This is a genomic window from Mycobacterium paraffinicum (assembly GCF_001907675.1).
Classification (GTDB): Bacteria; Actinomycetota; Actinomycetes; order Mycobacteriales; family Mycobacteriaceae; genus Mycobacterium; species Mycobacterium paraffinicum_A.
Genome location: NZ_MPNT01000020.1, coordinates 57672 through 104528 on the forward strand (window position 1 = coordinate 57672; position 46857 = coordinate 104528).

Annotated in this window: 42 protein-coding genes (1 of these 42 cut by a window edge); 17 read left to right on the top strand and 25 right to left on the bottom strand. The window is 68.7% G+C overall.

From position 1 onward, the window contains the following. From BRW65_RS20235 to BRW65_RS20245, 3 genes are all read right to left on the bottom strand, one after another. A protein-coding gene (locus BRW65_RS20235; protein ID WP_432206442.1) for an alpha-(1->3)-arabinofuranosyltransferase domain-containing protein crosses the window boundary here: on the bottom strand, nt 1–3078 show its 5' portion. It extends 1128 nt beyond the left edge of the window; the window shows 3078 of its 4206 coding nt (coding positions 1–3078); its start codon is at nt 3076–3078; its stop codon lies off the left edge, out of view. 28 nt (nt 3079–3106) lie between these two features. Beyond that, on the bottom strand, nt 3107–3280 hold the full coding sequence (locus BRW65_RS20240; protein ID WP_065443914.1) for a DUF2613 domain-containing protein: 174 nt from the start codon (nt 3278–3280) through the stop codon (nt 3107–3109). Nucleotides 3281–3364: 84 nt separating this feature from the next. Beyond that, complete coding sequence (locus tag BRW65_RS20245; protein WP_073877587.1) at nt 3365–3565, bottom strand: DUF2613 domain-containing protein; 201 nt, start codon at nt 3563–3565, stop codon at nt 3365–3367. A 129-nt stretch (nt 3566–3694) separates the two neighbouring features. Between BRW65_RS20245 and BRW65_RS20250 the strand changes: the two genes are divergently transcribed. The 3 genes from BRW65_RS20250 to BRW65_RS20260 all read left to right on the top strand — a co-directional run bounded on the left by BRW65_RS20250 (nt 3695) and on the right by BRW65_RS20260 (nt 6828). Further along, nucleotides 3695–4846, top strand: coding sequence for a glycoside hydrolase family 3 N-terminal domain-containing protein (locus BRW65_RS20250; protein WP_073877588.1), 1152 nt, complete (start codon nt 3695–3697; stop codon nt 4844–4846). Nucleotides 4847–4910: 64 nt separating this feature from the next. After that, on the top strand, nt 4911–5561 hold the full coding sequence (locus BRW65_RS20255) for a TetR/AcrR family transcriptional regulator (RefSeq protein ID WP_073877590.1): 651 nt from the start codon (nt 4911–4913) through the stop codon (nt 5559–5561). Nucleotides 5562–5577: 16 nt separating this feature from the next. Beyond that, the gene (locus tag BRW65_RS20260) at nt 5578–6828 is read left to right on the top strand and encodes a chloride channel protein (protein WP_073877591.1); all 1251 of its coding nucleotides are present in this window, start codon (nt 5578–5580) and stop codon (nt 6826–6828) included. Between the two features lie 43 nt (nt 6829–6871). Here BRW65_RS20260 and BRW65_RS20265 read toward each other — a convergent pair whose 3' ends face one another. Both BRW65_RS20265 and BRW65_RS20270 read right to left on the bottom strand, forming a co-directional pair. Then, complete coding sequence (locus BRW65_RS20265; protein WP_073877593.1) at nt 6872–7714, bottom strand: MaoC/PaaZ C-terminal domain-containing protein; 843 nt, start codon at nt 7712–7714, stop codon at nt 6872–6874. An 18-nt stretch (nt 7715–7732) separates the two neighbouring features. Further along, entirely contained in the window at nt 7733–9097 is a 1365-nt protein-coding gene (locus BRW65_RS20270) for a 3-oxoacyl-ACP reductase (RefSeq protein WP_073877595.1), read from the bottom strand. Nucleotides 9098–9258: 161 nt separating this feature from the next. Between BRW65_RS20270 and BRW65_RS20275 the strand changes: the two genes are divergently transcribed. Beyond that, a complete protein-coding gene (locus BRW65_RS20275; protein ID WP_073877597.1) occupies nt 9259–10596 on the top strand; it encodes an acetyl-CoA C-acetyltransferase in 1338 nt (445 codons plus the stop codon). A gap of 304 nt (nt 10597–10900) precedes the next feature. Here the strand turns inward: BRW65_RS20275 and BRW65_RS20280 are convergent, their stop codons facing one another. Then, a complete protein-coding gene (locus BRW65_RS20280; protein ID WP_073877598.1) occupies nt 10901–12736 on the bottom strand; it encodes an acyl-CoA dehydrogenase in 1836 nt (611 codons plus the stop codon). 202 nt (nt 12737–12938) lie between these two features. Between BRW65_RS20280 and BRW65_RS20285 the strand changes: the two genes are divergently transcribed. Both BRW65_RS20285 and BRW65_RS20290 read left to right on the top strand, forming a co-directional pair. Beyond that, nucleotides 12939–13964 (top strand): isopenicillin N synthase family dioxygenase, encoded by a 1026-nt coding sequence (locus tag BRW65_RS20285; protein ID WP_073877600.1) that lies wholly within the window; start codon nt 12939–12941, stop codon nt 13962–13964. 6 nt (nt 13965–13970) lie between these two features. Next, nucleotides 13971–14459 carry a flavin reductase family protein gene (locus BRW65_RS20290; RefSeq protein WP_073877602.1) on the top strand — a complete coding sequence of 163 codons (489 nt, stop codon included), beginning with the start codon at nt 13971–13973 and terminating at the stop codon, nt 14457–14459. A gap of 2 nt (nt 14460–14461) precedes the next feature. Here the strand turns inward: BRW65_RS20290 and BRW65_RS31830 are convergent, their stop codons facing one another. From BRW65_RS31830 to BRW65_RS20315, 6 genes are all read right to left on the bottom strand, one after another. Further along, on the bottom strand, nt 14462–14617 hold the full coding sequence (locus tag BRW65_RS31830) for a hypothetical protein (protein WP_167374072.1): 156 nt from the start codon (nt 14615–14617) through the stop codon (nt 14462–14464). 98 nt (nt 14618–14715) lie between these two features. Beyond that, nucleotides 14716–15462 carry a succinate dehydrogenase/fumarate reductase iron-sulfur subunit gene (locus BRW65_RS20295; protein WP_073877604.1) on the bottom strand — a complete coding sequence of 249 codons (747 nt, stop codon included), beginning with the start codon at nt 15460–15462 and terminating at the stop codon, nt 14716–14718. Further along, a complete protein-coding gene (locus BRW65_RS20300; protein WP_073877606.1) occupies nt 15462–17378 on the bottom strand; it encodes a fumarate reductase/succinate dehydrogenase flavoprotein subunit in 1917 nt (638 codons plus the stop codon). Before BRW65_RS20300 ends, BRW65_RS20295 begins: the two co-directional genes overlap by 1 nt. 47 nt (nt 17379–17425) lie before the next feature. After that, nucleotides 17426–18253, bottom strand: coding sequence for a hypothetical protein (locus BRW65_RS20305; protein ID WP_073877607.1), 828 nt, complete (start codon nt 18251–18253; stop codon nt 17426–17428). Nucleotides 18254–18341: 88 nt separating this feature from the next. Beyond that, nucleotides 18342–18638 carry a hypothetical protein gene (locus BRW65_RS20310; protein WP_073877609.1) on the bottom strand — a complete coding sequence of 99 codons (297 nt, stop codon included), beginning with the start codon at nt 18636–18638 and terminating at the stop codon, nt 18342–18344. A 488-nt stretch (nt 18639–19126) separates the two neighbouring features. Then, nucleotides 19127–19567, bottom strand: a complete 441-nt coding sequence (locus tag BRW65_RS20315) for an Hsp20/alpha crystallin family protein (protein ID WP_073877611.1) — start codon at nt 19565–19567, stop codon at nt 19127–19129. Between the two features lie 227 nt (nt 19568–19794). On the opposite strand from BRW65_RS20315, the gene nirB reads away from it, so the two are divergent. Then, on the top strand, nt 19795–22374 hold the full coding sequence (gene nirB, locus BRW65_RS20320) for a nitrite reductase large subunit NirB (protein WP_073877613.1): 2580 nt from the start codon (nt 19795–19797) through the stop codon (nt 22372–22374). Beyond that, the gene (gene nirD, locus BRW65_RS20325) at nt 22371–22727 is read left to right on the top strand and encodes a nitrite reductase small subunit NirD (RefSeq protein ID WP_073877615.1); all 357 of its coding nucleotides are present in this window, start codon (nt 22371–22373) and stop codon (nt 22725–22727) included. The genes nirB and nirD overlap by 4 nt, the downstream gene beginning before the upstream one ends. Here nirD and BRW65_RS20330 read toward each other — a convergent pair. From BRW65_RS20330 to BRW65_RS20365, 8 genes are all read right to left on the bottom strand, one after another. Further along, a complete protein-coding gene (locus BRW65_RS20330; RefSeq protein WP_073877617.1) occupies nt 22724–23176 on the bottom strand; it encodes a hypothetical protein in 453 nt (150 codons plus the stop codon). The two genes, nirD and BRW65_RS20330, sit on opposite strands and share 4 nt — an antisense overlap. Nucleotides 23177–23260: 84 nt before the next feature. Beyond that, nucleotides 23261–24040 carry a sirohydrochlorin chelatase gene (locus BRW65_RS20335; protein ID WP_073877618.1) on the bottom strand — a complete coding sequence of 260 codons (780 nt, stop codon included), beginning with the start codon at nt 24038–24040 and terminating at the stop codon, nt 23261–23263. Then, nucleotides 24031–25182, bottom strand: a complete 1152-nt coding sequence (locus tag BRW65_RS20340) for a uroporphyrinogen-III synthase (protein ID WP_073877620.1) — start codon at nt 25180–25182, stop codon at nt 24031–24033. Before BRW65_RS20340 ends, BRW65_RS20335 begins: the two co-directional genes overlap by 10 nt. Before the next feature lie 77 nt (nt 25183–25259). Then, entirely contained in the window at nt 25260–26654 is a 1395-nt protein-coding gene (locus BRW65_RS20345; RefSeq protein WP_073877622.1) for an MFS transporter, read from the bottom strand. Nucleotides 26655–27055: 401 nt separating this feature from the next. Next, a complete protein-coding gene (locus BRW65_RS20350) occupies nt 27056–27973 on the bottom strand; it encodes a 5-oxoprolinase/urea amidolyase family protein (RefSeq protein ID WP_073877623.1) in 918 nt (305 codons plus the stop codon). Nucleotides 27974–27988: 15 nt separating this feature from the next. Beyond that, on the bottom strand, nt 27989–28663 hold the full coding sequence (locus BRW65_RS20355) for a 5-oxoprolinase subunit B family protein (RefSeq protein ID WP_073877625.1): 675 nt from the start codon (nt 28661–28663) through the stop codon (nt 27989–27991). A gap of 112 nt (nt 28664–28775) precedes the next feature. Further along, the gene (locus BRW65_RS20360; protein WP_073877627.1) at nt 28776–29762 is read right to left on the bottom strand and encodes an ABC transporter substrate-binding protein; all 987 of its coding nucleotides are present in this window, start codon (nt 29760–29762) and stop codon (nt 28776–28778) included. Nucleotides 29763–29818: 56 nt separating this feature from the next. Next, complete coding sequence (locus BRW65_RS20365) at nt 29819–30403, bottom strand: TetR family transcriptional regulator (RefSeq protein ID WP_073877629.1); 585 nt, start codon at nt 30401–30403, stop codon at nt 29819–29821. Nucleotides 30404–30533: 130 nt separating this feature from the next. Between BRW65_RS20365 and BRW65_RS20370 the strand changes: the two genes are divergently transcribed. Next, the gene (locus tag BRW65_RS20370) at nt 30534–31934 is read left to right on the top strand and encodes an MFS transporter (RefSeq protein WP_073877630.1); all 1401 of its coding nucleotides are present in this window, start codon (nt 30534–30536) and stop codon (nt 31932–31934) included. 5 nt (nt 31935–31939) lie between these two features. Here the strand turns inward: BRW65_RS20370 and BRW65_RS20375 are convergent, their stop codons facing one another. Next, nucleotides 31940–33208 (bottom strand): DNA polymerase domain-containing protein, encoded by a 1269-nt coding sequence (locus BRW65_RS20375; protein ID WP_073877632.1) that lies wholly within the window; start codon nt 33206–33208, stop codon nt 31940–31942. A 58-nt stretch (nt 33209–33266) separates the two neighbouring features. Here BRW65_RS20375 and fadD2 point away from each other — a divergent pair, with 58 nt between their 5' ends. Beyond that, nucleotides 33267–34946: a long-chain-fatty-acid--CoA ligase FadD2 gene (gene fadD2, locus BRW65_RS20380; RefSeq protein ID WP_073877634.1), complete on the top strand. Its 1680-nt coding sequence runs from the start codon at nt 33267–33269 to the stop codon at nt 34944–34946. A 6-nt stretch (nt 34947–34952) separates the two neighbouring features. On the opposite strand, the gene BRW65_RS20385 is transcribed toward fadD2, so the two are convergent. Then, entirely contained in the window at nt 34953–35315 is a 363-nt protein-coding gene (locus tag BRW65_RS20385; protein ID WP_073877636.1) for an ATPase, read from the bottom strand. Between the two features lie 481 nt (nt 35316–35796). On the opposite strand from BRW65_RS20385, the gene BRW65_RS20390 reads away from it, so the two are divergent. Beyond that, nucleotides 35797–36126 (top strand): hypothetical protein, encoded by a 330-nt coding sequence (locus BRW65_RS20390; protein WP_073877638.1) that lies wholly within the window; start codon nt 35797–35799, stop codon nt 36124–36126. 148 nt (nt 36127–36274) lie between these two features. Here the strand turns inward: BRW65_RS20390 and BRW65_RS20395 are convergent, their stop codons facing one another. Further along, nucleotides 36275–38476, bottom strand: a complete 2202-nt coding sequence (locus tag BRW65_RS20395) for an acyl-CoA dehydrogenase (RefSeq protein ID WP_073877640.1) — start codon at nt 38474–38476, stop codon at nt 36275–36277. A gap of 101 nt (nt 38477–38577) precedes the next feature. Continuing rightward, complete coding sequence (locus BRW65_RS20400) at nt 38578–39711, bottom strand: alpha/beta hydrolase (RefSeq protein WP_073877641.1); 1134 nt, start codon at nt 39709–39711, stop codon at nt 38578–38580. A 112-nt stretch (nt 39712–39823) separates the two neighbouring features. On the opposite strand from BRW65_RS20400, the gene BRW65_RS20405 reads away from it, so the two are divergent. From BRW65_RS20405 to BRW65_RS20420, 4 genes are all read left to right on the top strand, one after another. After that, complete coding sequence (locus BRW65_RS20405) at nt 39824–40405, top strand: VOC family protein (RefSeq protein ID WP_073877671.1); 582 nt, start codon at nt 39824–39826, stop codon at nt 40403–40405. Further along, nucleotides 40405–40953 carry a hypothetical protein gene (locus BRW65_RS20410; protein ID WP_073877643.1) on the top strand — a complete coding sequence of 183 codons (549 nt, stop codon included), beginning with the start codon at nt 40405–40407 and terminating at the stop codon, nt 40951–40953. The genes BRW65_RS20405 and BRW65_RS20410 overlap by 1 nt, the downstream gene beginning before the upstream one ends. A gap of 317 nt (nt 40954–41270) precedes the next feature. Next, complete coding sequence (locus BRW65_RS20415; protein ID WP_073877644.1) at nt 41271–42707, top strand: condensation domain-containing protein; 1437 nt, start codon at nt 41271–41273, stop codon at nt 42705–42707. 2 nt (nt 42708–42709) lie between these two features. Then, a complete protein-coding gene (locus tag BRW65_RS20420; protein ID WP_073877646.1) occupies nt 42710–44059 on the top strand; it encodes a hypothetical protein in 1350 nt (449 codons plus the stop codon). A 2-nt stretch (nt 44060–44061) separates the two neighbouring features. Here the strand turns inward: BRW65_RS20420 and BRW65_RS20425 are convergent, their stop codons facing one another. Beyond that, nucleotides 44062–44733 carry a TetR/AcrR family transcriptional regulator gene (locus BRW65_RS20425; protein ID WP_073877648.1) on the bottom strand — a complete coding sequence of 224 codons (672 nt, stop codon included), beginning with the start codon at nt 44731–44733 and terminating at the stop codon, nt 44062–44064. Between the two features lie 82 nt (nt 44734–44815). Here BRW65_RS20425 and BRW65_RS20430 point away from each other — a divergent pair, with 82 nt between their 5' ends. Together BRW65_RS20430 and BRW65_RS20435 are read left to right on the top strand one after the other, a co-directional pair. After that, on the top strand, nt 44816–45727 hold the full coding sequence (locus BRW65_RS20430; RefSeq protein WP_073877650.1) for an oxygenase MpaB family protein: 912 nt from the start codon (nt 44816–44818) through the stop codon (nt 45725–45727). Nucleotides 45728–45819: 92 nt separating this feature from the next. After that, a partial coding sequence (locus BRW65_RS20435; protein ID WP_073877652.1) for a PPE family protein occupies nt 45820–46857 on the top strand: 1038 nt, incomplete at its 3' end.

Consider the following 46857-nt stretch of genomic DNA (forward strand, 5'->3'; position numbering starts at 1 on the left):
CGGGCCGTCGCCCAGGTTGACCGCCACCATCGTCGGGTGGGCGGGCAGTGCTGACCGGCTGGGCGTCAGCCGCAGTCCGGTGACCTGGGTGGGTCGCGGCAGGGTCAGCGTCAGCGTGGGAGGGGTCTTGTGTTGCACCACCCGCTGCGGCGCCGTCCACGCGGTGGCCGGGTCGCCGTCGGTCGCGGCGTATGCCGAGCCGAGGACGTCGACCATGTCGGAGTCGCCGCGCGCCCGCGTGGTGCCCGGCTCGGCGATCAGGTCGGCCAGCTTGGGCCCCTGGCGTGGCCGCACCCACACCAGCGGCGTCACCGACATCGGCGCCGGAACGGTCAGCGTCCGGCTGAGGTTGACCGGTTCCTCGGGCGCCAGGGCCATCGACGGCGCGCAGCGCACGCCATCGGGCGCCGTGGCGCAGCCCGGCCTGCCGGGCAGCTCCGGACCCAGGTCCCAGTCGGCGATCCCGGAGCCGGGCGGCGGCCCGGGCACCCGCACCGTGTGCCGCAGCTCGACCGGGTGGGCGAATCCGGACGCGTCGTATTGGGTGATCGAGAGGTCGGTGATGCCGAATTGCACACCCGGCGAGCCGTCGTCGGTGCCCGCGGCGGTGATTCGCACCCAGGGCGTCTCGCCGTAGGGCAGCGCGGAGGCCAGGGGCTTGCCGGGCTCGTCGAACCGCAGGGTGGTGCTGCCGGTTACGGTCTCGATCAGGATGCGGCGCACCTGGGCGCCGACGGCGGTGGCGCTCGGTGTCAGGGTGAGCGCCGCGTTGGTCACCGGATGGTCGAAATCGATCTGCAGCCATTGGCCGACGGCGGCCTGGAGCGAGTTGGACACCCACGCGGTCGCCGGGTCGCCGTCGATGGCGGCGACGGGCGCGGTCGCCGGCGCGACGTCGGGCATCGCGGTGGAGTCCGACGACGAGCTGGACACGGTGATCCGGCCGCCGGTCCACGCCCCGGCGACCGGGTCGGCGCCGGGGACGGGATAGTCGGGCACCCGGTTGTAGGTGTGCCGCGCATCGCCCGCGGCCCGGACCGCCGACGAATGCTGATCCACCCGGCCGTAGTCGGTCTCGCGGGCCACCGGGGTATCGGTGACGGTCACCGTCGGCGCCGGTAGGTTGGCGGCGCGCGCGTCCGCGGACATCAGGACCGGACCCAACGGCGGCTGTCCCTGCAGCCGGCGCCGCTCGTCGAGGCGCAGCAGCACCTCGGGCCCGCCGTCGACCCGGGGCAACCGGTCCAGGTCGGCGAAGTACGGGGTGCCCGAACCGCCGGTGACCCGGTACACCTCGACGGCCGGATATCGGGGTCGCAAGCCGCTGTCGGCGACGAAGCCCGCGAGGGTGCCCGGGCCCACCGGCTCGCCGAACTGCGCCACCTTCTGCAGCCCCGGGGACCCGTCGACGGCGCGGTGCACCAGGATGGGCCGCGCCGAGCGCGACGTGTCCGGGTCCAGGTCGTTGCGCACCACCACGTACGAAATACCTTGGCGGGCAAGGGTATCCGCGAGCCCCGCTGACGGGCGGCCGGCGGCGAAGAGGCGCTGCACCGAATCCAGCGCCCGGATGGTTTGCGGCGGCGTCAGCGGGATGGAGTCGCGAACGCCCCACGGGCTACCGCCGAGCACCTGCAGCGGCTCGTCGTGGCTGGTGCCCCACACCTGCGTGGCGAACGGCGCCCCGGGGGCCACCAGCACCCGACCGGGCATCGGGGTACCCGTGTTGTGCCGGTCGAGCCAGTCGGCGGTTTCCTGCCAGTACCGGGGTATCGCGCTGAACGTGCCGGGCGGGGTCAGCCGGCCCGTCCACGCCAGGGAGGTGCTCACCAGCAGCGCCGTCAGCACGACGATCGCGACCGCCACCCGCCTGTCGCGCTCGGGATGGGCGAACGCGCGCAGCCATCCCGAGGCGGGCCTCCGACCGGGCAGCGGGACCCGGCCCAACACCTGTGCGAGGCCCAGCACGATCGGGATCCGGACCACCGACCCCAGCTTGTGCACGTTGCGCAGCGGCGCTCCGCCGGCGTCCAGGAACGCCTGCACCGCGTGCGCCACCGGCGAGCCGAGCCCGCCGCTGTAGCCGGCGGCCATCAGCACCACCCCGGCCAGCAGCATCGTCACCAACCGCCCGCGGGCCGGCATCGCCGGGCTGGCCAGCCCCGCCAGCCCGGCAGCGGCCACCAGACAGGTGGCCAGGACGGCCGCCGACCCGGTCACCAGCGGCGCGCCCGCGGTCGCGGTCGGCGCCACGTACGGGGTCCAGCTGTCGGTGCCGCGCAGGATCTCGGTGAGCGACGACCACTGCGTGGTCACCCCGGAGGATTCGATGAAGTCCAGGAACGGCGGGCTGATGGCCCGCAGCATCACCAGCGCCACCACCCACCACAGCATCGCCAGGACGAGCGCGAGTAACCACCACCCGGTGTAGCGCCACCACAACCGGTTGGGTCGGTGGCACGCCCACCAGATCACCGCGGGCAGGCAGCCCGCCAGCGTGGCGATCGCGTTGACCGCGCCCATCAACGCGACGGCCAGGCCGGCCTGCGCGGCGAGTGCCCGGACCGACCGGTTGCCCGACGCGCGCAGCGCCAAGATCGTCGGCAGCAACACCCACGGCGCGAGCATCATCGGCAGCGTCTCCGACGAGATGGATCCCAGGGTGGTCAGTACCCGCGGCGACAGGGCGAACGCGGCGGCGCCGACCACCCGCGATGCCGGGCTGCCGATGCCCAGCGCCTCGGCCACCCGCAACAGCCCCCAGAAGCCGACGGTGAGCAGCAGCGCCCACCACAGCCGCTGGGTGACCCAGCCGGGCACCGAGAGGAGATGGCCGATCGCGAAGAAGGTGCCGTGCGGAAACAGGTACCCGTAGGCCTGATTCTGCGACTGCCCGAACGGCAGCTCGCTGTTCCACAGGTTGGTGGCTCGGGCCAGGAAGCGCAGGGGGTTGGCGGTGAGGTCGAGTTTGGTGTCGGGGGAGACCCGGCCGGGGGATTGGGCGAAGGTCAACAGCAGAGCGATCGTCCCGACCAACCACAGCCACCGGCGCGACACGCGCGCGGCCTGCGAATCCACGGCCGGCGCGCCGGCCCGAGTGACCGGGCTAGCTACGGTTGCCGTACTCGACCCGGTTGAGCACTGACGACTGCGGATCGCCCCCGGGGAGTGGCGGTTTCGTGTCCTGCTGCACCATCAACGTGATCCCGAAGATCGCTGCCGCGCCGAGCAACAGACCCACCACCACGCTCGCGGCGGCGGGCGCAATGATCCGGTTCATCGACGGCTCCTTACAGCATCTTCGAAACGTAGCGGCGGCCTACGCCAACCTAGCAGAAGCCCGGCCGGCGCCCCTGAGCGCTCGTCAGGGCAGGCAGTGCCCGTGAAAGCACCGGTCGCCGTATTGCACCAGATGGGGTTCGAGCGGGATCAGCGCGGCCGGACGGACCCGCACCGCTGTCACGCCGTGCTCGGCGACGGCCAGCGTGACGCCGACGGTGGTCGCGACGCCGACCGTCAAACCCACCACGACGCTGGCCGCGGCCGCCAGGGTGAAACCGGTCATCGCTGGCTCCTTGATCGCCCCCGCTAGCCCAGCTAGCACCTGCCCACGAATGCCCGCGCGGCCGAACAAGAAAACCTCGCCCGCTCCCCAGACCCGGAGGCCGGGACCCCGCCGTGCAAACATGGCCCGATGTCATTCTCGCGCACCATGACCGTCGCGGGGGCCGTGCTCGCGTCCGTGTCGGCTTTGGTGGCGGGCTGCGCCCACCACGCCGCCCGGCCACCCGGCCCGTCGAGCTCGGTCAGCAAGCCGACGGCCGCACCCGCGCCGCCGGCCTGCGGTGACGTCACCAAACTGCCGGTCCGCGACAAGCTGGCGCAGCTGCTGATGGTGGGCGTGAAGAACGCCGACGACGCCCGCTCGGTGGTCGACGGCTACCACGTCGGCGGCATCTTCATCGGAAGCTGGACGGACCTGTCGATCTTCAAGGGCCCGCTGGCCGACATCGCGGCGAAGGCCGGGCCGCTGCCGTTGGCCGTGAGCGTCGACGAGGAGGGCGGCCGAGTCTCGCGGCTGCGGTCGCTGATCGGCTCGGCGCCCTCACCCCGGCAACTGGCACAGACCCAGACCCCCGCCCAGGTCCACGACATGGCGGCCGACCGCGGCAAGAAGATGCGCGACCTGGGCATCACCATCGACTTCGCCCCCGTCGTCGACGTCACCGACGCCACCGACGGCGTCATCGGGGACCGCTCGTTCGGCGGCGATCCCACCACGGTCACCGCCTACGCCGGGGCGTACGCGCAAGGCCTGCGCGACGCGGGGTTGCTGCCGGTGCTCAAGCACTTTCCCGGGCACGGGCACGGCTCCGGGGACTCGCACACCGGCGGCGTGGTGACCCCGCCGCTGAGCGACCTGCAGGGCGTCGACCTGGTGCCCTACCGCACGCTGGTGACCGCGGCCCCGGTCGCGGTGATGCTGGGTCACCTGCAGGTGCCCGGACTCACCGGTGACGACCCGGCGAGCCTGAGCCCCGCGGCGGTGCGGCTGCTGCGCGACGGCGTCGGTTACGGCGCCCCGCCGTTCAATGGCCCGGTGTTCACCGACGACCTGTCCAGCATGGGCGCTATCTCCGACCGGTACGGCGTCGCCGAGGCGGTGCTGCGCACCCTGCAGGCCGGCACCGACGTCGCGCTCTGGGTCACCACCGATGAGGTGCCGGCGGTCCTGGACCGGCTGGAGAAGGCGGTGGCCGCCGGCGAACTGCCCGGGCAGCGGGTGGACGACGCGCTGGGGCGGGTCGCGACGATGAAGGGCCGCAGCCCGGCCTGCGGCCACTAACGCGTGTGGGGCCACCGCCGGTTGCTTACTCTGGAGTCAGATAGACGGGCTAGAGAGGCAAGCAATGGCGGGTGGCACCAAGCGGTTACCGCGCGCAGTCCGCGAGCAACAAATGCTCGACGCCGCCGTGCAGATGTTTTCGGTCAACGGCTACCACGAGACCTCGATGGACGCGATCGCCGCCGCGGCGCAGATCTCCAAGCCGATGCTGTACCTGTACTACGGCTCCAAGGAGGACCTGTTCGGCGCCTGCCTGAACCGGGAGATGGGCCGGTTCATCGACGCGGTGCGCGCGGACATCGACTTCACCCAAAGCCCGAAAGACTTGCTGCGCAACACGATCGTGGCGTTCATGCGCTACATCGATGCCAACCGGGCGTCGTGGATCGTGATGTACACCCAGGCCACCAGTTCCCAGGCGTTCGCGCACATGGTGCGCGAGGGGCGTGAACAGATCATCGAGCTGGTCGCCGGGCTGGTGCGCGCGGGCAGCCGCACCCCGCGGACCGAGCGCGAACACGAGATGATGGCCGTGGCGCTGGTGGGGGCGGGCGAGGCGACGGCCAACCAGCTCACTACCGGCGACATCGACGCCGACGAGGCGGCCGAACTGATGATCAACCTGTTCTGGCACGGCCTGCGGGGCGCGCCGGAGGAGCGGGAGGCCGCCGCGGTGCTGCCCAAGAAGGGGAGAACCGGCGGCGCCAAGCGCTAACCCCTACATTCGTGATGTGGCTCGACCGCCCGCCCGCCGCAACGTCGACTTCTTCTGTGCGGTGGTCATCGTCGGGCTGCTGGCCGGGGTGGCGGGATTGGCGACGACGTTCGTGCTGCGCTTCGTCCAGCACGTCACGTATAACTACTCCTTCGGCGCGCTGCTGGCCGGTGTCGCGGCCAGCAGTCCGGTGCGCCGCGCGGTGGGTCCGATGATCGGCGGCGCGGTCGCGGCGATCGGGTGGTGGATCTTGCGGAGCCGGGCGGACGTGCCGCCCCTGGCCGAAACCATCTCGAGTCGCAAGCGGATACCGCGGCTGGCCTGGAGCCTGGACGCCCTGCTGCAGGTGCTGCTCGTCGGGTCGGGGGCTTCGCTGGGCCGGGAGGGCGCGCCGCGCCAATTCGCCGCGGCCCTCGGTGATTTCGGCACGGCCTGGCTCAGGCGGCTGTCGCCGGGCGACCGCGAGGTGCTGCTGGCCTGCGCGGCCGGCGCCGGGTTGGGCGCGGTCTACGCCGTTCCGCTGGCGGGTGCGCTGTTCTCGGTGCGGATTCTGCTCGACACCTGGCAGCCGCGGGCGGTGGGCGCGGCGTTCATGTCCTCGGCCCTGGCGGTCGCCGTCGGTTCGGCCATCACCCGCGACCAACCCAACCTGCAGTGGCCGATCGGGGAGTCGACCTACCTGCTGACCGCGCACGGGCTGCTGCTTGCGCCGGTCGCCCTCGCCGTGGGGCTGGCGTTCAACCGGTTGATGGCGGCGGCCCGGCCAGCCAAGCCGATGCGGACCTGGGTGCTGGTCCCGGCGCTCGCGGGGGCGGGGCTGGTGATGGGCATCTGCTCGCATCGGTGGCCCGAATTGCCCGGCAACGGCCGAAGCGTCCTGACGGTCAGCCTGGCCAGCGGCATGACGCTGTTGTCGGCGCTCGCGATCCTGGCGTTGAAACCCTTGCTGACGGCGCTGTTCCTGCGTGCCGGCGGGGCCGGCGGCATGCTGACGCCGTCGCTGGCCACCGGCGCGGCCGCCGGGGCGGCGCTGGTGCTCGCGATCAACTGGGCGGTCGGGACTCACCTGCACGTGCCCGCGGTGTCGCTGGCCGGCGCCGCCGGTGTGCTTGCGGTGACGCAGGGATCACCGATCTGGGCGGCGATCTTCGTCTGGGAACTCGCCCGGCCGCCGCTGTGGTTGTTCCTGCTGTTCCTGCTGACCGCGACCAGCGCCCACGGGCTGAACGTGCTTCTCAAGCGCCGCGGTCCGACGCACTCGGGCTAGCGGGTCGCCACCGCCACCGTCGCCATCGTCGGCACAGCCAGCACTAGAGCGCCCGGACGGTGCCGGTCAGGTGCGGATAGCCCTTGGCGATGTTGCGCAGCGAGATGTCCCAGCCGTCATGGGTTTCGTCGATGTACAGTCCCGCGGTGGCGGGCAGTATCAGCGGCTTGCCGAACCGCACCGAATACTTCACCGCGTCCGGCAGCCGCGCCTCGATGTTTGCCAATACCGCTGCGGCGCTGAACATCCCGTGCGCGATGACGGTGGGGAAGCCGAACAGCTTGGCCGCGATCGGGTTGGTGTGGATCGGGTTGTGGTCGCCGCTGACCGCGGCGTAGCGCCGGATCAGGCCGGGGCTGACGCGCACGACGGTGCTGGGCGGCGGCAGCTTGGGCTGCTTCTGTGGCGGCGGCTTGGGCTCGTCGGACAGGCTGGTGCGTTGCTGGTGCAGGAAGGTCGTCACCTGATGCCACGCGGTGTCGTTGCCGACGTTCACGTCGGTCACCAGGTCGACCAACAGGCCCTTGCGATGCTCGCGCAGGTTCTCCGCGTGCACCTGCACGCCGACGGTGTCGGTGACCGCGATCGGCCGGTACTGCGTGATGTGGTTCTCCATGTGTACCGAACCCATTGCTGCGAAAGGAAAGTCGAATCCGGTCACCAGCGACATCATCGTGGGAAACGTCAACGCGAACGGGTAGGTCAGCGGCACATTGTTGCCGTAGCGCAGGCCGGTGACCGCCGCGTACTCGGCCACGTTCGCCTGATCGATGGGCAATTCCTCGATGGCCACCGTGCGGGTGGGCAGCTGGTTCCCGCGGGACACCAGCGGCAGTGCCCCGGCCGCCGCGCGCAGCATGTTCTTCAGTCCGCTTGGCTGGTTCATTGCGTTCTCCCGTCGCAGCTATGCGCCCAGCATCGCCTGGCCGCAGACGCGGATGACGTTGCCCGTCACCGCGTTAGAGGCCGGGCTGGCGAAGTAGGCGATGGCCTCCGCGACGTCGACGGGCTGGCCGCCCTGCAGCAGCGAATTCATCCGGCGGCCCACCTCGCGCGTGGCCAGCGGGATGGCGGCCGTCATTTGGGTCTCGATGAAACCCGGCGCGACGGCATTGATCGTGATGCCCTTGGCGTACAGCTCGGGCGCCAGCGCCTGGGTGAGGCCGATCATCCCGGCCTTGGTGGTGGCGTAGTTGGTCTGCCCGCGGTTGCCCGCGATGCCGGCCATCGAGGACAGCCCGATGATCCGGCCCCCTTCGCCGATGGTGCCATTGCCCACCAGTCCTTCGGTAAGCCGGAGCGGGGCAAGGAGATTGACCGCAAGCACCGCGTCCCACCGGGCGTCGTCCATGTTGGCCAGCAACTTGTCGCGGGTGATGCCGGCGTTGTTGACCAGCACGTCGGCGCGTCCGCCGTGGTGCTCTTGCAGGTGTTCGGTGATCTTGTCCACGGCGTCGTCCGCGGTGACGTCGAGCCACAACGCGGTGCCCCCGACCCTGCTCGCCGTCTCGGCCAGCGTCTCGGCGGCCGACTCGACGTCGATCGCGACGACGCGGGCGCCGTCGCGGGCGAACACCTCCGCGATCGTCGCGCCGATGCCGCGGGCGGCGCCGGTCACGATAGCGACCTTGCCGTCCAGCGGCCGCTCCCAGTCGGCCGGCGGCGTGGAGTCGGCCTCGCCGACGTAGAACACCTGGCCGTCCACGTAGGCCGACTTGGCCGACAGGATGAATCGCATGGTCGATTCCAGGCCCGTCGCAGCGGGTTTGGCGCCGGGCGACACGTAGACCAGCGCCACCGTGGTGCCGTTGCGCAACTCCTTGCCCAGCGAGCGGGTGAATCCCTCCAAGGCGCGCTGCGCGATCCGCTCGTGCGGGCTGCCGGCGGCGTCGGGCGTGGTGCCCACCACGGCGACGCGCGCGGAGTGGCCCAGGTTGCGCAGCAGCGGCGTGAAGAACTCGTACAGCCCTCGGAGGCCTTCCGGCGTAGTGATGCCGGTGGCGTCGAACACCAGGCCGCCGAACTGGTCGGCCCAGCGTCCGCCGAGGTTGTTGCCGACCAGTTCGTAGTCCTTGTCCAGCGCGGCACGCAGCGGCTCGACGATTCGCCCCTCACCGCCGATCAGCAGCGCGCCGGCCAGGGGTGGATCGCCGGGCCGGTAACGGCGCAGCGTCTCGGGCTGCGGGACCCCGAGCTGCTTAGCGAGAAACGATCCAGGACCGGAATTGACAACCTGAGAAAACAGATCGGACGAGACCTTGGGAGCCACCGGAGCTACCTTCCATGTGCTTGCGAAGTCGGGGTGTGCCTACAGCACAACCGTATCGGGGACGAACTTACTTCAGAGTAAGAACAGTGGGTAGTATGGCCCCAGACGGGCATACCAAAACCGACAGACGGCAGATAACGGCAGATAACACGGAGAAGACAGTGGCTCCTGCAAGTTCCGAGGCAAGCAACCAGCGCAGTTCGCAGCGCCGACCCGTCGCCGTGCTGGGCGGCAACCGCATTCCGTTCGCCCGGTCCGACGGCGCGTACGCCGAGGCGTCCAACCAGGACATGTTCACCGCCGCGCTGGGTGGACTGGTCGACCGCTTCGGACTGGCCGGCGAGCGGCTGGGCGTGGTGGTCGGCGGCGCCGTGCTCAAGCACAGCCGGGACTTCAACCTCACCCGCGAATGCGTGCTGGGCTCCGAGCTGTCGTCGTACACGCCGGCGTTCGACCTGCAGCAGGCGTGCGGCACCGGCCTGCAGGCCGCCATCGCCGCGGCCGACGGCATCGCGTCCGGGCGTTACGACGTCGCCGCCGCCGGCGGGGTGGACACCACCTCGGACCCGCCGATCGCCCTGGGTGACAACCTGCGCCGCACACTGCTCAAGTTGCGCCGGTCCAAGTCCAACGTCCAGCGGCTGAGGCTGGTGGGCACGCTGCCCGCGAACCTGGGCATCCAGATCCCGGTCAACAGCGAGCCGCGCACCGGGCTTTCCATGGGCGAGCACCAGGCGATCACCGCCAAGCAGATGGGCATCAAGCGCGTCGACCAGGACGAACTGGCCGCGGCCAGCCACCGCAACATGGCCGCCGCCTACGATCGCGGTTTCTTCGACGACCTCGTCACCCCGTTCCTCGGGCTGTACCGCGACGACAACCTGCGCCCGGACTCGTCGGCCGAGAAGCTGGCGAAGCTCAAGCCGGTGTTCGGCGTGAAGTCCGGGGACGCGACGATGACGGCCGGCAACTCCACCCCGCTGACCGACGGCGCCTCCGTCGCACTGCTGGCCTCCGAGGAGTGGGCCTCAGCCCACTCGCTGACGCCGCTGGCGTTCCTGGTGGATGCGGAGACCGCGGCCGTGGACTACGTCAACGGCCGCGACGGCCTGCTGATGGCACCCACCTACGCGGTGCCGCGGCTGCTGGCCCGTAACGGGCTGAGCCTGCAGGACTTCGACTTCTACGAGATCCATGAGGCCTTCGCCTCGGTGGTGCTGGCGCACCTGCAGGCGTGGGAGTCGGAGGACTACTGCAAGGAGCGGCTGGGCCTGGACGCCGCGCTCGGCTCGATCGACCGGTCGAAGCTCAACGTCAACGGGTCGTCACTGGCGGCCGGGCATCCCTTCGCCGCCACCGGCGGGCGGATCCTGGCCCAGGCGGCCAAGCAGCTCGCCCAGAAGAAGGCGGAGCAGAAGGGTGGGGGCAAGCCGCTGCGTGCGCTGGTCTCCATCTGCGCCGCCGGTGGCCAGGGCGTGGCCGCGATCCTCGAGGCCTGAGCGCCTCTCCGCGTTGGCGGTTTCATGAAATCGGTCACAGCGGGTTAGCAATCCGGGCGGTTGGGTATCCGTATGCGCGGATGGCCCCGTGTTGTGGTCTGACCCCCCGACCCCGACGGCAATACGGGGCATCCCTGGAACGGCCGCCGGTCGGCGTGGACGGGCGTACGAGAAGGGCCGCCGCTGGAGTGAGGGGATCCAGCGGCGGCCTTTTTGTGCCGCCCGTGCCCAAAGCCCTAGCTCAAAGCAAAAGCCCCGCTCCCATCCGGAAGCGGGGCTTTCGACTTGCCTTCAGAAGTGCCTGTCAGAAGGCGGCTTCGTCGAGCTCCATGATGTCGTTGTCCAGCGTCTCGATCACCTCGCGGGTGCTGGCCAGCAGCGGCAGGAAGTTCTTCGCGAAGAACGAGGCCACCGCGATCTTGCCCTCGTAGAAGGACCGCTCCTCGCCGCTGGCGCCGGCGTCCAGCGCCTGTACGGCCACGGCGGCCTGACGCTGCAGCAACCAGCCGATGATCAGGTCGCCGACGCTCATCAGGAAGCGCACCGAACCCAGGCCCACCTTGTAGAGGCTGGTCACGTCTTCCTGCGCCGCCATCAGGTAACCGGTCAGCGTGGCCGCCATCGACTGGACGTCGGCCAGGGCCTTCGCCAACAGCTCGCGCTCGGACTTCAGCCGCCCGTTGCCGGACTCGCTGTCCACGAACTTCTGGATCTCGCCCGAGACGTGGGCCAGCGCCACACCCTTGTCGCGGACGATCTTCCGGAAGAAGAAGTCCTGCGCCTGGATGGCCGTGGTGCCCTCGTAGAGGGAGTCGATCTTCGCGTCCCGGATGTACTGCTCGATCGGGTAGTCCTGCAGGAAGCCGGACCCACCGAAGGTCTGCAGGCTCTCGGTCAGCTTGGCGTAGGCCTGCTCGGAACCGACACCCTTGACCACCGGCAGCATCAGGTCGTTGACCTTCACCGCCAGCTCGGCGTCCACGCCGTGCACCGCCTCGGCGACCGCCGCGTCCTGGTAGGTCGCGGTGTACAGGTACAGCGCACGCAGACCCTCGGCGTAGGCCTTCTGGGTCATCAGCGACCGGCGCACGTCGGGGTGGTGCGTGATGGTCACCCGCGGGGCGGTCTTGTCGGTCATCTGCGTCATGTCGGCGCCCTGCACGCGGGACTTGGCGTACTCCAGCGCGTTCAGGTAGCCGGTCGACAGGGTGGCGATGGCCTTGGTGCCCACCATCATGCGGGCCTGCTCGATGACCTCGAACATCTGCGCGATGCCGTTGTGCACCTCGCCGACGAGCCAGCCCTTGGCGGGCACGTCGTGCTGACCGAAGGACAGCTCACAGGTGGCCGAAACCTTCAGGCCCATCTTGTGCTCGACGTTGGTCACGAAGACGCCGTTGCGCTCGCCCAGCTCGCCGGTCTCGAAGTCGAACAGGAACTTGGGTACGAAGAACAGCGACAGGCCCTTGGTGCCCGGACCCGCGCCCTCGGGGCGGGCCAACACCAGGTGGAAGATGTTCTCGAACAGGTCGCCGGAGTCGGCCGAGGTGATGAACCGCTTCACGCCCTCGATGTGCCACGAGCCGTCGTCCTGCTTGATCGCCTTGGTCCGGCCCGCGCCGACGTCGGAACCGGCGTCCGGCTCGGTCAGCACCATGGTGGAGCCCCATCCGCGCTCGGCGCAGATCACGGCCCACTTCTTCTGCTCCTCGGTGCCGAGGTGGTAGAGGATGTTGGCGAACCCGGCGCCGCCGCCGTACATCCACACGGCGGGGTTGGCGCCGAGCAGGTGCTCGTGCAGCGCCCACACCAGGGCCCGGGGCATCGGCATGCCGCCGAGCACCTCGTCGATGCCGACCTTGTCCCACCCGGCGTCGGTGACGGCCTTGACCGACTTCTTGAACGACTCGGGCAGCGTCACCGAGTGGGTCTTCGGGTCGAAGACCGGCGGGTTGCGGTCACCCTCGACGAACGACTCGGCGATGGGCCCCTCGGCCAGCCGGCTGATCTCTGACAACATTTCGCGCGCGGTGTCGACGTCCAGATCGCTGTAGTCGCCGGCGCCCAAAGCCTTCTCAACGCCCAAGACCTCGAACAGGTTGAACACCTGGTCACGGACGTTGCTCTTGTAGTGGCTCACTACGGTTTCCTCCTCGTTGAGAATGCCACTTGTGGTTGGGTACTACTTCTAAGTTACCCACCAGTAACACCGCTAAAATATCGCTCTCGGACAGTTCAACGCAAGTCAATGTGAGCTAGATTTCATCACCTAATTAACCAACCGGTTGGGAAGCCCGCGCGGAGCTGCTGACCTGCGACGATAACGAAACGGAACTCAAACTATGGGATGCATCACCACCCTGCCCGTAGTGGATCTGCGCTCGTCGGTGGCCGAATTGCGGCGGGCGCTGCGCGAGGCCGCGCACGAGGTGGGGTTCTTCTACCTGGCCGGCCATGGCGTGCCCGAGGGGCTCTCCCACCGGATGCTGGAGGCGGCGCGCAGGCTGTTCGAGCTGCCCGACGCCGAGAAGGAAGCGGTCGCCATGGTGCGCAGCCCGCACTTTCGCGGCTACACCCGGCTGGGCGGCGAGCTGACCCGCGGCGAGGTGGACTGGCGGGAGCAGATCGACATCGGGCCCGAACGCGCACCCGTCGGGGGCCCCGGCAAGCCCGACTACCTGTGGTTACAGGGACCCAACCAGTGGCCGGCTTCGATGCCCGAGCTGCCCGGGATCATCGCCGACTGGGACACCGCGCTGTCCGGGGTGGCCCGCACTCTGCTCCGGCACTGGGCGGCGTCCCTGGGCAGCCCGCCGGACGTGTTCGACCCCGCCTTCGCCGAGACGCCCGCCACCCTGATCAAGATCGTGCGCTACCCGCGCAGCGCGGCCTCACCGCAGGGCGTGGGCCCGCACAAGGACTCCGGGGTGTTGACGCTGCTGCTGGCCGAGCCGGGCAGCCGCGGGCTGCAGGTACGCCGGCCCGGCACCGACGAGTGGATCGACGTGCCACCCACCGACGGCGCCTTCGTCGTCAACATCGGTGAGTTGTTGGAGGTGGCGACGGGGGGCTACCTGCGGGCCACGGAGCACCGGGTGACTCTGGACGGGCAGGCGGCGGACCGGGTCTCGGTGCCGTACTTCTTCAACCCGCGCCTGGACGCGCAGATCCCCGTGCTGACGCTGCCCCCCGAACTGCGCGCTCGTGCCGGCCGCGTGGCCGACCCGGCGGATCCGATCTTCTCCGTCTATGGCCGCAACGCCTGGAAGAGCAGGTTGCGCGCGCACCCCGATGTGGCTTCAGCGCACGGATATTCGGCGGGTAGGGTCGGGGACGAGAATCCCTTTCTCGGCTCAAGGGGCGAATGAATTCCGGTGAACTCGAAGAAGAATCTGACACCATCCACACTCCGCGAGGCTTTCGGCCATTTCCCCTCGGGGGTGGTGGCCATCGCCGCCGAAGTCCAGGGCACCCGGGAGGGTCTGGCCGCCAGCACCTTTGTCCCGGTCTCCCTGGAGCCGCCGCTGGTGTCGTTCTGCGTGCAGAACACGTCGACGACGTGGCCCAAGCTCAAAGACCTGCCCATGCTGGGCATCAGCGTGCTCGGCGAGGCTCACGACGAGGCCGCGCGAATGCTGGCCGCCAAGACCGGGGACCGGTTCGCCGGCCTTCAGACCGAGTCCCGGGAGAGCGGTGCGGTGTTCATCAAAGGCACCGCCCTGTGGCTGGAGAGCGCGATCGAGCAGCTGATCCCGGCCGGGGACCACACGATCGTGGTGCTCCGGGTGAAGGAAGTCACCATCGACGCGGACGTCGCGCCGATCGTGTTCCATCGCAGCACGTTTCGGCGCCTTGGCGCCTGAGACTACGGGCGGCGGCTGAGTTCGGCCCGGAAGCCGGCTATCCGCTGCTCGATCTCCGCGGCGTCGTCGTGGCGGCCTTCCTTGCGCGCAAGGTCGGCGCGGACCGACAACTCCCGGATGGCGGTTCGAATTTCGTTGACGCTAGTGGTTTCTCGCATATCTCCCACGCTGCTTTTCGGTTGGGGGCAGACCGCCGGGCTTCGGCCCGACAGGGTGATATGCGGATACCCGGCGCACCGGGTGGGCTAACGCCCGGTCAGCGCCGGAACAGCTTGTTGCCCAACCACACCACCGGGTCGTACTTGCGGTCGGCGACCCGCTCTTTCATCGGGATCAGTGCGTTGTCGGTGATCTTGATGTTCTCCGGGCAGACCTCGGTGCAGCACTTGGTGATGTTGCAGTAGCCCAGGCCGTGTTGCTCCTGCGCCTGATTGCGCCGGTCCAGCGTGTCCAGCGGGTGCATCTCGAGTTCAGCGATCCGCATCAGGAAGCGCGGCCCGGCGAACGCCTTCTTGTTCTCCTCGTGGTCGCGGACCACGTGGCACACGTTCTGGCACAGGAAGCACTCGATGCACTTACGGAACTCCTGCGAGCGTTGCACGTCGGCCTGCGCCATCCGGTACTCGCCCGGCTGCAGGTCCTTCGGCGGCGCGAAGGCGGGGATCTCGCGCGCTTTCTCGTAGTTGAAGGAGACGTCGGTGACCAGGTCGCGGATCACCGGGAACGTCCGCAGCGGCGTCACGGTCACCACCTCGTCCTCGGCGAACGTGGACATCCGGGTCATGCACAGCAACCGCGGCACCCCGTTGATCTCCGCCGAGCAGGAACCGCACTTGCCCGCCTTGCAGTTCCACCGCACGGCGAGGTCGGGCGTCTGGGTCTGTTGCAGGCGGTGGATGATGTCGAGCACCACCTCGCCCTCGTTGACCTCCACCGTGAAGTCCTGCAGCGCGCCGTTGGCATCGTCACCGCGCCACACACGCATGGTCGCGTTGTAGGTCATTAGCCTCTCCGTCCTGGATGCTCGGCCAGCTCGTCGTCGGTGTAGTACTTCTCCAGCTCGGAGATCTCGAAGAGCTCCAGCAGATCGGATCGCATCGGCACCTGGTCCTTGCGGGTGATGCTGATGTCCGGGATCACCTCGTCGCCACCGGCGGCCTGGCAGACCAGCAGGACTTTGCGCCACCCGGAGTCCATCGACGGATGGTCGTCGCGGGTGTGGCCGCCGCGGCTTTCGGTGCGCTCGAGCGCCGCCTTGGCGACGCACTCGCTGACCAGCAGCATGTTGCGCAGGTCGATGGCCAGGTTCCAGCCCGGGTTGTACCGGCGTCCGCCCTCCACGTGCAGGTTCTTGAACCGCTCGCGCAGCTTGTCCAGGCGGCCCAGCGCCTCGGAGATCTCGTCCGCGTTGCGGATGATGCCCACGAGGTCGTTCATCGACTGCTGCAGCTCGAGCTGCAGCGTGTAGGGGTTCTCTGCCGGAGCGCCGCCGGCCGGTGCCTCGAAGGGAGACAGCGCCCGCTTCGACGCCGTCTCGACGGCCTCGGCCGAGACGGTCGGACGGCTGCTCAGCGCACGCACGTAGTCGGCGGCGCCCAGGCCCGCGCGCCGGCCGAAGACCAGCAGGTCCGACAGGGAGTTGCCGCCCAGCCGGTTGGAGCCGTGCATGCCGCCGGAGCACTCGCCCGCGGCGAACAGGCCCGGGACGGTGGCCGCGCCGGTGTCGGCGTCCACCTCGACGCCGCCCATCACGTAGTGGCAGGTGGGCCCGACTTCCATCGGCTCCTTGGTGATGTCGACGCCGGCCAGCTCCTTGAACTGGTGGTACATCGAGGGCAGCCGCCGCTTGATCTCCTCGGGCGTCAACCGGGACGCGATGTCGAGGAACACGCCGCCGTGCGGGCTGCCACGGCCGGCCTTGACCTCCGAGTTGATCGCTCGGGCGACCTCGTCGCGGGGCAGCAGGTCGGGGGTGCGGCGGGCCGAGTCGTTGTCCTTGAGCCACTGGTCGGCCTCTTGCTCGGACTCGGCGTACTGACCCTTGAACACCGGCGGGATGTAGTCGAACATGAACCGCTTGTTGTCGGAGTTCTTCAGCACCCCGCCGTCACCGCGGACACCTTCGGTGACGAGGATCCCCTTCACGCTGGGCGGCCACACCATGCCCGTCGGGTGGAACTGGACGAACTCCATGTTGATCAGCGACGCGCCCGCCCGCAGCGCCAGTGCGTGCCCGTCGCCGGTGTACTCCCACGAGTTCGAGGTGACCTTGAACGACTTGCCGATGCCACCGGTGGCGAGCACCACCGCGGGCGCCTCGAACAGGACGAACTGGCCCGTCTCGCGCCAGTAGCCGAACGCGCCGGCGATCGCGTCGCCGTCCTTGATCAGTTCGGTGATGGTGCACTCGGCGAACACCTTGATGCGCGCCTCGTAGTCGCCGAGCTCGGCGAAGTCCTCCTGCTGCAGCGAGACGATTTTCTGCTGCATGGTGCGGATCAGCTCCAGGCCGGTGCGGTCACCGACGTGCGCCAGGCGTGGGTAGGTGTGGCCGCCGAAGTTGCGCTGGCTGATCTTGCCGTCCTTGAGGCGATCGAACAGCGCCCCATAGGTTTCCAGCTCCCAGACGCGGTCCGGCGCCTCCTTGGCGTGCAGCTCGGCCATCCGCCAGTTGTTGAGGAACTTCCCCCCGCGCATCGTGTCGCCGAAGTGGGTCTTCCAGTTGTCCTTCGGGTTGGTGTTGCCCATCGACGCCGCACAGCCGCCCTCGGCCATCACCGTGTGGGCCTTGCCGAACAGCGACTTGCACACCACCGCGACCTTGAGGCCGCGTTCCCGCGCCTCGATGACCGCACGCAGCCCCGCGCCGCCGGCGCCGATGACGACTACGTCGTAGGCATGCCGCTCGACCTCAACCATGAAAACCCTCGCTAGCTAAGTTCCGGAATTGTTGTTCGAATGGCTTCTCAGCCAACAAATCTGAGGTCGCCGATGGTGTTGCTGGCCACCAGCGCGATGTAGAAGTCGGTGAGCATCAGGGTGCCCAGCGTGACCCAGGCGTACAGCTTGTGTCGGGTGTTGATCTTGCTGACCTGGGTCCAGATCCAGTACCGCACAGGGTGCTTGGAGAAGTGCTTGAGCCGCCCGCCGGTGACGTGCCGGCAGGAATGGCAGGACAGCGTGTAGACCCACAGCATGATGACGTTGCCGACCATGATCAGGTTGCCCAGGCCGAACCCGAAGCCGTGCGGCCCGGAGTCGGAGTGGAAACCGATGATCGCGTCGTAGGTGTTGATCACCGAGATGATGCCGGCAATGTAGAAGAAGTAGCGGTGGGTGTTCTGGACGATCAGCGGGAACCTGGTCTCGCCCGTGTAGTGGACGCGCGGTTCGGCCACCGCGCAGGCACTGGGCGACTGCCACACCGTGCGGTAGTAGGCGCCGCGGTAGTAGTAGCAGGTGAGCCGGAACAGCAGCAGGAACGGCAGCGTCAGCGCCGCGTACGGCAACCACCACACGTCCGGCAGGATCTGCGGCCAGAAGTCGCCGGCCTCGCCGCACGCCTTGCTCACGCAGGGTGAGTAGAACGGCGTCAGGTAGTGGTACTTGGGGACGAAGAAGTAATCCTGCTGGAACGCGCGCACGGTCGCGTAGATAACGAACGCGGCGAAGCCCAGGTCGATCCGCAGCGGCGACATCCACCACCGGTCGGTGCGCAGGGTGCGTTGCGGGATGCGGGCGCGCGTGGGTGAAAAGACACCTGACGCAGGACGGTTCGCCGTGGGTGCGCTCATCTAGTGTTCCTCTTCGAACGGGCTGTTGGTCGAAGGGTACACAGAGAGCACCCCCTGGATTCCGGGGGGCTTGTGTTGTCCGGGGTTGTCAGGACCTGCTGTGACCCCCGACACCCTCGTCGTCGACATCGCGCCAGAAGTCGCTGTCGTACTGGGTGTCGGGAATGACGATCTTGTCGCCGGACTGCTGCACGGTGGCGCGCGCCAAATCCAGTTCGGACACATCGGTGTCGAGCAGTTCGACGTCGGACAGGATCCGGTCGGCGTCGATCACGATCCGCCGCATCGCCGGGCTGTCGCCGTAGCGACTCTTCAACGAGCCCACGCACCTCCGCAGGCCGCCGATGAGGTCGTGCAGTTCGGCGAGTTCGGTCGTGGTGCTCAACGGATCTCCTCGGGCAGGCGGTGTTACGGATCACAGTACGCTTTTGAATACTATCCACCGCACAGCCCGGATGTCAGACGGAATGCTTGGTGGCGACCGAGGAGCAAACTCCTCATCGGCGGTCAAACCGCCGCGGCGCGCCACGGCGCTGCCCGTTCGCCGCCGGGGCAGCGGCAGCCACCCGCTAACAGATCCCTCGGCAAACCGGACGGGCGGGGGATGTCGTTCGACGACGTGCTGGCGGCCCGGAAAAAGAGGGGCTCAGATCACGATCGCCGTCGAGGCCCGGTGTCGGTGGGCATCGAATCCGGCTACGGGCGCTGGGCCCGGCGAGCTGCCCCTGCCGGTCGACGCGATCGCGCTGACCGATCGGGACAGCCCGGCGACAGTCGCGCAGCTGGGTGCCGCGCGACTCAACTCGAGTGGAATCCGCTGTGCGGCAAGCGAACCCGGGGGGTCAACGGCCCCGCCGGATCGCTGCCTATCCCCTACTTGGTGATCTCGATGCGCTGCGCCTGGTTTCCGGCGTACGCGCCGGCCACCCGCACGGTCAGCACGCCGGCGTCATACGAGGCCGTGATGGCGTCCCCGGTGACGTGGGCCGGCAGCTGGAACGAGCGACGGAAGGAGCCGTACCGGACCTCCCGCAGCGTGCGCCCGTGCTTCTCCTCGGCGTGCTCGTCGCGGCGTTCGCCGTGGATCACGAGCCGGCCGCGGTCGACCTCGACATTGACGTCCTTCTCGACGTCGACACCGGGGAGCTCGACCCGTACGACCGCGTCGTCGCCGTCCTTGACGATCTCGGCGGAGGGGCTGAAACCGCTGGTGGCTGGCTTGTACCAGTCCGCAGCGGCGGCCGGGCCGAAGAAGTCGCGCAACCACCGGTCGGTGTTCCAGGCCGGCCGCGACCACAATGCGACGTTACTCATGGCGATCTCCTTGTGCTTCCTTGAGCTTTGTTGTGGATTTGCTGTGTCCGGCGCCCTTCCGGCCGGCTGTAAGGAGAAACATGAGTCGACCACGCTAAAGTTCCACCAAGGCGTTCGCCGTGGGCGAACGAATATTCACAGGGCTCCCTGTGAATTGTGAGATCCTCGTCATAGGACCGTCACATTGAGCGAAACCGCGGTAATTTCCCGCCGCTAACCTCAAAGCCATGGCTGCAGACGGGATTTCGCGCGCGCACTGTGCGGGCCGTCACATCGTCGTAGTCGGGCACGGCATGGTGGGGCATCGGCTGGTCGAAGCGCTGCGCGCGCGCGACACCGAGGGATTGTGGCGCATCACTGTTTTCGCCGAGGAGGCGGACGCGGCCTACGACCGCGTCGGGCTGACCTCGTACACCGAGAGCTGGGACCGCAAGCTGCTGGCGCTGCCGGGCAACGACTACGCGGGTGACGAACAGGTTCGATTGGTACTGAACGCTCGCGTTACCGAAATCGATCGGCAAGCGAAGGCGGTGGTGACGGCCGACGGGCAGCGGCACGGCTACGACACTCTGGTCTTGGCCACCGGCTCGTACGCGTTCGTCCCGCCGGTGCCCGGCCACGACCTCCCGGCGTGCCACGTGTACCGCACGCTGGACGACCTCGACGCCATTCGGGCCGACGCCCAGCGCACGGTCCAGGCCGGTCGCGCCCCGGCGGGTGTGGTCATCGGCGGCGGCCTGCTCGGTCTGGAAGCCGCCAATGCGCTGCGCCAGTTCGGGTTGCAGACGCACGTCGTCGAGATGATGCCGCGTCTGATGGCCCAGCAGATCGACGAGGGCGGCGGCGCGTTGCTGGCCAAGATGATCGGTGAGCTCGGCATCGCGGTCCACGTCGGCACCGGCACGGAGTCGATCGAAGCGATCGATCACTCGGACGGCGTCTCGTCGGTGCGGGTGCGCCTGACCGACGGCGAGGTCATCGACGCGGGGCTGGTCATCTTCGCCGCCGGCATCCGGCCGCGCGACGAGCTGGCCAGGACCGCAGGTCTGGAGCTCGCCCCGAGGGGTGGCGTGCTCACGGATTTGGCTTGCCGCACAAGCGATCCGGACATCTATGCGGTCGGTGAGGTCGCTGCGATCGAGGGCCGGTGCTACGGCCTGGTGGGTCCCGGGTACACCTCCGCCGAGGTGGTGGCCGACCGCCTGCTGGACGGTGCCGCGGAGTTCGGCGAGGCCGACCTGTCGACCAAGCTCAAGCTGCTCGGCGTCGACGTCGCCAGCTTCGGTGACGCGATGGGGGTCACCGAGAACTGCCTCGAGGTCGCCATCAACGACGCGGTCAAGCGGACCTACGCCAAGCTGGTGCTGTCCGACGACGCGAAGACCCTGCTCGGCGGTGTCCTGGTCGGCGACGCCTCGTCGTACGGGGTGCTGCGGCCGATGGTCGGCAGCGAGCTGCCGGGGGATCCGCTCGCGCTGATCGCGCCGGTGTCCGGTGAGGCGCCTGCGCTGGGAGTCGGCGCGCTGCCGGACTCCGCGCAGATCTGCTCGTGCAACAACGTCACCAAGGGCGACCTGAAGTGCGCGATCGGCAACGGCTGCGTCGACGTGCCGTCGCTCAAGTCGTGCACTGCGGCCGGCACCTCGTGTGGCTCGTGCGTGCCGCTGCTCAAGCAGTTGCTGGAAGCCGAGGGCGTGGAGCAGTCCAAGGCGCTGTGCGAGCACTTCACCCAGTCGCGCGCGGAGCTCTTCGAAATCATCTCCGCCACCGAGATCCGCACCTTTTCCGGCCTGCTGAAGCGCTTCGGCCGCGGAAAGGGTTGCGACATCTGCAAACCCGTGGTCGCGTCCATCCTGGCGTCCACCGGCTCTGAACACATCCTCGAGGGCGAGCAGGCCTCGCTGCAGGATTCCAACGACCACTTCCTGGCCAACATCCAGAAGAACGGCAGCTACTCGGTGGTGCCCCGGGTTCCCGGCGGTGACATCAAGCCCGAACACCTGATCCTGATCGGCCAGATCGCGCAGGACTTCGGGCTCTACACCAAGATCACCGGCGGTCAGCGGATCGACATGTTCGGCGCCCGGGTGGACCAGCTACCTGAGATCTGGCGACGGCTGGTCGACGGTGGCATGGAGTCCGGCCACGCCTACGGCAAGGCGCTGCGCACGGTGAAGAGCTGCGTCGGCACCGACTGGTGCCGCTACGGCCAGCAGGATTCGGTGCAGCTCGCCATCGACCTGGAGCTGCGGTACCGGGGCCTGCGGGCGCCGCACAAGATCAAGATGGGCGTCTCGGGTTGTGCGCGGGAGTGCGCCGAAGCCCGCTCCAAGGACGTCGGCGTGATCGCCACCGAGAAGGGCTGGAACCTCTACGTCGCCGGCAACGGCGGCATGACGCCCAAGCACGCCCAGCTGCTCGCCAGCGACCTGGACACCGAAACGCTGGTTCGCTATGTCGACCGGTTCGTCATGTACTACATCCGCACCGCCGACCGGTTGCAGCGCACCGCGCCATGGGTCGATTCGCTCGAGGGCGGACTCGACCACGTGCGCGAGGTTGTCTGCGAGGACTCGCTGGGGCTGGCGCAGGAATTCGAGGCCGCCATGGAGCGGCACGTACAGAACTACAAGTGTGAATGGAAGGGCGTGCTGGACGACCCGGACAAGCTGTCGCGGTTCGTCTCGTTCGTCAACGCCCCGGGCGCCGTCGACTCGACGGTGGCGTTCACCGAGCGCGCCGGCCGCAAAATCCCTGTCTCCATTGGGATGCCGAAGATCCGTGCGGGGGTTGGAGAGGAATCATGACACTTCTCAACGACGTTGCGGTGTGGACGACGGCCTGCGAGTACGACCGCCTGATCCCGGGTCGTGGGGTTGGCGTGCTCCTCGACGATGGCTCCCAGGCGGCGTTGTTCCGGCTGGACGACGGCGAGGTGTACGCCGTGGGCAACGTCGACCCGTTCTCCGGCGCGGCGGTGCTTTCGCGTGGCATCGTGGGGGACCGCGGGGGGCGCGTGACGGTTCAATCGCCGATCCTCAAGCAGGCCTTCTCGCTGGAAGACGGTACCTGCCTGGACGATCCGAATGTCTCGGTGCCGGTGTACCCGACGCGCGTCACCGCCGACGGCTTCGTGCAGGTCGGTCGGATCGCCGCCTAGCGCGTGATGTCACCGACGAGGTAGCGCTGCATCGTCGGACCGATGGCGTCGACGATCGCATCGACCGACATCGAATGCAGCGGCTCGGAGCGGATGCCGTAGCGCATGATGCCCAGACCCACCAGCTGCGAGGCGCACAGCGACGCCCGCGTGGCGGCCCTGTCGGCCCCCAGAATTTTCAGCAGGGGCCCGAAGACCGGGCCGATGAACATGCTTTGCACGGTCTCGGCGGTCTTGGCCATCCCGGTGGACGCTATCGCGCTGGCGGCGAAGGGGCCGCCGCCCGCCGCGTCCCACGTGGTGATCAGCATGCGCAACGTTTGACGGCCCACCTGGTTGGCCCCGCCGGTGACGATCCGGTCGATGAATTCCGGTGTGCCGAACGGCAACCGCAGCATCTTGGCGACCGGGTCGAGCAGCCCACGCGACGGCTCTTCGCGACGGGGCATGGTGTCAGGATCGCCGCTATCGGAACAAAGATCAAGCGTCGCCGATCGTCGGCGCGCCCACCGAACGGCGCCGTCAGGCCATTATCAGGCCGCGGAATTCGGCCGCATGACCCGGTCGTGAACCACCCGCCGCGCGCTGGATCGGCGCGATGCGTGGCCGGCGGTGCGAGCGAGGACCGGTGGCATGGCCCGGCGGAATCGATGCGCGATCAGGCGGGCGAGGCCCGGGTGGGTGCCCAGCGGCCGGCTGACCAGATCGGCGCCGCAGGCGTGCAGTCGTTCCTGGAAGAGGCCGTCGGCCAGCAGGTAGGAGGCCACCACGACGCGCGCGTCGCCGCGGCGCGCCCGGCGCCGCGCCGCCTCCACCGCCTCGGGCAGCCGCGGTTCTCCCGTCGCCGCATACGCCAGGCTCACGCGCGACCCGGTCAACGCCGACACCATCGTCGCGGTGGTGTGCAGGTCGGCGTGCGCCCGGGCGTCCGACGTGCCGGCTGCCGCCAGGATCACCGAATCGCCGGGGCGCCAACCACATTGGACCAATTGGTCGCCGACGATACGGGCGACCTGACCGCTGGGGCCCAGGGCCGGTGTGACGATGGTGTCCGGGTGCCCGCTGAGCTCGACGTGGGCCGGCAGGTCGGCGCGCACGTGGTAGCCCCGCGACAGGAACGCCGGCAGCACGATCGCGGGACGGCCCGTGGCCCGCGCCCGCGACAGCACCTCGCTGGGGCTGGGCCCCAACACGTCGACGAACGCGACCTCCACCGGCCGCCCGATCAGCGAACTGGCCTGCGCGGCAAGGTCTTCGACCGTCGCGACGCCCTCGGGCCTGCGGGTGCCGTGCGCAACCAGGATCAGCGCCATGCGGAGTCAGCCCGTTGCTCGATCGCGAGCCGGTAGCCACGCTTGACCACCGTCGCGATGATGTTCTTGTCGCCCAAAGCGGTTCGCAGCCGCAGCACCGCCGTGTCGACGGCGTGCGGGTCGTTGCTGTTGCCGGGCAGCGCGCGTAACAGGTCGGCCCGCGGGACGACGTCGCCGGGGCGTTTGGCCAGCGCGCGCAATATCCCCATCCCGGAGGGCGAGAGCACCTTGATCGACCCGTCCACCAGCACGCAGGTGCCGCGGATGTCGACCGTGTGGCCGGCCGCCCGCACGGTGCACGAACCCAGCAGCGGGAGCTCCTCGGCGACATGACGGGCCAAGGCGCCCAGGCGCATTCGCTCCGGCGATGACGTCGGCACGCCCTTTCGGATCAACGGCTTGGAGGTCACCGGGCCGACGCACATCGCGTGCACTTCGCTGCGCAGCGCCCCCAGCAGTTGGTCCTCGACGTGCAGCTCGCGGCTGCGCTCCAGCACCGCGGCGGCCGCGGGTGCCGACGTGAAGGTGACCGCGTCGAACTGCCGGCCGGCGATGCCCACCACGAGCTGATCGAATGTGCCGCCCAACGGTGTTGGTTTCCACCGGTACACCCGGACGGGCACCACGTCGGCCCCCGCCAGCCGCAGGCCCCCCAGAAACTCCGGGAAGGGATCCCACGCGTCGGCGGCGCCGTGCAGCTGGACCGCCACCCGCGCGCCGGCCACCCCGGATTTTTGCAGGTATTCCAGCACCTCCTGCGAGGATTCGGAATCCGGCGACCACTCCTCGTGCAGGCCGGCGGCACGCAGCGCGCCGGTCGCCTTGGGTCCGCGCGAGACGATCCGGGCGGACGACAGGGCGGTCAGCAGCGGGGTGACCAGTCCCCACCCCTCGGCCGCAGCCAGCCAGCCCCGAAATCCGATGCCGGTGTGCGCGACCAGAATGTCGGGCGGCTCGGCGATCAATGACTCGGTGTTGCGGTGCAGTTCGTCGTCGTCGGGCAGCGCGATCATGTTGATCGCGGGCGCGCTGCACACCTCGGCGCCCTGGCGGCTGAGCAGCGCGCAGAGCTCCTCGGAGCGCCGGCTCGAGGTCACCGCGATGCGGTAACCGGTCAGCGGCGGGGAGTCCGGCTGGGCCATATTTCCTGTGTATGCCTGTCAGATTTCCGTTGCATTACCTGGCAATTGCTTGCGCATTGCCCACAATGAGGCTGGCCTCACACGCGGGCCAGTGCGTCTGCAGTCTCAGTGCCCGCGTCGACGGGCGGCGCGGGGCGGCGCGCGTACACCAGCCACGTGATCAGCGCGGCCACCACGTAGGAGCCGAGGAACGCCCAGTACGCCGACGTCTCCGTCCCGGTGGCCAGGTAGGACTGGCGCAGCGCGAGGTTGATGCCCACGCCGCCGAGCGCGCCGACCGCCGAGCAGACCCCGATCAACGATCCCGCCCTGGCGCGCGCCCAATGCCGGCGCTCGGCCTCACCCATCGCGAGCGTGCGGCTGCGCGCCTCGTAGACGGACGGGATCAGCTTGAACACCGAGCCGTTGCCCATCCCGGACAGGACGAACAGCACCATGAAGCCGGCGACGTAGCCGACCATGCTGGTCGAGCGGCCCCCGGCGTAGTGATCGTCGAATGTGTTGATGACAACGAGCAATCCGGCGGGCAGCGTCATGCCGGCGAGCACGCCGAGGGTGACCCGGCCGCCACCCTTGCGGTCGGCCAGCCGGCCGCCGTAGATCCGGGCCAGCGAACCCAGCAGCGGCCCGATGAAGGCCACCTGCGCGGCGTGTAGCGCCGCGTGTTTGGCGGATTCGCCGTTGGCCAGGAAGTTCACCTGCATCACCTGACCGAAGGCGAACGCGAAACCGATCCAGGAACCGAAGGTGCAGATGTAGAGCAGCGAGATCACGTAGGTGTCGCGCTCGAAAAGGATCGAGCGCATCGTGTCGAGCTCGGTGCCGTGGCCGACGTTGTCCATCAGCAGCGCGGCGGCGACGCCGACCACCGCCAGCATCACCAGGTACACCGCGCACACCCAGTACGGTGCCTGGTGTCCCGCCGTGGCGAGCACCAACAGCCCGACGAGCTGGATCACGGCCACCCCGAGGTTGCCGACGCCGGCGTTGACGGCCAGCGCCGACCCCTTGAGCCGTTGGGGGTAGAAGGCGTTGACGTTGGCGAGCGAGGCCGCGTAGTTGCCGCCGCCCAGCCCGGTCAGCGCGGCGCAGACCACGAACGGCCACAGCGGCAGCCCGGGATTGGCCAACAACACGATCGTGCCGGCCGTCGGGATCAGCAGCACGAACGCCGAGAAGGCGGTCCAGTTGCGGCCGCCGAAGGCGGCGATGCCCAGCGTGTAGGGGATCCGGGCCAGGGCGCCGACCAGGGTGGCGACGGCGCCCAGCAGCAACTTGTCGCCTGCGGAGAAGCCGTAGACGTGCTCGGGCATGAACAGCGCCATGACGGGCCACAGCGTCCAGATCGAGAAGGCGACGTGGTCGCCCGCGACGGTGCACAACAGGTTGCGGCGGGCGATCTTGGAGTTGCCGGCCTCCCAAGCCGCCGCGTCTTCCGGATTCCAGTCCGCGATGCGGTGATTGCGGGCCATCCGATCCTCACCTTTCGTCAACGATGAATTCGACTGTGCGCGTTGGGTTGACGGGGGAGGGCCCGCGCTCGGGGTGGCGCGCAACCCGGCGTGCATAACACTCCCTCTCGTCAGGCCCACTCACCGGCGCATCCGGGTGTACCCGCGCCAGGTGTCGCGTCGCTCACCCGCGCTGCGGGAAAGAAATATGGGCGCGGAGAATGAAGGGGCATGCCCCGCCGTGGTATTTCGATGCTCACATTCGGGGCGGGAACGGGTCAACTCAAGCGACCCGGAATCGCCTGTTAGTTCTTTGCCAGTTATCTGGTAGCTACCTGTAGGCGCCAAGCCGCGAAACTACCGCGAATTTAAGGTGATTCACGCGCGGCGCGCGCCTTGGTGTGAGCTGGAATACATTTCGGTCAGGAAAACGGCCAGCCCGCGCCGGCGGACGGCGCCTGGGCGCCCACCAGCACCCTCGGGCGTGACCAGTGCAGGCGCACCGGCTGCCCGGGGCGGACCTGGGCGATCTTGTCGATGTCCTCGTCGATCACCACGCCGACCACCGGGTAACCTCCGGTCACCGGGTGGTCAGGACCCAGGATCACCGGTAAACCGTTGGGCGGCACCTGAATTGCGCCGCGTGTGGTGCCCTCGCTGGGCAGCTGACGGTCCGGGTAGCGGCACTGCAGGGGGCGGCCCATCAATCGCATGCCCACGCGGTCGCTGCGGTCGGATGCCACCCAGTCGTTGTGCACCAGGACATCGGGGTCGACGAACCAATCGTCCCGCGGGCCGGGCACCACGCCCAGCTCGACCACGCCGCCGGGGATCGCGGCCACCGGAGCCTGGTCGAGTTCGGGGTAGTCGGGGGTGTGCTCGCCGACCGGAAGCCGACCTCCCGCACGCAGCGGCGACGGGCCGATGGCCGACAGCACGTCATAGCTGCGCGATCCCAGCACCGGCTGGACGGCGATGCCGCCACGCACCGCGAGGTAGGTCCGCAGCCCGGCGCGCGGCGTGCCGAGCGCGATCACCTGGCCGTCGCGAACGTGCTGAATGCTGTTCGTGCCGAACTTGATTCCGTCGACGGTGGGGTCGGTGTCGGCACCCGTCACCGCGATGTCGATATCGCCGCCGCGCAGCCGGGCCGCAAAACCGCCGAACGTCACCTCGACGGTGGCGCGGTCATCGGGGTTGGCCACCAGCCGGTTAGCCAGCTGATGGGCGCGCCGGTCGGCGGCCCCCGACCGGCTCACTCCCAGGTGGGCCAGACCGGGCCGGCCCAGATCCTGGACGACGGCGAGCGGTCCGGTGCGAAGGATCTCCAGGGATGGCACGGCGATCTCCTTACCTCAGACGGCCCGGAACTGAACCCACATGCCCTGCGTCAGCAGGGCCGGCGCGGGCCGTTCGAGGTCCCACAGGACCGCGTCGGTGCGGCCGATGAGTTGCCAGCCGCCCGGCGACCGGCGCGGGTAGACCGCGCTGAACTCCCCGGCCAGGCCGACCGAACCGGCGGGCACCGACGTGCGGGGCTCGGAGCGGCGCGGCACCCGCAGGCGCGCGTCGCCGTCCACCAGATACGCGAAACCCGGTGCAAATCCACTGAATCCGACGCGCCACAGGCCGCTCGTGTGGGCCTCGATCACCTCCGCGACGGTCAGCCCGGTGTGGGCAGCGACCTCGGCGAGGTCGGGGCCGTCGTAGACGACGTCGATGACCACGTCGGCACGCCGGTCCGGCTCGGCGGCCTCCTCGGCGGTGACCCGCATCTTGCGCAGTCGCTGACGGATCACGCCCTGCATCCGGGGGCCGTCAAGTTTGACCAGAACCGTCCGGGCGGCCGGGACGATGTCGACCACACCCGGCAACGCCGCGGCGCGCAGCTGAGCCGCCCACGCCAATACCTCGGCGGTGCTGCCGCATTGCAGCATCAGCGCGCTGTCGCCGAAGTCCAGCACCGTGTTGCCGACCAGTTCGGTCGGCAGGTCCTTGGGCATGTTGTCCGTCAGGTCCGTCACGCTCATTACTCGACGGTAACCCCGCCGGCTCGGGCCGGGCGAGGGGCGAGCGAGGGATTTTCGAACACTGCCAGAGCTGCCTTAGCAAACGCTCAAACCCCGCGGGCCGGGTTGGGAATTAACCGAGGATCTTGCCGAGCAGCGGCGGCAGTTGATCGGCGACCACGGGGTAGCTCAGCGGCGAGGAGAAGGCGATCGCGCCGGCCTGATCCTTGGTGGTGAAGATGTGTCGGCTCTGCGCGGCGGCCACGTCCGGGTCGGCGAGCAACGCCTTCTGGTCGTCGGGACTCTCGGTGGTCCAGATGATCACGTCGGCGGAGTCGAGCACCGCCTTGACGTGATCGCGCGGAATGACGGCGCGGTGATCCGTGCCGAAAGGCCTGATGCTGTCGGCGATCACGAGCCCCATCTGGTTCAGAAAGTCCGTGCGCCAGCCGGCCATGGTCGCGACGACGGTGCCCTGCCAGAGCGTGCCCTCCATCAGCAACGCCTTCTTGCCCGTCCAGGCGGGGTGCTCCTTGCCGACGGCGGTGAACTTCTGGTCGACGGCGTCGATCAGCGACTTCATCTGGTCGGCCTGGAACACCGCCTGGCCGATCGCGGTGGCCTGCTCCTTCCACGGCTCGAAGAAGGCGTCGCCGTCCGACTGCGGCAGGGTCGGGGCGATCGCGGACAGCTTCTGATAGGTGTCGCCGTCCACGCCGGCGTTGGTCGCCACGATCAGGTCCGGTTTGAGGCCGGCGATCTGGTCGACCGGAATCCCGTTGTCCAGGTTCAGCACCACCGGCCGCGCCCCACCGAGCTTGGGCTGAGCCCACGGCCACACCGCGAACGGCTGATCACCGAACCAGTTGGTGACGGCGATGGGCACCACGCCGACCGCGAGCAGGTCGTCCTGCTCGGTGTAGCCGGCACTGACCACCCGCTTGGGCGGCTCCTTGATGACGGTCTGGCCGAAGAGGTGGTTGATGGTCACCGATTTGCCGCCGGAGTTATCCGGCGACGGCTTGCGTGACGAGCACGCGGCGGGAGCCCCGGCGACCGCGGCGACCGCCGCAGCCCCTGCGAGCTGCAAGAATCCCCGTCGATTCCGACCCTGTCGCATCGCGTGAGATTAGCGCGTCCGGTGGCCACAACGCCCGTCGCCGCGCGGTTGCCCGGTCAGCCCAGCGGCATGCCGGCGTCCAGGAAGTCCAGCGCCCGATAGATGGTTTCGGCCGTTTTCGGCGCGCTGTCGTAGGCCGCCATCATGGCGCCGACCATCGCGCCGACGAACACCCGCACCTCGAAATCCGTTGCGGGGCGGCCGATCCGGCGGCCGATCGCCTCCGCCATGACATTCACGGTGCGGTGGTACTCGTCGTAGAGGGCGGCTTTGAGCTCGGGGATCGAGAAGATCAGCCGCTGCCGGGTGTTCTCGAACTCCAGCTGCTCGGCTGACAGGCCGGCCATCGTGGTGGCGTAGGCCCGGCGAATGGCCTGGCTCGGCGACAGCTCGGGTGGCTGGGCGTCGAACGCGGCCAGGATCAGCGGATCGAGGTCGTCGGCCAGCAGCAGCGACTCCTTGGATCCGAAGTACCGGAAGAACGTGCTGGGCGACACCTCGGCGGCCTCGGCGATCTGCTCGACGGTGGTGGCGGCGTAGCCGTTCGCGTCGAACAGGCGGAACGCCTCGCGCCGCAGGGCATGGCGGGTCTTGATCTTCTTGCGTTCCCGCAGCCCCAGAGGCTGGTCAGTCGCCGGCATGCGGCAATTCTCCCGCATTCGGGAGGCAAAAAAGTTCTGACAAGCGGGCAACGGCCGTTGCGAGATCCACTTATCTCCGCCGTAACTGCGCCCACGCGGGCCGGTAACAGACATTCCATAGCGTCGGGGAGTGACTGCAACGAGTTCTGCCGAGCCGACGGCTCCGGTCCTTGCGCCCCCGCGTCCGCCCCGCCGGGGCAGACACTGGATCGACGACTGGCGGCCCGAGGACCCCGCGTTCTGGGAGACGACCGGTAAGCCGATCGCCCGGCGCAACCTGATCTTCTCGATCTTCGCCGAGCACGTCGGGTTCAGCGTGTGGATGTTGTGGAGCATCGTGGTGGTCCAGATGACCGCGGGGCCCCACGGCCACCCGTCCGCGTCCGGCTGGGCGCTGACCGCGAGCCAGGCGCTGTGCCTGGTCGCCGTGCCCAGCGGGGTGGGAGCGCTTCTGCGCCTGCCCTACACCTTCGCGGTCCCGATCTTCGGCGGCCGCAACTGGACCACCATCTCGGCGGCGCTGCTGCTGATCCCGTGCGCGCTGCTGGCCTGGGCGGTCGCGCATCCCGGGCTCTCGTTCGGCGTCCTGGTCGCGATCGCCGCGACCGCCGGCTTCGGCGGCGGCAACTTCGCCTCGTCGATGGCCAACATCTCCTTTTTCTATCCGGAGAAGGACAAGGGCTGGGCGCTCGGCCTGAACGCGGCCGGCGGCAACATCGGGGTCGCGGTGGTGCAGAAGATCATCCCGCCCATCGTCGTCGCCGGGGGCGGGGTGGCGCTGTCGCGCGCCGGACTGTTCTATTTGCCGCTGGCCGTGGTGGCCGCCGGGTGCGCCTTCCTGTTCATGAACAACTTGTCGGAGGCGAAGGCTGACGTGAAGCCGGTGTGGCAGTCGCTGCGGCACCCCGACACCTGGGTGATGGCGCTGCTGTACATCGGCACGTTCGGCTCGTTCATCGGCTACTCGGCGGCCTTCCCGACCCTGCTCAAGACGGTGTTCGGCCGCGGCGATATCGCGTTGACCTGGGCGTTCCTCGGCGCGTGCATCGGCTCGGTCATCCGCCCCCTTGGCGGCAAGCTGGCCGACCGGGTCGGCGGGGCGCGCATCACCGCCGTCAGTTTCGTCATGCTCGCGGCGGGCGCCGCGGCGGCGCTGTGGTCGGTGAACGCCAAGAACCTGCCGCTGTTCTTCGCCAGCTTCATGTTCTTGTTCGTCGCGACCGGCATCGGCAACGGCTCGACGTACCGGATGATCTCGCGAATCTTCGTGATCAAGGGCCAGCTCGCCGGCGGCGACCCGGACACCATGGTGCACATGCGCCGGCAGGCCGCGGGCGCGCTGGGAGTCATCTCGGCGGTCGGCGCCTTCGGCGGGTTCGTTGTGCCGCTGGCCTACGCCTGGTCGAGGTCGCAGTTCGGCAGCATCGAGCCGGCGCTGCGGTTCTACGTGGGGTTCTTCCTGGCCCTGCTGGTGGTCACCTGGTACTGCTACCTGCGTAAGGGCAACGCGGTGGCGCGGGTGGGGGTATAGCGGGTTCAGCCCGACGGCTTTTGTTTGCCGCCGTACCCCTGCCCCTCCTTCTTCCAAGGGCTGTAGTCGGCGATCAGCTCCTCCTGCGGAGGTCGCTGATCGGCGGGCACGTGCTGGAGGTTGATCCGGATGCGGTACCAGATCGAACTCGGCCCGCGCATGCCGTCGACGAGGACGTCGGCCGGCTGCAGTAGGCGTGACGCGGCGGGGTGACGGCCGCGCCAGGTGTCCAGCGCGGCGAGCGCCTCGTCCTTGGTCTTGGTGCGCGCGATCTCGATGAGCGGCTTGGAGGAGACCCGCCCGCCTTCGGTGCGCGTGCCCGAGCCTTTGGGCGCGCGCTCGGGCGGGCCCATCTCCTCGGCCAGCACCAGCAGCCGATCCAGGTCGCCGACCGCGTCGTCCATCCCCTCCCACGGATCGCCCAGTTCGGCGAACCGCCGGGGGATGGTCTCGATGGTGAAGGTCTCGGGCCTGCAGCCGGCGACCTCCTCCCACAGCAGCGGCGTCGACACCCGGGCGTCCGGCGTCGCGCGAACCGAGTACGCCGACGCGACCGTGCGGTCCTTGGCGTTCTGGTTGAAGTCGACGAACACCCCCTCGCGCTCCTCCTTCCACCAGCGGCTGGTCGCCGCGTCGGGCACCCGCCGCTCGACTTCGCGGGCCACGGTCTGCGCGGCCAGCCGGACCTGCCGGAACTCCCAGCGCGGGGCGATCCGCGCGTAGATGTGAAAACCGCGCGACCCCGACGTCTTCGGCCAGGCGACCAGGCCGTAATCCTCGAGCACCTCGCGGACCACCAGCGCCACCTCGACGATCCGCTGCCAGGACACCCCGGGCATCGGATCCAGGTCGACTCGCAACTCGTCGGGGTGATCGAGGTCGTCGGCCCGCACCGGGTGCGGGTTGAGGTCGACGCAGCCCAGGTTGATCGCCCACACCAGGCCGGCGGCGTCGTGGATGACGGCCTCGGCGGCCGACGTGCCCCGGGCGTAGTGCAGTTCGGCGACGTCGACGTAGTCGGGCCGGTTCTTCGGGGCCCGCTTCTGAAACACCGCCTCTTCCGCGATGCCCTTCACGAAGCGCTTGAGGATCATCGGCCGGCCGGCCACCCCGCGCAGCGCCCCGTCGGCCACGGACAGGTAGTAGCGGACCAGGTCCGATTTGGTGAACGGCCCCGTGCCGGCGTGGGCCTCGAAGACCACCTTGTCGGGATGGGTGATCGTGACCCGGCGGCCGGCCACTTCCAATGACGCGGGACCGGTCATGTTCATCATGGTAAGTGGATGGGTACTTACCCCTCGGAATGCGACGGACGTCACATAGGGTGGATCCATGCCTAATCTGATCGGCCTGCCCGGGCAGGCGGTTGCCAAGGTCCAGCAATACCTGGAACGCGGCTCAGCCGAATTGCACTACGTGCGCAAGATCTTCGAAGCGGGCGCCTTCCGGCTGGAGCCGCCGCAGAACTACGCCGCGATGGCCAACGACATCTACAAGTGGGGCGAGTTCGGCATGCTCCCGTCGCTGAATGCCCGACGCCATCCCGATCGGGCCGCCTGCATCGACGAGGACGGTGAGTTCTCGTTCAAACAACTCGACGAGGCAGCCCATGCGGTGGCCAACGGCCTGATCGAAATGGGCGTCAAGGGCGGGGACGGCGTCGCGATCCTCGCCCGCAACACCCGCTGGTTCCTCATCGCCTACTTCGGCGCCGCCCGGGTCGGCGCCCGCATCATCCTGCTCAACAGCGAATTCTCCGGGCCGCAAATCAAAGAGGTGTCGGAGCGCGAGGGCGCCAAGCTCATCATTTACGACGACGAGTACACCAAGGCCGTCAGCAAGGCCGAGCCGGAACTGGGCTTCCTGCGCGCGCTGGGCACCAATCCCGACGCCGACGAGCCCTCGGGCAGCAAGGACGAGACGCTGGCCGACCTGATCGAGCGCAGCAGCAGACAACCCGCCCCCAAGGCGAGCAAGCACTCGTCGATCATCATCCTGACCAGCGGCACCACCGGCACGCCGAAGGGGGCGAACCGCAGCACCCCACCGACGCTGGCGCCCATCGGGGGCATCCTGTCGCACGTGCCGTTCAAGGCCAACGAGGTGACCTCGCTGCCCGCCCCGATGTTCCACGCGCTGGGTTTCCTGCACGGCACCATCGCGATGTTCCTCGGATCGACGCTGGTGCTGCGGCGCAAGTTCAAGCCGCCGCTCGTGCTCGAGGACATCGAGAAGTACAAGGTGACCGCGATGGTCGTCGTTCCGGTGATGCTTTCGCGCATCCTCGACGCGGTCGAGAAGATGGACAAGAGGCCGGACCTGTCCAGCCTGAAGATCGTGTTCATCTCCGGGTCGCAGCTGGGTGCCGAGCTGGCCAGCCGCGCGCTGAAGGACCTCGGCCCGGTCATCTACAACATGTACGGCTCGACCGAGATCGCGTTCGCCACCATCGCCGGGCCGCAGGACCTGGAGCGCAACGCGGCCACCGTCGGACCGGTGGTCAAGGGCGTCAAGGTCAAGATCCTGGACGACAACGGCAAGGAGCGGCCTCAGGGCGAGGTCGGCCGGATCTTCGTCGGCAACGCGTTCCCGTTCGAGGGGTACACCGGCGGCGGACACAAGCAGATCATCGACGGCCTGATGTCGTCCGGCGACGTCGGATACTTCGACGAGCACGGCCTGCTTTATGTCAGCGGCCGCGACGACGAGATGATCGTCTCCGGCGGCGAGAACGTGTTCCCCGCGGAGGTCGAGGACCTGATCAGCGGCCACCCGGAGGTGGTCGAGGCGACCGCGATCGGCGTCGAGGACAAGGAATGGGGCCACCGACTGCGCGCCTTCGTCGTCAAGAAGGACGGCTCCGACGTCGACGAGGACACCATCAAGCACTACGTGCGCGATCACCTGGCCCGGTACAAGGTGCCGCGTGAGGTGGTCTTCCTCGAGGAGCTGCCGCGCAACCCGACGGGCAAGATCCTCAAGCGCGAGCTGCGCGAGATGGAGGTCGACTAGCCGCGGTCAGCGGCGGTCTTTGATGGCGCGGGTGATCTGCGCCGCGAGCTTGGGGTCGACCAGAAGCTGGTCGATGAGCGCGGTGAGAACCTCCTGGCCCGTCACCCTGGCGACGCCCAGGCGGTCGGCCGCTTCCCGCTGCCAGATGTCGAGCGCGCGGTGGGTGGCCGCCGGCAGGTCGACGGTTCGACGCGTCCGCTGAACCCGTCCCGCCTGGTTGGCCGCCGGCTGGCCGACCATCCGCTGGGGGCTCTGCCCCCCGAGCCCCGTGAGGCGCTCGGTGGGCGCGGCGTCTCCCGCCGGCGTGGCCGACGGCCCGGGGCGAAACGTTCCGGCGCCGGGTCCGATGTGGCTGGGATTGAAGTTCACTGTGGCGGTCGTCCTCCGAATGAGTGGCCAATCAGTAAATCAGCGCTCGAATGTGTCAATACTGATTGTTCCACCGACGACCGCGGAAGTCGCGCCGCCGGGCCGTGGACGGTGGTAGGCACCGCCAAACCCCACGCCACAGCAAATTCGCGAAAATAGCTGCGCGCGCCACCATTCACGCCTGGTGCTACCACTTATTATGCGTTACGGCAACGTAGAGCGATGTGCAATTCATACCTTCAACCGATACGCAACGTTGCAAACCAGTATTTCAGTAAATGCCGATCTAGCTGCGAATATCCGACCGTCAGTGAATCAGTAGCTGCGATAATCCTGAAGTAATGAATCGCCGATTTTGCTGCCTGGTGAACGATTTGTTACATAATTCACAGAATATATTGCGTGTGCCGATGTTGTTTGCCGGGAAATAACTGGCTAACGTTTTGTTTGTCGGCATGAGGTCCCGGAAGGAGGTCCCGCGATGACGATCTCCACACGATCGGTGCGCGGCGCCGCCGTGAGCGCAGTCGCTGCATCGGCGGTTGCCGGCGCACTCCTGCTGGGCGCCGGCCCCGCGGCCCAGGCTGCCCCGGCACCCGCTTTCGACACCAGCTTCACCACCGCCGGTCCCCACGGTGCGCCCGGCGGGCCCGGCATCATCCCTGACCGTCCAGGCGGGGGTCATGGCGGCCATGGATGGGGTGGCCACGGATGGGGTGGCCACGGATGGGGCGGGGGAGGCCACCCCGGATGGGGTTCGGGCAACCGCGGATTCTGGGCCCCCGGTCACTGGTGGAACTGGTGGTGGTGAACCAACCCTCCCCGTGGTAACCGGTCAACCTCGACGTGCCGATCCACTCCAAGGTTGACCGGCCCACGGGATGGGGGGGAAACCATGCCGGCCTGACCACCCCTCAGGTCGGCATGGCCCCTCCTCCCGACCGAAGCCCGCGCGGCGGTCAGGGATCGCGAGGAAGACCGAGCAGCCGCTCGGCGATGATGTTCAGCTGCACCTCGGAGGTGCCGCCGTAGATGGTGGTGGCGCGGCTGGCCAACAGGTACTCGCCCCACTTGCCGGGCAGTTCGCCCGGGTCACCGATCGCGGCATCGGTGCCGAACGAGGACACCGCGAACTCCGCGTACCCCTGGCCGGTCCGCATCGACAACAGCTTGGAGATGGCCGCCGACGGCATGGCGTCCCCGCCGGCCAGCGTCAACAGCGTCGAGCGCAGATTAAGCACCTTGGCGGCGTGGCCTTCGGCGATCAACTGACCGGCGCGGTGCTGGGCGACCGGGTCGAACTGTCCGTCACGAACGAACTCGACGAACTGGCTCAGCGTGGCCAGGAAGTTCGCCTCGCTGCTACCGATCGAAACGCGTTCCGCGGTAAGGGTATTGCGGCTGACTTCCCAGCCGCGGTTGACCTCACCGAGCACGCACTCGTCGGGGACGAAGACGTCGTCGATGTAGACGGTGTTGAACAGCGCGTTCCCGGTGAGCTCGCGCAGCGGTTTCACCTCGACACCCTCGCTCTTCATGTCCAGCAGGAAGTAGGTGATGCCGTTGTGCTTGGGGGCGCTGGGGTCGGTTCTGGCCAGCAGCGCCCCCCATTGGGAGAGCTGTGCCGCCGTGGTCCAGATCTTCTGGCCGGTGATACGCCAGCCGCCGTCCGCCCGGGTCGCCTTGGTGCTCAGCCCCGCCAGGTCCGAGCCGGCGCCCGGTTCGGAGAACAGCTGGCACCAGATCATCTCGCCGCGGAAGGTGGGCGGCAGGAACCGCTGCTTTTGCTCCTCGGTCCCGAAGGCGACGATCGAGGGGATGATCCAGGTCGCGATGCCCATCTGCGGGCGCTTGACCCGGCCGGCGGTGAATTCCTGGGCGATGATGATCTGCTCGACCGGACCGGCGGCGCGGCCCCACGGTTTCGGCAGATACGGCAGCGTCCAGCCGCCCTCGGCGATGGCGACCTTGCGCTTGTCGCGTTCCATCGCCTTCAGCGCGCTCACTTCGGTCCGGATCTCTTCGCGCAGTTTTTCGGTGTCGGGATCGAGGTCGATGTCGACCGCCCGCAGGCCGGTGCTGGTGGCGGTGCGCACCACCTTGTGCGGGTACTCCGATCCGCGGCCGAAGGAGGCGGCCAGGATCAGTGCCCGGCGGTAGTACACGCCTGTGTCGTGCTCCCAGGTGAAGCCGATCCCGCCGTGCACCTGGATGCAATCCTGTGCGCACCGTTGCGCGGCGGCGGGCGCCAGCGTCGCCGCGACGGCGGCCGCGAACTCGACGTGGGAACCGGTGATGTCCCAACCGTTTTCGCGCGCTTCGTCGATGGCGCGGGCGGCGTCCCATACTGCCGCGGTGGCCCGCTCGGTGTCCGCGATCATCTCCGCGCACTTGTGCTTGATGGCCTGGAACTGGCCGATCGGCCTGCCGAACTGTTCGCGGATCTTGGCGTATTGCGACGCCGTGTCGGTCGCCCACCGCGCTACCCCGATCGCTTCGGCGGAGAGCAGCGTCGTCATCAGCGCGTGCGCCGTGGCCATGCTCAGGTTGCACAATGCCGCGTCGGCGCCGACCTCGACGGCGTTGGCCCGCACGTGTGCGACGGGGCGCAGCGGGTCAATGCTTTTCACGGGCTCGATCTCGAGCTCCTCGGCGCGCACCACCACCCATTCCTCGCCGCTGTCGATCGCGACCGGCAGTACCAGCACGGAGGCCTGCGCCGCCGCGGGAACCGCGCGGACCTCGCCGCGCAGCACCAGCGTGTCGCCCTGGCGCGTGGCGGTGAGCCCGCAGCAGTCCATCGCGTAGGCGGCGATGGCGTCCCCGGCCGCCAGTTCGGAGAGCACCTTCGCGTTCGGGTCGTCGGCGGCGATCAGGGCACTGGCGATCGCGGACGGCACAAAGGGTCCTGGCACCGCGCCGTAGCCGAACTCGGCCAGCACGACGGCCAATTCGAGGATGCCGAAACCCTGCCCGCCCACGGACTCGGCGAGGTGCAGACCCTGCAGGCCTTGTTCGGCCGCCGCCCGCCAGTACGGCGGGGGGTTGTCGATCGGCGTTTCCATTGCCGCGTGCAGCACTTCGGATGGCGCGATGCGCGCCACCAACGACCGCACCGAACCGGCCAGGTCTTGATGCTCAGGAGTGATAGCGATCGGCATTGGTCGCCTTCCCATGCTTTTGAGTTGTCTCTCGGCCAAGCACCTTCCAAACTAACAACCGGTCGGTTGGTTGACCACAGGGGTTTGCCGGGTGGTGGCTCTCAGCGAAACCGCTTGCTGATCCATCTGGTGATCAGGTCGGCTTGCTCGCCGCGGGCCCCCGGGGTGGTGAAGTAGTGGTCGGTGTCGATGGCCGCCAGCGTCTTGTCTTCGCTGGCGAGCGCGGTGAAAATCCGTTGGGCGTCGGACGGAAAGACACCCGTGTCGGCCTCGGCGTTGATCACCAGCGCGGGGCAGGTGATCCGGGCCAGGTGCGGCTCGGCGCGGGTCTGTGCCACCCGCAGGCTCCACATGCCCAGCCAGCTGCGCAGCGTGCAGGCCGCGGCGATGCCGTGCGCGGAGCGGTTCGCCTTGGCCGGAAGGCCCGCGTAACACCTGTTCGGTTGGCGCCTCGTCGGCTCGATACGGGGGTCCACCATGCGCGGATCGGCCCATGTTCGCATGACGCTGAACGGACGGTCGGAAAACCCCGCCGCGCGAACGCGTTTGAGTTCCTTCTCGGCCCAGTCGGTGATGGCATGGTTGCGCGCGGTCTGCGCGCGCCGGTAGCGGTCGAGGAACTGCGGCGAAAACGGCGGGCCGTTGCGGTCATTGAACAGGTCCAGGTCGGCGTCGGTGGCCACGGGATCGCTCTCGTCGACGACGGCGGCGTCCATCCAGGCCGTCAACACGTCGGGTCTGCCGGGATGGGCGGCGGCGGCCACGTACCCGTCCGCGGCGGGCAACTCGGTCAGGCCCGCCGCGGGCCGCATCCCGTCCAGCGGGGTGACGTTCGGGTCCACCGCTTGCGACTGATACGCCGCCATCAACGATCCGCCACCCGAATTGCCAAGCAACACAACAGTTTCCACTCCCTGCACCTCGCGCAGCCAGCGCACCCCGACGCCGATGTCGACCAGCGCGTGGTCCAGCAGGAAACTACTCTCGAAGCCCCGGAACCGGGTGTTCCATCCGAGGAAGCCGACGCCGCGGGTGGCCATGTAGTCGGCGAGGTAGTGCTCGGAGAAGTCGATCTGATAATGCGTGGCGATCATCGCCACCTTCGGCTTGCGCCCCACCCCGCGGTGGTAGAGCCCCTGGCAAGGATGTCCGCCCGCCCCGGCGCGCCCGGCGGTGCTCGACGGTAGCCCGACGAATTCGCGGACAACCCCTGCGGCACCGGTGTGCGGAGTCATTTCAGCGGCCCTGTTGGCGATCGACATCTCGAAAGAAAAATCCAAGCTGATGTTAGATTCAGAATCACATCTTGGCCAGGACCTCCAGCCGGGGACCGAGGGGAGCCGCGCGATGATCAAGCCGCGAAACACCAACACGGAATTCGAACTCGGGGGAATCAATCACGTTGCGCTGGTCTGCTCGGACATGGCCCGCACCGTGGACTTCTACACCAACATCCTCGGCATGCCGTTGATCAAGTCGCTCGACCTGCCCGGCGGGGCCGGCCAGCACTTCTTCTTCGACGCGGGCAACGGTGACTGCGTGGCATTCTTCTGGTTCGCCGACGCCCCCGACCGGGTGCCGGGGATCTCGTCGCCGGGCGCCATCCCCGGCATCGGTGACATCACCAGCGCGGTGAGCACCATGAACCACCTGGCATTCCACGTGCCGGCCGAGAAGTTCGACGCCTACCGCCAGCGGCTCAAGGACAAGGGTGTGCGGGTCGGCCCGGTGCTGAACCATGACGAGAGCCCGATGCAGGTGTCCGCGACGGTGCACCCCGGGGTGTACGTTCGGTCGTTCTACTTCCAGGACCCCGACGGCATCACGCTCGAATTCGCGTGCTGGGTCAAGGAATTCGATTCCAGTGATGCGCAAGCCGTGCCGAGGACCGCGGCGGACCGCCGGCCTCCGGTGGCCGCCGGTCGCTGATGACCGACGACATCCTGACCGACGCGCAGATCGCGGCCCTCACCCCCGAGCAGCGTCGGCAGCTCATCTCCCGGCTGGAACAGCCCGTGAGCGACGTCATCGACCCCCTTTTCCTGGCCCGCGTGCGACGCATCCGACTGAGCCTGATGGTCGGTGGCTCGGCGGTGATGATCCCCTGGCTGGGATATCTGTCCACGACGCTGCCGGAGAGCTACGTCGTGCACGACTGGCCCCTTACCTGGGTGGGCTTCGACGTGTTGTTGATGGCGTTCATGGTGGCGACGGCCGTTCTCGGCTTCCTGCGTCGTCAGGTGCTGGTTCCGGCCGCGTTCACCACCGGGGTGCTCCTGGTGTGCGACGCGTGGTTCGACCTGATGACCGCGGGCCCCAACGACCTCTGGCTGTCGATGGCCACCGCGCTGCTGATCGAGCTGCCACTGGCGGCCTTCATGGTCGTCAGCGCGCTGCGGCTGATGCGCCTGACCATGGAGCGATTCTGGTTGCTGGATCCCGGGATGCGGCTGTGGGATCTGCCGCTATTGCCTTGAGGCGGTGAGGGTTTGGCTTGCCGGGCCGGCGTCGGACGCCAACCGAAGGAAAAGAGACTACTGGCTGAGCGGCGCCGACACGCGCCAATTGGGAATCTTCTCAAATCCGCGTAAATCACCGCCTTCCTCGACTAACGTCCAATAGCAGCGACACAGGGGGGTGCAAGCGACGCCTTAGGTTCAGCCCGACCTACGGCGTCCAAGAATCCCAGCTCGAAGGTCTATTTGTGCTGCACGGAAAATCCGTTGCCGCACGGCTTCTCGGCTCCTCCCATGCCGCACACAACGTCGGCACCGCAGAACGGGGACTGGGGGAGATGGTCGCACTCGGCAACATCTACGAATGGCAACCGGCCCAGGGGCCGCTCACCATGTGGACGGCTTCGCCCTCGGCGTGCGACGCGGCGCGCGCCGCGCGCCGAAGCGATCTGGCTCCGAGTTACCAACAGTCGCAACATCTCTGGGCCGCCTACCATGGCAGGGCGATGAACCGGGCGCTACCGCGCCTGATGATCGTGTCCTGGGACGTCCCCGGCACGTGTGACATCGCGGCGATGACGGCTGCGGTCAACGCGCACGTCCGCCGGCACGACACCTACCACAGCTGGTATGAATTCGATAACGGTGTCATCGTGCGCCGCGCGATCGAGGACCCCGGCATCATCGACTTCGTTCCGACATCGTTCGGGCGCAGGACCGTCGACCAAATGCGCACCCACGTGCTGACGACGACCCCCGCAACGCTCGAATGGGATTGCTTCACCTACGGCGTCGTCCAGCACGACGACTACTTCACCTTCTACGCGAGCGTGGACCATCTGCACATCGACGGCCTGTCCGCCGGCGTGATCTTCGTCGACATCCACCTGGCCTATCTGGAACTCGCCGAAGGGCAGCAGACCGCCGCGCTTCCCGAGGTCAGGAGCTACCGGGACTACACAGCGCGGCAGCGCGAGAAGGTCGCGGGGCTGACCCTGTCGTCTTCGGAGATCAAGGACTGGATCGCGTTCGCGCGCGACACCGACGGCCAATGGCCCAGCTTCCCGTTGCCGCTGGGTGACACCTGGACCAACAGCAAGGGCGACCTGGTAACCGTCGACCTGCTGGATGCGCCCGGCACGGAGGCTTTCGACGCCGTGTGCTGCGCGGCGGGCGCCCGGTTCATCGGCGGGGTTCTCGCCTGCACGGCATTGGCCGAGCGGGAATTGACCGGCGGCGCCGTCTATCACGGGTTCACGGCCAGGGACACTCGGACACCGGGCCTCGACACCATGACGGTGGGTTGGTTCGCCAGCCTGGTCCCGGTCACGGTGCCGACCGCGGGAACGACCTTCCCCGAGGCGGCCCGGGCCGCCCAGAAGTCGTTCGACGCGGCCAAGGATCTCGCCGGTGTTCCGGTCGAGCGACTGCTGGAGTTGGCGGCACCCGACGAACTCGGCATCAAGCTGCCCACGCGTCTGCCGATGATGCTGTCCTTCCTCGACTTTCGGAAGATCCCGCTGGCCGGGTTGTGGGCGGAGACGAATTTCGGCACCTACGGCGACAGCCTGTCCCACGGCGGGATCAACATGTGGATCAACCGCCACGCCGAGAAGACGACGGTGACGATGTCCTTCCCCGACAACGCGACGGCGCGCGAGTCCGTGGACCGCTACATCGCGACGTTGGGTGAGATGTTCGCACGCGTCGTCGATGCCACCGGGGCCCAGCCGGGCATCATCGCGCCGACCAAGAACGACGACGAGGCGGCCTAGCGATGAGCAACCTGCTGGACCTGGCCGACCAGACCCTTTTCCTCGGCGAGCGGGCGACCGCCACCACCAGTGTGGTGCAGGCCATCTGGGTGTACGACCGCCCCATCGACATGGACGGTCTGCGCGCCTTCCATCGCCACCTCGGCCGGGGCCGCTTGCGCCGCCGCATCGAACGGTCGCCCTTGCCGTTCGGCCGGCATCGTTGGGTGGCGCCCACCAACCAGTCGGACCTCGAGATCGCGGCGACGCCCCGGCCGCGCGACGAGATCGATGCCTGGCTCGATGAGCAGGCGGGTAAGCGGCCGGACGCCGAGCACGGGCCCGGCTGGCACCTGGGGGTGCTCCCGCTGACCGACGGTGGCGCGGCGGTGAGCCTGGTGGTGACCCACTGCCTCACCGACGGCGTCGGGCTGTGCGAGGCGTTGGCGGACGCGGCGTGCGGCCGCGACGACGCGATCGACTGGCCCGCGGCGGCTTCGCGGGGGCGGTGGCGGGCATTTCGGGAGGACGCGCGCCAAACCGCGCGCGACACAGCCGATGTGGGCCGCGCCGTCGTCGCGGCAGCACGCATGGCCCGGGCCGGCCGCGACGCCACGGCCGTTGCGCCGGCGGGCAAGCGGCCCGCGCCGCCCACCGGGCCGGACCAGCCCCTGGAGCTGCCCATGGCGACCGTCTTCATCGACGCCGACGAATGGGACGCCCGCGCAACCGCGTTGGGTGCAACCAGCAACGCGCTGCTCGCCGGACTGGCGGCCCACTTGGCCCAGCGCGTGGGCCGAGTCGCCGCGGACGGCACCGTCAACGTGGGGATGCCCGTCAACGAGCGCACCCCGGGCGACACCCGCGCCAACGCCGTCGTCAACGTCGACATCACGGTCGACCCCACGCCCGCGACGACCGACTTGCGCGAGATCCGCGCCGGCATCAAGGCGGCGCTGTCCCGCCACGAGGCTGAGCCCGACGAGCGTTGGGCGTTGCTGCCGCTCGTTCCCCTGATTCCGCGACGCGTGATGCGGCGACTGATCGGCGTGGTCACCGGCAGTGCCGTCACCGTCGTGTCGTCTAACCTCGGGTCGATGGACCCCGCCGTCAACCGGCCGGCCGGCACCGAGGCCGACCACTTCGCCATGAGGACGGTCTATCCCGGCGTGACCACCGCGACCATGTACCGCACCAACGGCGCGCTGGCGCTGCTGTCGGGCAGGGTGCACGGCCGGGTCTTCGTCTCGTTCCTGGCCTACGAGCTGGGTCGGCGCAACTCCGAAGCCCAGCTGTGGCAACATATTTCGAGCGCCCTGAGTGACTTCTCGCTCACCGCCACCGCGGGGTGGCACACCGCCTGCGCGGTGTGACGTCAGGAGTCCGCGCGCGACGCCGCGGCTGACTCCACTCGGTACAGGTCGGGCTCGGCGAGCTCGTCAAGCAATGCGGCGAGGTGATCGACGAGCTGCTCCGGTTCGAGCTGGACGTCGCCGGCGAGCCAGGCGCTGATCGTCTGCCCGACGCCCCCCACCACGAAGTGCGCCGCGGCCTTGATGCGGTCATTCGCCGGCACCCGCAGCACGTCTCCGACGTGCTGGCCTGACAGCATCGCGAACAGCGCACTGGATTCGGCACGCTTGCGCACGATCACCGGATCGGCCAGCTGCGTGCTGAACAGCATTCGCCCGAGGCGGGCGTCGTCGGCGATGGTGCGAACGATGTTGGCCATCCCCGCGCGCGTCTGCTCGTGCGCCGGCACCGCGGCGACCGCGGCCTGGGTCGTGGCGGCCAGCTGGGCGACCACCGAGTCGAACACGGCGGCGACGAATTCGTCTTTGTCGGCGAAGCTTTCGTAGAAATACCGGGCCGCCAGACCGGCCTGACGGCACACACCGCGGACCGTGACCGCGGAGATGTTCTGCTGCTCCGCCCCGAGGAGCTCCAGGCCCGCGGCCAGCAGCCGGTTGCGGCGTGCGGCCAGGCGCTGCGCGGCCTCGACACCGCGGTACGGCCGCGCGCCCGGGGTCTCGTTCATGCGAACCATCTTGACACCAACGCGACGCCACGACAATATCAGGAAACGAGCGTTCGCAGATTATGGCTCGACGCCGCTGGAGGGGTCTGACATGGCAATACACGAGGCGGTTCACGAACCGGCCCGGCACGTCGAGCGCCCCGTCGCCGATCCACCGCGGCGGGCACCCGCCCGCCGCCGCCGGCGGGCGCTGGGGATCGACGAGGGGTTGATGGGTGTTGCGCTGTTGGCCGGCCCGGCCAACGTGATCATGCAGTTGGCGCGGCCCGGCGTCGGTTACGGCGTCATGGAGAGCCGCGTCGAAAGCGGCCGGGTCGACCTGCATCCGATCAAGCGTGCGCGGACCACGTTCACGTATCTGGCCGTCGCGACCAACGGCAGCGACACCCAGAAAGACGCGTTCCGCCGCGCCGTGAACAGGGCCCACGCGCAGGTTTACTCCACCCCCGAAAGTCCGGTGCAGTACAACGCTTTCGATCCCGACCTGCAACTCTGGGTGGGGGCCTGCCTATACAAGGGCGGGGTGGACGTCTACCGGATGTTCATCGGCGAGCTGGAGGGCGAGGACGCCGAGCGCCATTACCGCGAGGGCATGGCGCTGGCCACCACGCTGCAGGTGCCGCCGGAGATGTGGCCGCCGGATCGCGCGGCGTTCGACCGCTATTGGCACGAGTCGCTGGCCAAGGTGCACATCGACGACGCCGTGCGCGAGTACCTCTACCCGATCGCCGCGAACCGGATCCCGGGGCTGACGCTGCCGCGCCCGCTGCAGCGCGCCGCCGACGGCTTGGCCCTACTGATCACGACGGGCTTCTTGCCGCAGCGGTTCCGCGACGAGATGCGGCTGCCCTGGGACGCCAGCAAGCAACGGCGCTTCGACCGGCTCATCGCGGCCCTGGCGCTGGTGAACCGGTGCCAGCCGCGGTTCGTTCGGCGGTTTCCGTTCAACGTCTTGCTGGCCGACGTCGACCGCCGGATCAGGACGGGTCGCCCGTTGGTCTAGCCTGCGGCGAGGCCGCCCGTCGACTTGATAACGGGAATCATTTTCATTAAGCTCTCCTCTGCCTGGTAAGCCTTCCAGCTCGAGGAGTACCTATGACGGCGCCCATCTGGATGGCCTCGCCACCGGAAGTGCACTCCGCCTTGCTCAGCAGCGGCCCCGGTCCGGCGTCGCTGCTGGCGGCGGCGGGGGCATGGTCGGAACTGAGCACCGAATATGCTTCGGCGGCAGCGCAACTCAGCGGCGTCCTGGCCGCGGCGCAGGCCGGCTCGTGGGAGGGACCCAGCGCGGAATCGTATGTGGCCGCGCACGCGCCATACCTGGCCTGGCTGACGCGGGCCGGCGCGCACAGCGCGGCGGCGGCCGCTCAGCACGAGACGGCCGCGGTGGCCTACACCGCGGCGTTGGCCGCCATGCCGACGCTGCCGGAACTCGCCGCCAACCACGCCGTCCACGGAGCGTTGCTGGCGACGAATTTCTTTGGCATCAATACGGTTCCGATCGCGGTCAACGAAGCCGACTACGCGCGGATGTGGGTGCAGGCGGCCACCACCATGACCACCTACCAAGCGGTTTCGAGCGCGGCAGTGGAGTCCACGCCGCAGACCGACCCCCCGCCGCCGATAGTGAAATCCGCTGCCAGCAGTCAAGATTCAGGCGGCGACGTACACGACCCCACGATCGACAACCCGCTCGACGACTTCATCGCGAACATCCTGAGGAACCTCGGCATCAACTGGGACCCCGCCCAGGGCACAGTCAACGGCCTGCCCTACGACGCCTACACCAATGCGGGAGACCCGATGTTCTGGGTGGTTCGGGCGCTGGAATTGCTCGAGGATTTCCAGCAGTTCGGCTATTACCTGGTGCACAATCCGGCGCTGGCGTTCCAGTACATCGTTCAGCTCATGCTGTTCGACTGGCCGACGCACATCCTCGAGATCTTCACCAGCCAGCCGGAATTGCTCGCCCCCGCGATCCTCCTCGCGGCCGCCCCCTTCGGCGCCGTGGCTGGCTTCGCCGGGTTGGCGGGCCTGGCGGGCATGCCCCCGCCCGCGGTCGCACCGGCGCCGCTACCGGCGGCCGCCCCGCCGCCCGGCCCGACGCCAGCCGTAGCGATCGCGCCGTCCACC

Bases quoted from the DNA above. Each gene is read 5' to 3' on its own strand.
- BRW65_RS20240 (WP_065443914.1), bottom strand. From the start codon at position 3,280: ATGAACCGGATCATTGCGCCCGCCGCCGCGAGCGTGGTGGTGGGTCTG.
- BRW65_RS20245 (WP_073877587.1), bottom strand. From the start codon at position 3,565: ATGACCGGTTTCACCCTGGCGGCCGCGGCCAGCGTCGTGGTGGGTTTG.
- BRW65_RS20250 (WP_073877588.1), top strand. From the start codon at position 3,695: ATGTCATTCTCGCGCACCATGACCGTCGCGGGGGCCGTGCTCGCGTCC.
- BRW65_RS20255 (WP_073877590.1), top strand. From the start codon at position 4,911: ATGGCGGGTGGCACCAAGCGGTTACCGCGCGCAGTCCGCGAGCAACAA.
- BRW65_RS20265 (WP_073877593.1), bottom strand. From the start codon at position 7,714: ATGAACCAGCCAAGCGGACTGAAGAACATGCTGCGCGCGGCGGCCGGG.
- BRW65_RS20285 (WP_073877600.1), top strand. From the start codon at position 12,939: ATGGGATGCATCACCACCCTGCCCGTAGTGGATCTGCGCTCGTCGGTG.
- BRW65_RS31830 (WP_167374072.1), bottom strand. From the start codon at position 14,617: ATGCGAGAAACCACTAGCGTCAACGAAATTCGAACCGCCATCCGGGAG.
- BRW65_RS20295 (WP_073877604.1), bottom strand. From the start codon at position 15,462: ATGACCTACAACGCGACCATGCGTGTGTGGCGCGGTGACGATGCCAAC.
- BRW65_RS20300 (WP_073877606.1), bottom strand. From the start codon at position 17,378: ATGGTTGAGGTCGAGCGGCATGCCTACGACGTAGTCGTCATCGGCGCC.
- BRW65_RS20305 (WP_073877607.1), bottom strand. From the start codon at position 18,253: ATGAGCGCACCCACGGCGAACCGTCCTGCGTCAGGTGTCTTTTCACCC.
- BRW65_RS20315 (WP_073877611.1), bottom strand. From the start codon at position 19,567: ATGAGTAACGTCGCATTGTGGTCGCGGCCGGCCTGGAACACCGACCGG.
- nirB (WP_073877613.1), top strand. From the start codon at position 19,795: ATGGCTGCAGACGGGATTTCGCGCGCGCACTGTGCGGGCCGTCACATC.
- nirD (WP_073877615.1), top strand. From the start codon at position 22,371: ATGACACTTCTCAACGACGTTGCGGTGTGGACGACGGCCTGCGAGTAC.
- BRW65_RS20330 (WP_073877617.1), bottom strand. From the start codon at position 23,176: ATGCCCCGTCGCGAAGAGCCGTCGCGTGGGCTGCTCGACCCGGTCGCC.
- BRW65_RS20335 (WP_073877618.1), bottom strand. From the start codon at position 24,040: ATGGCGCTGATCCTGGTTGCGCACGGCACCCGCAGGCCCGAGGGCGTC.
- BRW65_RS20340 (WP_073877620.1), bottom strand. From the start codon at position 25,182: ATGGCCCAGCCGGACTCCCCGCCGCTGACCGGTTACCGCATCGCGGTG.
- BRW65_RS20345 (WP_073877622.1), bottom strand. From the start codon at position 26,654: ATGGCCCGCAATCACCGCATCGCGGACTGGAATCCGGAAGACGCGGCG.
- BRW65_RS20355 (WP_073877625.1), bottom strand. From the start codon at position 28,663: ATGAGCGTGACGGACCTGACGGACAACATGCCCAAGGACCTGCCGACC.
- BRW65_RS20360 (WP_073877627.1), bottom strand. From the start codon at position 29,762: ATGCGACAGGGTCGGAATCGACGGGGATTCTTGCAGCTCGCAGGGGCT.
- BRW65_RS20365 (WP_073877629.1), bottom strand. From the start codon at position 30,403: ATGCCGGCGACTGACCAGCCTCTGGGGCTGCGGGAACGCAAGAAGATC.
- BRW65_RS20375 (WP_073877632.1), bottom strand. From the start codon at position 33,208: ATGATGAACATGACCGGTCCCGCGTCATTGGAAGTGGCCGGCCGCCGG.
- fadD2 (WP_073877634.1), top strand. From the start codon at position 33,267: ATGCCTAATCTGATCGGCCTGCCCGGGCAGGCGGTTGCCAAGGTCCAG.
- BRW65_RS20390 (WP_073877638.1), top strand. From the start codon at position 35,797: ATGACGATCTCCACACGATCGGTGCGCGGCGCCGCCGTGAGCGCAGTC.
- BRW65_RS20395 (WP_073877640.1), bottom strand. From the start codon at position 38,476: ATGCCGATCGCTATCACTCCTGAGCATCAAGACCTGGCCGGTTCGGTG.
- BRW65_RS20400 (WP_073877641.1), bottom strand. From the start codon at position 39,711: ATGACTCCGCACACCGGTGCCGCAGGGGTTGTCCGCGAATTCGTCGGG.
- BRW65_RS20405 (WP_073877671.1), top strand. From the start codon at position 39,824: ATGATCAAGCCGCGAAACACCAACACGGAATTCGAACTCGGGGGAATC.
- BRW65_RS20410 (WP_073877643.1), top strand. From the start codon at position 40,405: ATGACCGACGACATCCTGACCGACGCGCAGATCGCGGCCCTCACCCCC.
- BRW65_RS20415 (WP_073877644.1), top strand. From the start codon at position 41,271: ATGGTCGCACTCGGCAACATCTACGAATGGCAACCGGCCCAGGGGCCG.
- BRW65_RS20420 (WP_073877646.1), top strand. From the start codon at position 42,710: ATGAGCAACCTGCTGGACCTGGCCGACCAGACCCTTTTCCTCGGCGAG.
- BRW65_RS20425 (WP_073877648.1), bottom strand. From the start codon at position 44,733: ATGGTTCGCATGAACGAGACCCCGGGCGCGCGGCCGTACCGCGGTGTC.
- BRW65_RS20430 (WP_073877650.1), top strand. From the start codon at position 44,816: ATGGCAATACACGAGGCGGTTCACGAACCGGCCCGGCACGTCGAGCGC.